The 55,283-nt window shown below is 67.7% G+C and carries 57 protein-coding genes and 1 pseudogene (2 of these 58 only partly in view); 32 read left to right on the top strand and 26 right to left on the bottom strand.

Annotated elements, in window-relative coordinates; genetic code table 11:
• Positions 1-782, bottom strand: the 5' portion of a protein-coding gene (locus C1924_RS03780; protein ID WP_108764145.1) for a YihY family inner membrane protein. The gene continues 493 nt to the left of window position 1, outside the view; 782 of the gene's 1,275 nt are visible here — the first part of the coding sequence; its start codon is at positions 780-782; its stop codon lies off the left edge, out of view.
• A 77-nt stretch (positions 783-859) separates the two neighbouring features.
• On the opposite strand from C1924_RS03780, the gene wrbA reads away from it, so the two are divergent.
• The 3 genes from wrbA (at position 860) to C1924_RS03765 (ending at position 2,350) form a co-directional block, all read left to right on the top strand.
• On the top strand, positions 860-1,453 hold the full coding sequence (wrbA, locus tag C1924_RS03775) for an NAD(P)H:quinone oxidoreductase (protein WP_108764144.1): 594 nt from the start codon (positions 860-862) through the stop codon (positions 1,451-1,453).
• Positions 1,450-1,785 (top strand): DUF2069 domain-containing protein, encoded by a 336-nt coding sequence (locus C1924_RS03770; RefSeq protein WP_108764143.1) that lies wholly within the window; start codon positions 1,450-1,452, stop codon positions 1,783-1,785. Before wrbA ends, C1924_RS03770 begins: the two co-directional genes overlap by 4 nt.
• 79 nt (positions 1,786-1,864) lie before the next feature.
• Positions 1,865-2,350 carry an asparaginase domain-containing protein gene (locus tag C1924_RS03765; protein ID WP_079220726.1) on the top strand — a complete coding sequence of 162 codons (486 nt, stop codon included), beginning with the start codon at positions 1,865-1,867 and terminating at the stop codon, positions 2,348-2,350.
• A gap of 118 nt (positions 2,351-2,468) precedes the next feature.
• Here the strand turns inward: C1924_RS03765 and C1924_RS03760 are convergent, their stop codons facing one another.
• The 3 genes from C1924_RS03760 to sufT form a co-directional block, all read right to left on the bottom strand.
• A complete protein-coding gene (locus tag C1924_RS03760) occupies positions 2,469-4,220 on the bottom strand; it encodes a S8 family peptidase (protein ID WP_108764142.1) in 1,752 nt (583 codons plus the stop codon).
• Positions 4,221-4,692: 472 nt separating this feature from the next.
• Complete coding sequence (locus C1924_RS03755) at positions 4,693-5,787, bottom strand: branched-chain amino acid aminotransferase (protein WP_108764141.1); 1,095 nt, start codon at positions 5,785-5,787, stop codon at positions 4,693-4,695.
• Positions 5,788-5,846: 59 nt separating this feature from the next.
• Complete coding sequence (sufT, locus tag C1924_RS03750; protein ID WP_108764140.1) at positions 5,847-6,398, bottom strand: putative Fe-S cluster assembly protein SufT; 552 nt, start codon at positions 6,396-6,398, stop codon at positions 5,847-5,849.
• A 122-nt stretch (positions 6,399-6,520) separates the two neighbouring features.
• Between sufT and C1924_RS03745 the strand changes: the two genes are divergently transcribed.
• Positions 6,521-6,940 (top strand): hypothetical protein, encoded by a 420-nt coding sequence (locus C1924_RS03745; protein WP_108764139.1) that lies wholly within the window; start codon positions 6,521-6,523, stop codon positions 6,938-6,940.
• A 106-nt stretch (positions 6,941-7,046) separates the two neighbouring features.
• On the opposite strand, the gene C1924_RS03740 is transcribed toward C1924_RS03745, so the two are convergent.
• Together C1924_RS03740 and C1924_RS03735 are read right to left on the bottom strand one after the other, a co-directional pair.
• Positions 7,047-8,507, bottom strand: a complete 1,461-nt coding sequence (locus tag C1924_RS03740) for an NAD(P)(+) transhydrogenase (Re/Si-specific) subunit beta (protein WP_108764138.1) — start codon at positions 8,505-8,507, stop codon at positions 7,047-7,049.
• Complete coding sequence (locus C1924_RS03735; RefSeq protein WP_108764137.1) at positions 8,504-8,824, bottom strand: NAD(P) transhydrogenase subunit alpha; 321 nt, start codon at positions 8,822-8,824, stop codon at positions 8,504-8,506. The genes C1924_RS03740 and C1924_RS03735 overlap by 4 nt, the downstream gene beginning before the upstream one ends.
• Positions 8,825-8,922: 98 nt before the next feature.
• On the opposite strand from C1924_RS03735, the gene C1924_RS03730 reads away from it, so the two are divergent.
• Genes C1924_RS03730 through C1924_RS03720 form a run of 3 tightly spaced genes read left to right on the top strand, consistent with a single transcriptional unit; the run spans position 8,923 to position 10,288 of the window.
• Entirely contained in the window at positions 8,923-9,507 is a 585-nt protein-coding gene (locus tag C1924_RS03730) for an RNA polymerase sigma factor (RefSeq protein WP_108764136.1), read from the top strand.
• Complete coding sequence (locus tag C1924_RS03725) at positions 9,504-9,830, top strand: hypothetical protein (protein WP_108764135.1); 327 nt, start codon at positions 9,504-9,506, stop codon at positions 9,828-9,830. Before C1924_RS03730 ends, C1924_RS03725 begins: the two co-directional genes overlap by 4 nt.
• A gap of 5 nt (positions 9,831-9,835) precedes the next feature.
• Complete coding sequence (locus C1924_RS03720) at positions 9,836-10,288, top strand: DUF3106 domain-containing protein (RefSeq protein ID WP_108764134.1); 453 nt, start codon at positions 9,836-9,838, stop codon at positions 10,286-10,288.
• 227 nt (positions 10,289-10,515) lie between these two features.
• Here the strand turns inward: C1924_RS03720 and C1924_RS03715 are convergent, their stop codons facing one another.
• Both C1924_RS03715 and C1924_RS03710 read right to left on the bottom strand, forming a co-directional pair.
• Complete coding sequence (locus C1924_RS03715; RefSeq protein ID WP_108764133.1) at positions 10,516-11,595, bottom strand: NAD(P) transhydrogenase subunit alpha; 1,080 nt, start codon at positions 11,593-11,595, stop codon at positions 10,516-10,518.
• A gap of 52 nt (positions 11,596-11,647) precedes the next feature.
• Entirely contained in the window at positions 11,648-13,990 is a 2,343-nt protein-coding gene (locus C1924_RS03710; protein ID WP_108764132.1) for a DUF1631 domain-containing protein, read from the bottom strand.
• 331 nt (positions 13,991-14,321) lie between these two features.
• Here C1924_RS03710 and C1924_RS03705 point away from each other — a divergent pair, with 331 nt between their 5' ends.
• Genes C1924_RS03705 through C1924_RS03690 form a run of 4 tightly spaced genes read left to right on the top strand, consistent with a single transcriptional unit; the run spans position 14,322 to position 17,182 of the window.
• A complete protein-coding gene (locus C1924_RS03705) occupies positions 14,322-14,900 on the top strand; it encodes a nitroreductase (protein ID WP_108766960.1) in 579 nt (192 codons plus the stop codon).
• Positions 14,885-15,841, top strand: a complete 957-nt coding sequence (locus C1924_RS03700) for a 5'-3' exonuclease H3TH domain-containing protein (protein ID WP_108766959.1) — start codon at positions 14,885-14,887, stop codon at positions 15,839-15,841. The genes C1924_RS03705 and C1924_RS03700 overlap by 16 nt, the downstream gene beginning before the upstream one ends.
• Positions 15,838-16,392 (top strand): NUDIX hydrolase, encoded by a 555-nt coding sequence (locus C1924_RS03695; protein ID WP_108764131.1) that lies wholly within the window; start codon positions 15,838-15,840, stop codon positions 16,390-16,392. Before C1924_RS03700 ends, C1924_RS03695 begins: the two co-directional genes overlap by 4 nt.
• On the top strand, positions 16,385-17,182 hold the full coding sequence (locus tag C1924_RS03690) for an N-formylglutamate amidohydrolase (RefSeq protein ID WP_108766958.1): 798 nt from the start codon (positions 16,385-16,387) through the stop codon (positions 17,180-17,182). Before C1924_RS03695 ends, C1924_RS03690 begins: the two co-directional genes overlap by 8 nt.
• Positions 17,183-17,271: 89 nt before the next feature.
• Here the strand turns inward: C1924_RS03690 and C1924_RS03685 are convergent, their stop codons facing one another.
• Complete coding sequence (locus C1924_RS03685) at positions 17,272-17,943, bottom strand: hypothetical protein (protein WP_108764130.1); 672 nt, start codon at positions 17,941-17,943, stop codon at positions 17,272-17,274.
• Complete coding sequence (locus C1924_RS03680; protein ID WP_108764129.1) at positions 17,940-19,352, bottom strand: MFS transporter; 1,413 nt, start codon at positions 19,350-19,352, stop codon at positions 17,940-17,942. The genes C1924_RS03685 and C1924_RS03680 overlap by 4 nt, the downstream gene beginning before the upstream one ends.
• A 106-nt stretch (positions 19,353-19,458) precedes the next feature.
• On the opposite strand from C1924_RS03680, the gene C1924_RS03675 reads away from it, so the two are divergent.
• Positions 19,459-20,343 (top strand): LysR family transcriptional regulator, encoded by an 885-nt coding sequence (locus tag C1924_RS03675; RefSeq protein WP_108764128.1) that lies wholly within the window; start codon positions 19,459-19,461, stop codon positions 20,341-20,343.
• 370 nt (positions 20,344-20,713) lie between these two features.
• Here the strand turns inward: C1924_RS03675 and pip are convergent, their stop codons facing one another.
• Together pip and prmC are read right to left on the bottom strand one after the other, a co-directional pair.
• Entirely contained in the window at positions 20,714-21,655 is a 942-nt protein-coding gene (gene pip / locus C1924_RS03665) for a prolyl aminopeptidase (protein ID WP_108764126.1), read from the bottom strand.
• 48 nt (positions 21,656-21,703) lie between these two features.
• The gene (gene prmC, locus C1924_RS03660) at positions 21,704-22,561 is read right to left on the bottom strand and encodes a peptide chain release factor N(5)-glutamine methyltransferase (RefSeq protein ID WP_108764125.1); all 858 of its coding nucleotides are present in this window, start codon (positions 22,559-22,561) and stop codon (positions 21,704-21,706) included.
• Between the two features lie 319 nt (positions 22,562-22,880).
• Between prmC and ahpC the strand changes: the two genes are divergently transcribed.
• From ahpC to C1924_RS03635, 5 genes are all read left to right on the top strand, one after another.
• Positions 22,881-23,444: an alkyl hydroperoxide reductase subunit C gene (gene ahpC, locus C1924_RS03655; RefSeq protein WP_079220707.1), complete on the top strand. Its 564-nt coding sequence runs from the start codon at positions 22,881-22,883 to the stop codon at positions 23,442-23,444.
• A gap of 216 nt (positions 23,445-23,660) precedes the next feature.
• Entirely contained in the window at positions 23,661-25,253 is a 1,593-nt protein-coding gene (gene ahpF, locus C1924_RS03650) for an alkyl hydroperoxide reductase subunit F (protein WP_108764124.1), read from the top strand.
• A gap of 73 nt (positions 25,254-25,326) precedes the next feature.
• Complete coding sequence (locus C1924_RS03645; protein WP_108764123.1) at positions 25,327-26,292, top strand: LysR substrate-binding domain-containing protein; 966 nt, start codon at positions 25,327-25,329, stop codon at positions 26,290-26,292.
• Between the two features lie 123 nt (positions 26,293-26,415).
• Positions 26,416-26,820, top strand: a complete 405-nt coding sequence (gene rnk / locus C1924_RS03640) for a nucleoside diphosphate kinase regulator (protein ID WP_108764122.1) — start codon at positions 26,416-26,418, stop codon at positions 26,818-26,820.
• 50 nt (positions 26,821-26,870) lie between these two features.
• Complete coding sequence (locus C1924_RS03635) at positions 26,871-27,827, top strand: transaldolase (protein ID WP_108764121.1); 957 nt, start codon at positions 26,871-26,873, stop codon at positions 27,825-27,827.
• Between the two features lie 534 nt (positions 27,828-28,361).
• On the opposite strand, the gene msrA is transcribed toward C1924_RS03635, so the two are convergent.
• Positions 28,362-29,027 (bottom strand): peptide-methionine (S)-S-oxide reductase MsrA, encoded by a 666-nt coding sequence (gene msrA, locus C1924_RS03630; RefSeq protein ID WP_174208983.1) that lies wholly within the window; start codon positions 29,025-29,027, stop codon positions 28,362-28,364.
• A 30-nt stretch (positions 29,028-29,057) separates the two neighbouring features.
• Positions 29,058-29,321, bottom strand: a complete 264-nt coding sequence (locus C1924_RS03625; RefSeq protein ID WP_108764119.1) for a DUF2007 domain-containing protein — start codon at positions 29,319-29,321, stop codon at positions 29,058-29,060.
• 195 nt (positions 29,322-29,516) lie between these two features.
• Here C1924_RS03625 and C1924_RS03620 point away from each other — a divergent pair, with 195 nt between their 5' ends.
• The 5 genes from C1924_RS03620 (at position 29,517) to C1924_RS03600 (ending at position 34,181) form a co-directional block, all read left to right on the top strand.
• Positions 29,517-31,265 carry a glutamine--tRNA ligase/YqeY domain fusion protein gene (locus C1924_RS03620; protein WP_108764118.1) on the top strand — a complete coding sequence of 583 codons (1,749 nt, stop codon included), beginning with the start codon at positions 29,517-29,519 and terminating at the stop codon, positions 31,263-31,265.
• A 43-nt stretch (positions 31,266-31,308) separates the two neighbouring features.
• Positions 31,309-32,034 (top strand): DUF6348 family protein, encoded by a 726-nt coding sequence (locus C1924_RS03615; protein ID WP_108764117.1) that lies wholly within the window; start codon positions 31,309-31,311, stop codon positions 32,032-32,034.
• Positions 32,035-32,127: 93 nt separating this feature from the next.
• Positions 32,128-32,688, top strand: coding sequence for a nucleoside deaminase (locus C1924_RS03610; protein WP_108764116.1), 561 nt, complete (start codon positions 32,128-32,130; stop codon positions 32,686-32,688).
• Positions 32,672-33,739 (top strand): 23S rRNA (cytidine(2498)-2'-O)-methyltransferase RlmM, encoded by a 1,068-nt coding sequence (gene rlmM / locus C1924_RS03605; protein WP_108764115.1) that lies wholly within the window; start codon positions 32,672-32,674, stop codon positions 33,737-33,739. Before C1924_RS03610 ends, rlmM begins: the two co-directional genes overlap by 17 nt.
• A gap of 49 nt (positions 33,740-33,788) precedes the next feature.
• Positions 33,789-34,181, top strand: coding sequence for a hypothetical protein (locus tag C1924_RS03600; RefSeq protein WP_108764114.1), 393 nt, complete (start codon positions 33,789-33,791; stop codon positions 34,179-34,181).
• Positions 34,182-34,268: 87 nt separating this feature from the next.
• Here the strand turns inward: C1924_RS03600 and C1924_RS03595 are convergent, their stop codons facing one another.
• Both C1924_RS03595 and ubiH read right to left on the bottom strand, forming a co-directional pair.
• A complete protein-coding gene (locus C1924_RS03595; protein WP_108764113.1) occupies positions 34,269-35,450 on the bottom strand; it encodes a UbiH/UbiF family hydroxylase in 1,182 nt (393 codons plus the stop codon).
• Positions 35,447-36,655, bottom strand: coding sequence for a 2-octaprenyl-6-methoxyphenyl hydroxylase (gene ubiH, locus C1924_RS03590; protein WP_108764112.1), 1,209 nt, complete (start codon positions 36,653-36,655; stop codon positions 35,447-35,449). The genes C1924_RS03595 and ubiH overlap by 4 nt, the downstream gene beginning before the upstream one ends.
• An 89-nt stretch (positions 36,656-36,744) precedes the next feature.
• On the opposite strand from ubiH, the gene C1924_RS03585 reads away from it, so the two are divergent.
• The 9 genes and pseudogenes from C1924_RS03585 (at position 36,745) to C1924_RS03545 (ending at position 45,942) form a co-directional block, all read left to right on the top strand.
• A complete protein-coding gene (locus tag C1924_RS03585; RefSeq protein WP_108764111.1) occupies positions 36,745-37,329 on the top strand; it encodes a hypothetical protein in 585 nt (194 codons plus the stop codon).
• Positions 37,330-37,337: 8 nt separating this feature from the next.
• Entirely contained in the window at positions 37,338-37,892 is a 555-nt protein-coding gene (locus C1924_RS03580; protein WP_108764110.1) for a cob(I)yrinic acid a,c-diamide adenosyltransferase, read from the top strand.
• Between the two features lie 6 nt (positions 37,893-37,898).
• Positions 37,899-38,837 (top strand): histone deacetylase family protein, encoded by a 939-nt coding sequence (locus C1924_RS03575; protein ID WP_108764109.1) that lies wholly within the window; start codon positions 37,899-37,901, stop codon positions 38,835-38,837.
• Positions 38,838-38,926: 89 nt separating this feature from the next.
• On the top strand, positions 38,927-41,407 hold the full coding sequence (lptD, locus tag C1924_RS03570) for an LPS-assembly protein LptD (protein ID WP_108764108.1): 2,481 nt from the start codon (positions 38,927-38,929) through the stop codon (positions 41,405-41,407).
• A pseudogene (locus C1924_RS03565) lies at positions 41,404-42,732 on the top strand (peptidylprolyl isomerase); the annotation flags it as partial. The gene lptD and the pseudogene C1924_RS03565, both read left to right, overlap by 4 nt.
• Positions 42,733-42,750: 18 nt before the next feature.
• Positions 42,751-43,731 carry a 4-hydroxythreonine-4-phosphate dehydrogenase PdxA gene (gene pdxA, locus C1924_RS03560; RefSeq protein WP_108764106.1) on the top strand — a complete coding sequence of 327 codons (981 nt, stop codon included), beginning with the start codon at positions 42,751-42,753 and terminating at the stop codon, positions 43,729-43,731.
• Positions 43,728-44,531 carry a 16S rRNA (adenine(1518)-N(6)/adenine(1519)-N(6))-dimethyltransferase RsmA gene (gene rsmA / locus C1924_RS03555; RefSeq protein WP_108764105.1) on the top strand — a complete coding sequence of 268 codons (804 nt, stop codon included), beginning with the start codon at positions 43,728-43,730 and terminating at the stop codon, positions 44,529-44,531. The genes pdxA and rsmA overlap by 4 nt, the downstream gene beginning before the upstream one ends.
• A 13-nt stretch (positions 44,532-44,544) precedes the next feature.
• Complete coding sequence (gene apaG, locus C1924_RS03550; protein ID WP_079220685.1) at positions 44,545-44,928, top strand: Co2+/Mg2+ efflux protein ApaG; 384 nt, start codon at positions 44,545-44,547, stop codon at positions 44,926-44,928.
• Between the two features lie 15 nt (positions 44,929-44,943).
• On the top strand, positions 44,944-45,942 hold the full coding sequence (locus C1924_RS03545) for a symmetrical bis(5'-nucleosyl)-tetraphosphatase (protein ID WP_108764104.1): 999 nt from the start codon (positions 44,944-44,946) through the stop codon (positions 45,940-45,942).
• A 964-nt stretch (positions 45,943-46,906) separates the two neighbouring features.
• Here the strand turns inward: C1924_RS03545 and C1924_RS03540 are convergent.
• The 10 genes from C1924_RS03540 to C1924_RS03490 form a co-directional block, all read right to left on the bottom strand.
• Positions 46,907-47,398 carry a dihydrofolate reductase gene (locus C1924_RS03540; protein ID WP_108764103.1) on the bottom strand — a complete coding sequence of 164 codons (492 nt, stop codon included), beginning with the start codon at positions 47,396-47,398 and terminating at the stop codon, positions 46,907-46,909.
• Positions 47,399-47,411: 13 nt separating this feature from the next.
• The gene (locus tag C1924_RS03535) at positions 47,412-47,972 is read right to left on the bottom strand and encodes a hypothetical protein (protein ID WP_254051208.1); all 561 of its coding nucleotides are present in this window, start codon (positions 47,970-47,972) and stop codon (positions 47,412-47,414) included.
• Positions 47,969-48,763, bottom strand: coding sequence for a thymidylate synthase (locus C1924_RS03530; protein ID WP_108764102.1), 795 nt, complete (start codon positions 48,761-48,763; stop codon positions 47,969-47,971). The genes C1924_RS03535 and C1924_RS03530 overlap by 4 nt, the downstream gene beginning before the upstream one ends.
• Positions 48,760-49,647 (bottom strand): prolipoprotein diacylglyceryl transferase, encoded by an 888-nt coding sequence (gene lgt / locus C1924_RS03525; protein WP_108764101.1) that lies wholly within the window; start codon positions 49,645-49,647, stop codon positions 48,760-48,762. Before lgt ends, C1924_RS03530 begins: the two co-directional genes overlap by 4 nt.
• A gap of 36 nt (positions 49,648-49,683) precedes the next feature.
• Positions 49,684-50,178 carry a TPM domain-containing protein gene (locus tag C1924_RS03520; RefSeq protein ID WP_108764100.1) on the bottom strand — a complete coding sequence of 165 codons (495 nt, stop codon included), beginning with the start codon at positions 50,176-50,178 and terminating at the stop codon, positions 49,684-49,686.
• Positions 50,178-51,068, bottom strand: a complete 891-nt coding sequence (locus tag C1924_RS03515; protein WP_108764099.1) for a TPM domain-containing protein — start codon at positions 51,066-51,068, stop codon at positions 50,178-50,180. The genes C1924_RS03520 and C1924_RS03515 overlap by 1 nt, the downstream gene beginning before the upstream one ends.
• A 3-nt stretch (positions 51,069-51,071) precedes the next feature.
• The gene (locus C1924_RS03510; RefSeq protein ID WP_108764098.1) at positions 51,072-51,692 is read right to left on the bottom strand and encodes a LemA family protein; all 621 of its coding nucleotides are present in this window, start codon (positions 51,690-51,692) and stop codon (positions 51,072-51,074) included.
• A gap of 593 nt (positions 51,693-52,285) precedes the next feature.
• Positions 52,286-53,446: an MFS transporter gene (locus C1924_RS03500; RefSeq protein ID WP_108764097.1), complete on the bottom strand. Its 1,161-nt coding sequence runs from the start codon at positions 53,444-53,446 to the stop codon at positions 52,286-52,288.
• 158 nt (positions 53,447-53,604) lie between these two features.
• Positions 53,605-54,354, bottom strand: coding sequence for a TerC family protein (locus C1924_RS03495; protein WP_108764096.1), 750 nt, complete (start codon positions 54,352-54,354; stop codon positions 53,605-53,607).
• Between the two features lie 32 nt (positions 54,355-54,386).
• Positions 54,387-54,782 (bottom strand): diacylglycerol kinase, encoded by a 396-nt coding sequence (locus C1924_RS03490; protein WP_108766956.1) that lies wholly within the window; start codon positions 54,780-54,782, stop codon positions 54,387-54,389.
• A gap of 213 nt (positions 54,783-54,995) precedes the next feature.
• Here C1924_RS03490 and C1924_RS03485 point away from each other — a divergent pair, with 213 nt between their 5' ends.
• Positions 54,996-55,283, top strand: the beginning of a protein-coding gene (locus tag C1924_RS03485; RefSeq protein ID WP_108764095.1) for an SGNH/GDSL hydrolase family protein. It continues 414 nt past the right edge of the window; 288 of the gene's 702 nt are visible here — the first part of the coding sequence; its start codon is at positions 54,996-54,998; its stop codon lies beyond the right edge, outside the window.

Raw genomic sequence — 55,283 nt, 5'->3', positions numbered from 1 at the left:
ATCCACAGCAGCAGGATCGGCACGAAGGCCACCGTACCGTAGAGCTTCTGGTAGGACTGGAAGCTGCCCAGATAGGCACCAATGCCCCACTTGATCAGCTCCAGCAGCACCGCCGCCAGCACCGCGCCGGGAATCGCATGGCGCCACTTCACCGTGTGGTGCGGCACCACGCGGAACATCAGCATGATGCAGACGAACTCGATCAGCACCGGTGCAAGGCGCAGCGAGAGATCGGCCAGCCAGCGGCCTTCCTGGGTGCCGAACAGGGGCATCGCGAACACCCGCGCCGATACTGCCAGCGACGCAGCCGCGAGCATCGCGCCCAGGGTCAGCACGGTCCAGTAGACCAGGAAGCGGGTCAGCTTGGGCCGCGTGCTGCCCACCCGCCAGATCTGGTTGAAGGTTTCTTCGACGCTGTTGAGGGTGATCAGCAGCGAGACCACCAGGGCGATGAAGCCGGCGGCGGTGAGTTGGCCGGCACTGGCCGAGAACTGCCGCAGGTAACCCTCGGCCGCGCGCGCGGCGCTGGGCACGAAGTTGGAAAACACATAGTCGCTGAGCTGGTCACTCCAGCGGTCGAACACCGGGAACGCCGAGAGCACGCCGAAGACCACGATCGCCAGCGGCACTAGCGCGAACACGGTGGTGTAGGCCAGCGCCGCGGCCGCCTGGAACAGGCGGTCGTCGAGGAAGCGGCGCCAGAGGAAGCGGCCGAAGCTGGCGGCTCGTGCACGATCCCGCGCGCGCTCCATCCACAGGTTGAGCGTATCCAGAGGTTCCATCGGCGAAAGGGTACCCGATGCGGAATCGATGCAGGATAGCCATACTGGCATCCACACGATGAGGAGACTTGGGCGCGATGGGCGAAATTCTGGTGCTTTACTACAGCCGGGGCGGTTCGGTGGCACGGCTGGCGCGCCAGATCGCGCGGGGAATCGGCGAGGTGCCGGGCATGACCGCGCGCCTGCGCACGGTGCCGCCGGTGGCCGCAGTGACCCAGACCGCGCAGCCGCCGGTACCCGATGACGGCGCGCCCTATGTGAGCGTGCAGGACCTGGCCGAGTGCCAGGGCGTGCTGCTGGGCAGCCCCACCCGCTTCGGCAACATGGCTGCACCGGTCAAGCATTTCCTTGATGGCCTGGGCGCCGAATGGGTCAATGGCACCCTGGCCGGCAAGCCGGCCGGGGTGTTCACCTCGACGGCGTCGATGCATGGCGGCCAGGAATCGACCCTGCTGTCGATGCAGGTGCCGCTGCTGCACCATGGCTGCCTGATCGTCGGCATCCCCTTCACCGAGCCGGCGTTGAGCCACACCACCAGCGGCGGTACGCCCTACGGCGCCAGCCACGTGGCCGGCGCCGCCGATGACCCGCAGCCCACCGACGACGAGGCCGTACTGGCGCGTGCGCTGGGCCGCCGGGTGGCTGACATCGCACAGCGGCTGGCCCGATGAACAGCGCGCCGCGCACGGTCCTGCTGCTGGCCCTGCTGGGCCTGTCGGCGCTGTACGTGGGCTGGTTCATCAATGACAAGCACTGGCTGGCCACCCAGCTGGTGTTCACCGCGCCGCCGCTGGCGCTGGCCATCGCCCTGCGCGTGGGCTGGCGCAAGGCCGGTTTCTGGGCCTCGGTGCTGGCACTGGGCTGGTTCAGCCACGGCGTGATGAGCGCCTGGAGCCACCCGGAAACCCGCTGGCTGGCCCTGATCGAGATCGCCCTGGCCCTGCTGGTGATCTTTGCCGCCAGCCTGCCCGGGCTGCGCGCCCGCTTCAGCAAGCGACGCTGACGCTGCGGCCGCCGGGCCTTATCATCTGTGTTCCCGGCCCCGCGCCGCTGTACCTGTACTGGTTTCGCGCATGCACATGATGGAAGAGCTCCTGGTCGTCACCACCGGTGGCACAATCGACAAGATCTATTTCGATGACAAGTCGGACTACCAGATCGGTGATCCGCAGATCGGCATGATCCTGCGGGAACTTGGGGTAACCTTCCGCTTCAACGTGATTCCGATCCTGCGCAAGGATTCGCTGCACATCAACGATGATGACCGCGAGCTGATCCGCGCGACCATTGCCGCGCAGGCAACCCGGCACGTACTGGTGACCCACGGCACCGATTCAATGGTGCAGACCGGCCAGGTGCTGGCGACGATTCCGGACAAGACCATCGTGATGACCGGCGCGCTGAGCCCGGCACGGTTCCGCGGTTCGGATGCGGAGTTCAACATCGGCTGCGCGATCGGTGCGGTGCAGTCGCTGCCGACAGGTGTGTACATCGCCATGAACGGCCGGATCTTCGATCCGCAGCACGTGCGCAAGAACGTGGCGGCGAACCGGTTCGAGTCGGTCTGACCGTCATGTAGTGCCTGTCCCATGCCCGGCAACCGTGGAGCAGCGGAGCGTGGGCTCGGCTCTACAAAAAAAACACCCCGGCCGAAGCCGGGGCGTGCCCTTGGAGAGGGACTTGGGCTCAGTACTGGGCGTTGAGGCTGACGCCCGAGAAGGTGCTGTAGGCCTTCACGCGGACATGCCAGGTGCCGGCAGCAGGGCTGTTGATGGTGCAGGTTTCGTTGTTGCCGCTCAGGTACGGACGGCAGGTGTAGGTGGTGTCGGTCGGGGCGCTGCCCTGACGCAGGTACAGGTCGGCATCGCCGCTGCCGCCACTGATCGCCACACGCAGCTGCGAGCTGCCGGCCGGCACGACCACCGTGTAGCTGAGCGAAGCTCCGCTGGACGCACCCAGGCCGGTCACCGGTACGTTGTTCTGCAGCACCGTGCCACCCGGGTTCGGGTTGGTGCCGCCGCCGGTGCCGTTCTTGGCAGCGGTGACTGCAGCGTTGGCATCGACGATGCCCGCGCCACAACCGCCCGAGCAGGCACCCGGCAGCGCGCGTGCGGTGCTCTTGAGGATGCTTTCCACCTGTGCCGGGCTCAGCGGCGAGGGAGCCACCGACTGCATCAGCGCGACCACGCCGGCCACGTGCGGCGCCGCCATCGAGGTGCCGTTGTACGAGGCATAGGTCGCGCTGGCCGGCACCGTGGTGCCGGTGTTGAGGGTCGAGAGGATGTTCGCGCCCGGCGCGGAGATGTCGATGCCGGCACCGTAGTTGGAGAAGCTGGCCTTGGCGCCGGCAGACGTGGTCGCAGCGACGGCCACGACATTCGCGCAGTTGGCCGGTACCGAGGTGGACACGTTGGCCGACTCGTTGCCGGCAGCCACCACCACCGTGGTGCCACGGCCAACCGCGCCGTTGATGGCGTTCTGGTAGGTGGTCGAGCAGCTGCCACCACCACCCAGCGACATGTTGATGACTTCCGCCGGGTTCGCATTGGCGGGCACGCCGCTGACCGTGCCGCCGGACGCCCAGGTGATGGCGTCGACGATGTCCGAGGTGTAGCCGCCGCACTTGCCGAGCACGCGCACGGGCACGACCTTGGCGTTGTATGCCGTACCGGCCACGCCGGTGCTGTTGTTGGTCACGGCCGCGATGGTGCCGGCCACATGGGTGCCGTGCCAGCTGGAGCTGGAGGCCGGGTAGCCGACGCCGCACTCGTTGGCCGCGTACCAGTCACCCTCGTCGTTGGGGTTGTTGTCACGGCCGCCGCCATCGCGCGCCATCGCGGCATCGCTGATGAAGTCATAGCCGGGCAGGATGTTGGCGTTCAGATCCGGGTGGCTGGTGATGCCGGTGTCGATGACCGCCACGACCACGCCGGTGCCGGTGGACTGGTCCCAGGCCGGGCGCACGTTGATCGAGGCGTTGGAGGTACCGAAGCCCCACTGTTCGCTCAGGCGCGGATCATTGGGCACCAGGTTGGCACGCATGATCTGGTCGACTTCCACGTACTCGACATTCGGGTCGGCGGCGAGCTTGCGCATCAGCAGCTCGGACTCGGCCTGGTCCAGCGCACGGTCGGAGCGCACCACGCTTGGACCGGTCGCCAGGCGACGGATCTGCTGCAGGCCAAGGGCGCGGCCCTGGGTGCTGGAGAGGCCGGCGGCGGCGGTCTTCAGCGACGAGGCCAGCACGCTGGTGTTGGCCACCGCCTGGCTGCCGTCCTTGTACTTCACGATGAACTGCTGGTGCACGGGCGCTGACTTCAACCCGCTGAGCTGGACATCGCCAGCGAAGGCCGGGGCGGCCAGGAGCAGGGAGGTGACGACGGATGCACTGAGAACCACCCACGACTTGCGCAGACGCAGTTGCGAAACCTGGGACATCGGAATTTCCCTTTCTAGTGGTGTGAATGCCGGAATCGGCAGAAGCACCGGCCCGAGCGCGCGATGGAGGTATGCACGCATGGCTCGCAGTCCGGTCAGTCAGCGGATTCCCCTGCGACCCGCCGTACTGTTGACGCTAATGGCCCGAAACGGACTCCACAAGATTTTCAGTGTCTTTTCAGGAACATGAAATGTCTGATCTGAGACGTAATGGGTGTAGCGTTTGTGAAGGTGAAGGAACTTTCACGCAGCATCCACGGACATGAACGGGACTTTTACTGTCCCGGCATGTCTTTGCTGACATCGGCAGATTGGATGTCGGGAACGGACTTTCGGGGAGAGCAGAGCAGTCGAGCAAGCTCGACGCTACGGGGCGTGCTGCAGCCACAACGCAGAAAGCCCGTCACTGGGACGGGCTTTCCGGGGTACGGCAGTCGAGCAGGGCTCGGCTCTACAGTCCGGTGCGGGCGGATCAGCCCAGCTTGACCAGCCAGTTGTGACGGTCCGGCTGGCGGCCGTACTGGATGTCCGTCAGTTCCTTGCGCAGCGACAGGGTCACTTCGCCGGCCGGTGCGTTGATGTCGCCCACCGAGAAGCCCTCGCCCTTCAGCTGGCCAATCGGGGTGACCACCGCGGCGGTACCGCAGGCGAACACTTCGGCGATGTCACCGGAGGCCACGCCGTTCTTCCACTCGTCGATGGTGACCTTGCGCTCTTCGACCTTCATGCCACGGTCGCGGGCCAGCTGCAGGATGCTTTCGCGGGTGATGCCTTCCAGGATGCTGCCGGACAGTTCCGGGGTGACCAGGGTGCCGTCCTTGTAGACCAGGAAGACGTTCATGCCACCCAGTTCTTCCAGGTACTTGCCCTCGACCGGATCGAGGAACAGTACCTGCGAGCAGCCCTGCGCCTGCGCCTTCTGCTGCGGCAGCAGCGAGGCGGCATAGTTGCCACCGCACTTGGCCGCACCCGTGCCGCCCTTGGCCGCACGCGCGTATTCGGTGGACAGCCAGATCGACACCGGGGCGACGCCCTTGGCGAAGTACGGGCCGGCCGGGCTGGCGATGACGTAGTAACCGGCCTTGTGTGCACCGCGCACACCCAGGAAGGCTTCGTCGCCGATCATGAACGGGCGGAAGTACAGGCTGGACTCGTCGGCCGACGGAACCCAGGCGCTGTCCACGGCAATGAGCTGCTTCAGCGATTCGACGAAGATCTCCACCGGCAGTTCCGGCAGCGCCAGGCGCTGTGCCGAACGCTGCAGGCGGCGGCCGTTGGCATCGGGGCGGAAGGTCCAGATCGAACCGTCGGCATGGCGGTAGGCCTTGATGCCCTCGAAGATTTCCTGGCCGTAGTGCAGGACGGCGGCGGCGGGGTCGAGCTGCAGCGGACCGTACGCACGCACATTGGCGTTGTGCCAGCCGGTGTCCTTGTCCCAGCGCACTTCCACCATGTGATCGGTGAAGTGCAGGCCGAAGCCCGGCTTCTCCAGGATCTGGGCGCGCTCTTCAGCGCTGCGCGGGTGGTCCGAACGGGTGACGGCGAAGCTGGGAATGGACTGGGACACCGGAGGATTCCTGTTCTGGTTGCGGGTAGTGCCGGGCCCGCCATGCAGCGGGCCGTGGGTCAAAGCATGCCGGTTTCGAGCCGGGCGGCCTCGGACATCATGTGCTGGTTCCACGGCGGATCGAACACCAGTTCGACATCGGCCTGGGCCACGGTCGGGACCATTTCGAGCTTGCTGCGTACGTCGTCGACCAGGATGTCACCCATGCCACAGCCGGGCGCGGTCAGGGTCATCTTGACGTCGATCTCGCGCTGGCCGTCGTCCAGGTGCTTGATCTGCACCTCGTAGACAAGGCCCAGTTCGACGATGTTCACCGGAATTTCGGGGTCGAAGCAGGTGCGCAGCTGCTGCCACACCAGCTGTTCCACCTGTTCATCGGTGGCATCGGCGGGCAGTTCCAGCGGGGCGGGCGCCTCCTTGCCGATGGCGTCGCCGTCCTTGCCGGCGATGCGGAACAGATTGCCTTCGACGAACACCGAATAGCTGCCGCCCAGTGCCTGGGTGATATAGCCATAGCTGCCGGCGGGCAGGGTCACGGTGTCGCCCTGCGGGACCATCACGGCCTCGCAATCGCGCTCGAAGTGGACAGGTTCGCTGCTACGGGAATACATGGGGACCGATATGGGGCCGCGGCCGAAGCCACGCAAGACGGCATTCTAGCCCAGCCGTCCTGCCCCCGCCGGTGCAGTGCGGCAAACCACAGTATCCTGTGGGTGTCCTTCAGGAAGCTTCGATGTCCTCCAATGCCGCGCGTGCCAGGACCGTCACCTGGCTTTGGCCCTTCATGTTGCTGCTGGGTCTGGTGGTTGCTCCCATGGTCTGGGTGCTGATGGCCCTGATGACCGGCCGCCAGGTCGGCTGGATGGCGGTGGTGACCGCCCTGGAACTGACCTTCATGCTGCGCCTGGGCACGCTGGGGCCCGGCCGCCTGCGCGTGGTGCTGGTGGTGCTGGGCACGCTGCTGGTCTCGCTGGCCGCCTACTGGTGCATCGCCAGTGTGTGGATGGGCGGTTCGATCGGCCTGAACCCGATGGACGCTGCGCTGCGGATGGGTCCGCACCTGGCCTGGACCCTGACCAGCCTGGCCAATGGCGCGGCCGAATGGGTCTGGCTGGCGGTAGGCGTGGTCGTGGGCGCCTGGCTCGCGCGCTGATCACCTACATGGGGTCGGATCCCTTTCCGCAGGAAAGGGCTCTGACCCACGTTCGGGATCTGGGGTCGGAGCCCTTTCCTGCGGAAAGGGATCCGACCCCGGCCTCTCAATGGCCGCCGTCGAGCGCCTTCAGTTCGCTCACCAGCGACGCCGCCGCCTCGGCGCCATCCCCGTACAGCATGCGGGTGTTGTCGGCGTAGAACAGCGCATTCTCGATGCCGGCAAAGCCGGTGCCCTTGCCGCGCTTGATCACCACCACGTTGCGGGCATTGACCACGTCCAGCACCGGCATGCCATAGATCGGGCTGGCCGGGTCGGTGCGCGCCACCGGGTTGACCACGTCATTGGCACCGATCACCAGCACCACGTCGGTGTTGGCGAATTCGGGGTTGATGTCGTCCATGTCGGCGATCAGGTCGTAGGGCACGCCCGCTTCGGCCAGCAGCACGTTCATGTGCCCGGGCATGCGACCGGCCACCGGGTGGATGGCGAACTTCACCTTCACCCCGCGCTGGCCCAGCCGCTGCGCCAGTTCCCAGATCTTGTGCTGGGCCTGGGCCACGGCCATGCCGTAGCCGGGCACGATCACCACGCGCTCGGCGAAGGCCATCATCGCGGCAACGTCGGCGGCTTCAATGGGCTTCTGCGAACCGCTGATCGCCTGGGCTTCCCCGCCGGCACCGCCGCCGAAATTGGAGAACAGCACGTTGCTGATCGGCCGGTTCATCGCCTTGGCCATCAACCGGGTCAGCAGGATGCCGGCCGCACCCACCATCATGCCGGCGATGATGAGGGCCTCGTTGCCCAGCACGTAGCCCTCGAAGGACACCGCCAGGCCAGTGAAGGCGTTGTACAGCGAGATCACCACCGGCATGTCGGCCCCGCCGATGGGCAGGGTCATCAGTACGCCCAGCGCCAGGGCCAGCACGAAGAAGGCGACGATGGACCAGGTGCTGAGCGTGCTGGCGGCGATGATCGCCAGCACCACCACGGCCAGCGCCACCAGCAGGTTCAGCGCCTGCTGCCCGGGCCAGGTGACGCGCTTGTCCAGGCGGCCGTCGAGCTTGGCCCAGGCGATGACCGAGCCGGACAACGACACCGCGCCGATGGCCGCGCCGACCACTGCCAGCAGCAGCACCGTGGCCGAAGGCTGGCGCGCGGCCAGGTCGGCCAGCGCCTGCGCACTCCAGTGGCTGGTATCGCGGTTGGCCAGGAAGGCATAACGCAGCAGTTCCACCGCGCCGATGGCCGCGGCCGAGCCACCGCCCATGCCGTTGTAGAGCGCCACCATCTGCGGCATGTCGGTGATGGCGACCTTGCCGGCCGACCACCAGGCCAGGCCAGCACCGAGCAGCAGCGCCACCAGGATCAACGGTACGTTGTGCAGCTCGGGCAGGAAGAAGGTGGCGACGGTGGCCAGCAGCATGCCCAGCCCGGCCCAGCGGATGCCGCTGCGGGCGGTCAGCGGCGAGGCCATGCGTTGCAGGCCGAGCAGGAACAGGGTGGCGGCCACCAGGTAGCTGGCCTTGACCAGCCAATCGAGCAGTTCGACGGTGCTGATGTTCAAGCCAGCGGCTCCTTCGGTTCATCCTGGCGACCCTTGGGCGCACTCGGCTTGAACATTTCCAGCATGCGCGCGGTGACCACGTAGCCACCGGCGGCGTTGCCGGCGCCCAGCACCACGGCCAGGAAGCCCAGGGCCTTCTCCAGCGGGGTCTGCGCGTGGCCCAGCACCACCATCGCGCCGATCAGCACGATGCCATGGATGAAATTGGACCCCGACATCAGGGGGGTATGCAGGATGACCGGCACCCGCGAAATGATCACGTGACCGGCAATTGCGGCCAGCATGAAGATGTACAGCGCCACGAACCCGTCACTCATCGGCAACGCCTCCCGCTCCGTCTTCGTCGCCCCATCATAACCATGGGCTGAACCCGGCGCGCGCCCCGGTCAACCGGCGCCGCGCTCACGCGTTGTCGATGGTGACCCCGAGTGAGGAACCGTACCCTGTGCTGGTGAGCAGCCCTGTCCCCCCGACCGCCGATGCCGACGCCCTGCCCGCGTCGCTGGAAGCGTTCCTGGCCAGCGTCGGCCCGCGTGCGTTCCGTTTTGCCGAGGCCGGACTGCGCCAGCGCGAGGATGCGCTGGACGCCGTGCAGGACGCGCTGCTGCGCATGCTGGACTACGCCGACAAGCCGGCAAGCGAATGGGCACCGTTGTTCTGGAGCATCCTGCGCCGACGGGTGATCGACCTGCAGCGCCGGCGCCGCTTCCGCCTGCCGTTCTGGCGCGACAACCACGATGCCGATGGTGCGGACATCGATTGGGCCGACCCCGGCCCGGACCCGGCGCAGGCCCACGAGCAGCGCCAGCAGTACCAGCAGCTGGTGCTGGCCCTGCGTACCCTGCCCGCCCGCCAGCGCGAAGCCTTCACCCTGCGCGTGCTGCAGGACCTGGACGGCGCCACCACGGCCCGTGCCATGGGCTGCAGCGAAGGCGCGGTAAAGACCCATCTTGCACGCGCCCGGCAGGCGCTGCAGGATCATCTGGAGAACCACCTGTGAACCGCTCCCTGCCTTCCGATGATGCTCTGCGCAGCCTGCACGCGCAGTCGCTGCAGTCGCTGTCGCCGGCCACCCTGGCGCGGCTGCGCCTGGCCCGCCATGGCGCCCACGCGGCGCACCGGGGCCGCTGGCGCTGGTGGCTGGCCAGCGCCTGTTCGCTGGTGATGGCGCTGGGTATCGGCCTGCAGTTCAGCGGTCCGGGTACGCATACCGGACCGGCCCCGGCACCGACGGTGGCTGCGGTGGAAGACAACAGTGCGCTGTACGACGAGAATCCAGACATGTACCTGTGGCTGGGCGATACCGACCTGGCGATGGAGTGAGAACCATGCTGCGACGCCCCACCCTGCCCTTGCTGTTTGCCCTGATCCTGCTGCCGGCCACGCCGCTGCTGGCACAGACGGCAGCACCTGCTGCCGCGCCGGGCGCCGCGCTGCCCAACTGGGAACAACTGAGCCCAGCCCAGCGCGAGGCCCTGTGGGCGCCCTTGCGTGATCGCTGGAACAGCGCCGATGCCGGCCAGCGCCAGCGCATGCTCGCGCATGGCCAGCGCTGGCAGTCGATGAGCCCGGAAGAGCGCGACAAGGCCCGCCGCGGCCTGCGCCGCTTCGAGCACATGAGCCCCGAACAACGCGAGCAGGCACGCGCGCTGTTCGGACAGATGCGCACGTTGAGCCCGGCCCAGCGCGATGCGCTGCGCGAGCGCTGGTCGCAGATGACGCCGGAACAACGCAAGGACTGGGTGCGCGAGAATCCGCCGCCGCCGGCAAAGCCGCGGTAAGCCTTACGGACCAGGGTCAGAGCCCTTTGCCTTGGCAAAGGGATCCGACCCCTGGCGGGCTGCGGTTCGGGGTCAGAGCCCTTTGCCTTGGCAAAGGGATCCGACCCCTGGCGGGCTGCGGTTCGGGGTCAGAGCCCTTTGCCTGGGCAAAGGGATCCGACCCTTGGCGGGCTGCGGTTCGGGGTCAGATCCCTTTGCTGTGGCAAAGGGCTCTGACCCCATGCGCATCACGCCTGCCAGCGGGTCTTCGCCAGCAGCTCGTCTTCCCAGTCGAAGCTGAGCTGTCCTTCGCGCACGAACAGGGTGACGAAGTTCAGCAGGTTGCGCGCGTACATCTCGCTGGCCTGGGTGGCGCCGCGGCTGGCCAGGTCCAGCGGCCCATCGATGGTTACGCCGTGGTGCTCGATGCACTGGCCCGGCTGGGTCAGCGCGCAGTTGCCGCCGCTCTCGGCGGCCAGGTCGACGATCACGCTGCCGGCAGACATGCCCTCGACCATCGCCGCAGTGACAATCGTCGGCGCCGGCCGGCCCGGCACCGCCGCCGTGCACATCACCACGTCCACGCTGCGCAGGTGGTCGGCCAGGCGGCGTTGCTGCTCGGCGCGTTCCTCATCGGTCAGCGCACGCGCATAGCCTCCCTCGCCCGCCGCACTGACCCCCAGATCAAGGAAGCGCGCACCCAGCGACTGGATCTGTTCGCGGGTCTCCGGCCGCACATCGAACCCTTCCACCTGCGCGCCCAGGCGTCGCACGGTGGCAATGGCCTGCAGACCGGCCACGCCCGCGCCGATCACCAGTACCTTGGCCGGGCGCACGGTACCGGCCGCCGTCGTGAGCATCGGGAAGAAGCGTGGTGCACGATCGGCTGCGATCAACGCGGCCTTGTAGCCGGCCATGCCGGCCTGCGAACTGAGCACATCCATGGCCTGCGCACGGGTCGTGCGCGGCAGCTGCTGCAGCGGGAACAACAGCAGGCGATCATCGCTGGCCAGTGCCGCCAGAGACGGGTCGCTGGCCGGGGTCAGCAGGCCAACCGCGCTGGCACCCGGCTTGAGCTGGGCCAGCACCGCTGCGGGAGGCGCCTGTACGCACAACAGGATGTCGATCTCGCCCCAACGGCCGGCGTCGAAGGCGCGTGCCCCCGCGTCGTCATAGGCAGCATCGGGAAAGCCTGCCGCCAGGCCGGCACCGGCTTCGTACCAGACGGTGATGCCCAACCCCCCGAGCTTGCGCGCCGTTTCCGGCGTCAGCGCCACGCGCCGTTCGCCTGGCGCGGTCTCCTTCATCCCCAGCAACGCCACGGCCATGCAGGTCCCCGCTGATCGGTGAGTGTTCCCGATCCTAGCAGGCAGCCACCGCTCAGTGCAGGGTGGCGCTGCCCGGGTCCAGGCGGTCGATCACGCCCTGCATGGCGCTGTCGAAGGCGCCATCGTCGACATGGGCACGCAGGCGCCCCAGCCGCACCATCACCGCCAGTTCTTCCGGCGAGGCCACGCAGAAGCGCACGCCGCGGCGGTTGACGAACAGCAGGCGCGAGGAGATCGGGCTGATCCAGGACAGCTTGCCGGCCTGGACCTTGCCGTCCTTGTCGACGAAGTCCAGCCAGTTGCCGATTTCCATGCGGCGGAAGCGGTCGGCATCGGCATTGTCGAAATCATCGGTATCAACCTGCCCTGCCAGCTCTACTGCACTGGCTTCCGGCACCGGCGCGGCAGGCAGCGCGACCTGCGGCAGTTCCGGCAGCGCGCGCTGCAGTTCCGGCCGCGATTCGGCAATGCCCTGCAGGGTGCCGTGCAACGCATCAATGGCCGCCGATGCCGCATCCCCGTGCACGCCGACACTGGCAAACACCTTCGCCAGCCCCGGTTGCCAGGCCTGCAGCCACGGCTTGCCGATGATGTGCCGGCGCGCTTCGGCCACTTCTTCCAGCAGGCCATCGCCCAGGCTCAGCGCTTCGGCCACCGATGCGCCTTCCTCGCCCTCGCGCAGCAGCGCCAGGGTCAGGTGGTGCTGCCACGGCTGGCGCAGGAATTCGGCGATGGCCGGTGGCAGGGTGGCATCGCCGATGCGGCGATCCAGTTCGGCGCCGGCCCGGTTGCGGGCCATTTCCAGCTTTTCCTGGCCGCGCTGCGTTTCGGCTGCGCGGCGCTCGGCGATTTCCACGCGGCGGCGATGCTGCACGAGGAAATCGCGGAATTCTTCTTCCAGCGTCAGGAAGATCGCCAGGTTCTCGTTGAACTCGGCGACCAGGCGCTCGATGATCTCTTCGACCTTGGCCATCAGCATGCGCTCGGCCTGGCTTTCGCCGGTATTGCCTTCGCAGGCTTCAGCCAGGGAATTGAGCAGCTTGCGGGCCGGGTGCGTCTTCTGCACGAACATGCGGCGGTCGAGCATGGCGACCTTGACGAAGGGCACCACCAGGCGGCCGATCAGCTCGCGCGAACGGCCTTCCAGCTCGCGTTCGTCCAGCATCACATCAAACAGCATGCCGACCAGATCGATCGCATCTTCGTCCTGCGGGTCCAGCCGGGTCTGGCCGGGGTCCACGCCGAGGCGGGTGGCGCTGGACAGCACTTCGCTCTTCAACCGCTGTGCCAGCGATTCACCGTCCTCGCCGATGGCCGCGCGCAGGGTTGCACTGGGCGTGGCCTGCAACAGCGACAGCACCGACATCATCTCGCGCTGGCTGAGTGGGCGATGCTGGCCCACGGCGACCTGCGCGGCCGAGGTGGCGTCTTCGCGCACATGCCGGGTCTGCTGCAGCAGTTCATGCAGGGCCTCCAGCAGCATGCCCTGCTGCCCGGCGTAGGCTTCGCCGGGACCACCCGGCGCACCGCCAGGCATTCCCGTCTCGCCAGCAAGATGCTGCTGCATATGGCCACGGCGCTCGGACCAGCGTGCGGCGAACCGCTGCGCCCAGGCCGGCGCGGCCTGTTCCTCATCGCTGAAATCGGTCTCGAAGCCGGCCCCCTGGCGTTGCTCGACCAGGTCGTCCAATCCATGCGGTGCCTGCGGTGCCGGGGCGGCAGGCAGGGGGCGCCGCGGGGCGCCCATCTGCGGCATCACGCCGGCAGCCGCCAGCTGCTCATCCAGCTTCTCGTAAATGCGGCCCACCGGCGTGCGCATGTCGCGCTCGCACAGCTTGATCAGCACCAGGTGGACTTCCGGGGCCAGTTCACACCCGGCAAAGGCCTGGTGGATGGCCACGCCCAGGTGTTCCGGGCTGATCGGATCGAGGTCGGCATCCAGTTCGATGCCACCAGCCAGCCAGCCCAGGCGACGGTCCAGGCGGGCCAGCACCGGCTTGAAATCACGCAGCAGCACGGTGGCGAAGTTGCGCACCGCCAGACGCGATTCCAGCACGTGCTCGGGAATCAGGCTCAGGGCTTCCTCGGCGGGCCCGGACAGGGTGGCCTCGGCGGACAGGGGACTGCCCGTGGCCAGGGCGGTCCACGCCTGGTCCAGGTGGGCGGCAAAGGCCGAGGTGATCTCCTCCCGGCGCCGGCGCAGCTCGCGCATGGCATCCAGGAACAGCAACTGCGACGAGCCGGCATTGCCGGCACGGTCGAACAGGGCGTCGTCAAACCGCGCCAGCGCCGCGCCGAAGGACTGGCACAGGGCGGGCAGGACGGCGTCCCGCGCAAGCTGGAGCTGGGCCGGGTCACGACCCGTCGATCCCATCGGAGTGGGCGCGCTCATCATTCGGGAAGGCTCCCCACCTTCTCTGGTACGGCAGACGTCATGGGCATCGCGACGGCCGGTACACCCCATGTACCGGTACGTCGATGGTAGGCCGGCCAGCCCGTCACGGACAGTGAAACAGTCCCCACTTCAAACCTCACGACCGGCGGCCCGGCAAGACGGATATCCTAAGCCGTGCGGTGCCTGCGAGGCGAGGGGAAGCGCTCGCCAGTTGCCTGGCAGTGGCATGACGTTCATCACAGTTTGTTATTGAAAGGGCAAACACGACGCAAACAGCGTCATCGACCGCCCCGACTATAATCATCAATCCGTGATGACCGGTTCAGACTCCATGCCCGACCCCGCTGCCCTGCTCGCCCTCGACGCCCGCCGTTCGGTGCCCTCGCGGCAGCTCGGCGAGCCCGGCCCGGACGCGGCCACCCTGCTGCGCATGCTGCAGTCGGCCGTCCGCGTGCCCGACCACGGCAAGCGCGTGCCGTTCCGCTTCCTGAAGATCGCCGGCGATGCACGTCACACTCTGGGTGACTTCCTGGTCGAACGCAGCCGCCAGCGCGATCCGCATGCCGGCGAAGCCGTGTTCGAGAAGGACCGCCAGCGCTTCAGCCACGCCCCGCTGGTGATCGTGGTGGTGGCCAGCCCGCGCCCCGACGCGAAGGTGCCCGAGCAGGAACAGCTGATGACGGCCGGCTGCGTCTGCTTCGCCCTGCTGCAGGCGGCCCAGGCACTCGGCTTCGGCGCCCAGTGGCTGACCGCGTGGATGGCCTTCGACCCCGCCGTGCATGCCCACCTCGGCCTGGCCGAGGGCGAAGGCATCGCCGGCTTCATCCATATCGGTACGCCGAAGGCCGAGGTTCCCGAACGCGAGCGCCCGGACGCGGCTGCCCTGCTGCAGGACTGGACCGGCCAGTGAGCGCCGTGAACGCCGTGCCGGTGCCGCCGCCGCTTTATCTGGTCGACGCCAGCATCTACGTGTTCCGCGCCTGGCATTCGCTGCCGGATGAGTTCCAGGACAGCCAGGGCTGGCCGACCAACGCGGTCCATGGCTTCGCCCGCTTCCTGCTGGACCTCCTCGAGCGCGAGCGCCCGCAGCACATCGCCATCGCCTTTGACGAAGCGCTGGACAGCGGCTTCCGCCACCGCCTGTACCCGGCCTACAAGGCCAACCGCGACCCGGCGCCGGAAGCGCTGAAGCGACAGTTCGTGCACTGCAAGGCCCTGTGCGCGGCACTGGGACTGGTGGTGCTGGCCCACCACGACTATGAGGCCGACGACCTGATCGGCAGTGCCCTGCACGGGCACCGGCACAGCCATCGCGGCGTCATCATCTCCGCCGACAAGGATCTGTCGCAGCTGCTGCTGGACCACGATGAACAGTGGGACTACGCACGCAACCAGCGCTGGGATGTGGCCGGCGTCAAGGCCCGCCACGGCGTGCACGCGCACCAGATCGCCGATTACCTGGCGCTGTGTGGCGATGCGGTGGACAACATTCCCGGGGTCAGCGGTGTCGGCGCCAAGTCGGCTGCCGTGCTGCTGGCCCACTTCGGCAGCCTCGATGCGCTGTACGAACGCCTGGACGAAGTGCCCTTCCTGCGCCTGCGTGGTGCCGCGCAGATGGCCGTGCGCCTGCGCGAGCAGCGCGAACACGCCCAGCTCTGGCGGCAGCTGACCACCATCGCGCTGGACGCGCCGCTGGAAGGCAGCCAGCCGGGCCTGCTGCGCCAGCCGGCCGACCCCGAGCTGCTGGGCGGCCTGTGCCAGGCGCTGCGCTTCGGTCCGATGACCCGTCGCCGGCTGTTCAGTGCGGCCGGCCTCAGCGATTCCCTCCCCTCCTCCAGCGAGCCTGCATGAGCCAGAGAAACACCGAAGCCCCGCGCGTTGTCTACGAAGGCAAGTACCAGCGCATGGTCGTGCGCGGCACCTGGGAATACAGCGAACGTACTCATGCCGGCGGCCTGGCGGCGATCATCATTGCCGTGACCCCCGACGACAAGGTGCTGTTCGTCGAACAGTTCCGCGTGCCGTTGCAGTCGCCGACCATTGAAATGCCAGCCGGCCTGGTGGGTGACATCCATGCGGGCGAGTCGATCGAGGTGTCGGCCGTGCGCGAACTGGAAGAGGAAACCGGCTGGACCGCCGAGCACGCCGAAGTGCTGATGATCGGCCCGACCTCGTCCGGCGCGAGCAGCGAACAGATCGCCTTTGTGCGCGCCACTGGCCTGCGCCGCATCGGCGAAGGCGGCGGCGATGAGAACGAAGACATCACGGTGCACGAGATTCCGCGTGCGCAGGCCGCCGCCTGGCTGGTGCAGAAGATGGGCGAAGGCTACGCGCTGGATGCCAAGCTGTGGGCCGGCCTGTGGATGATCGAACATCACCTTGATGGGCGCCCGCGTGGCTGACGCCGACCTGCACCCGGCACCGGGCCTGCTGGGTGCCGATGACCCGGCCGTCTACACGATCCACCGCGCGCAGGGGGCCTCGCCCTTCCTGCTGCTGGCCGACCATGCCGGCCAGCAGGTGCCGCGCGCACTGGCTGGGCTGGGCCTGGCGCAGGCCGAACTGGACCGCCACATCGGCTGGGACATCGGCATTGCCGGCACCACCCGCGCCCTGGCCGGACTGTTGGATGCCTGGGCGATCGAACAGACCTATTCGCGGCTGCTGATCGACTGCAACCGGCCGCTGGCTTCGCCCACGCTGATTCCGGAAGTGAGCGACCACACCGTGGTGCCGGGCAATGCCGGGCTGTCGGCGGTGCAGCGGCAACAGCGCATTGATGCCATCCACGCGCCCTACCACGCGCGCATTGATACCGAACTGGATGCACGCCGCGCTGCGGGCCGCCCGACCCTGCTGGTGATGATGCACAGCTTCACCCCGGTGATGAACGACGCCCAGCGCCCCTGGCATGCCGGCGTGCTGTACCACCAGGACACCCGCTTCGCGCATGCATTGCTGCAGGCACTGCGCGACGAAGGTGACCTGGTGGTGGGTGACAACGACCCGTATTCGGTGAGCAGCACCAGCGACTACGCGGTGCCGGTGCATGGCGAAGGCCGCGGCCTGGTGCATGTGGAACTGGAGATCCGCCAGGATCTGATTGCCGATGCCGCCGGGCAGCAGGCCTGGGCGGAACGGCTGGCGCGCATTTTCAGTGCGTTGCAGCCGGAATTGCTGGCTGCCGGGTGAACGCCATCCACGCATGGCGTGGATCTACTGACCAGCACACGCGCGGTTGTTGTTCGCGGTAGATCCACGCCATGCGTGGATGGTGTTGTTCAGCGCAACGCAGGCGCATCCATCCACGGGAAGGGCTTGAAGCCGCGCACCTGCACGGTGGCGCCGATGGCATCGAACGCGTCCTTGATGGCCTGCGCGCGCTCACGATCCAGCGCTTCGCCCAGCAACAGCGGCAGTGCACGGCAGCGCGCCAGCGCCTCACCCACGGGCACCTCGTGCAGGCGCGCCACGCGCTGTGCGGCCGCCTTCAGCTGATCGTCCGGGCAGGCCACCAGCTGCAGATCGAACGAAGCAAAGATGCCTGCGCCAACGCCAGCCCTGCACGCTGCGGCCTGATCTTCGGCTGTCGCCTCGCCCAGCGCCTCGTCGATGCCTTCGACCTGCTGGAAGGCGTCGTACTCGTGGTAGTACGCCAGCGCCTGCGCGTACTCGGCCAGGGTGGACAGCGGCCGCTGCCGCTTCTGCACCTGCAGCACACTGGCAAAGGTGGCGGGTTCCAGATACTCCCGCAGGCCCAGCGCGTACGCCTCGGCCGGCACTTCGCTGTCATCGTCGAATGCCGTTTCCTCGTCGGGCGGCAGCCAGAAGCGCGCCTGCAGCAATGCGTCTTCGGTGGCATGCACCCAGCCGAAGGAGCGGAACACCGCGTGGTCATCGTTGCAGGCGGCGAAGGCGCCGAGGGTCTGTTGCAGGTCCAGCAGTTCGATCATGCGTTGTTGGCGTGGCCATCAAGGGAACTGCAGTCTACCGGTGCCCGGCGCAGGCCCAGCGCGATGACCACGCCGAACAGGGCAAACAGCGCGGCGCCATATTCGGCACGCACCAGCCCGGCCAAGGCTGTGGGCGAGCCTGCCGTACCTGCGCCGGCATTGGCCACCATGACCAGCACCGCCAGCCCCAACGCGCCACCAATCTGCTGCGCGGTCGCGGCCATGCCAGATGCGACACCCTGCTGCGCGGCCGGCACGCCCTGCCCGGCCACGATCCACATCGCGGTCCAGGTCATGCCCTGGCCGATGCTCAACACCACCACGCCTGGCAGCAGCGGCCAGAAATTTGCTCCCTGCGGCAGGGTGGCCGCCACCCAGGCAATGCCGACGGCACCGGCCAGTTGGCCGACCACCAGCACCCTGCGCGCGCTCCAGCGCTTCAGCGTCCACTCGGCCAGCTGGATGCCGACCGTACACACTGCGGTGGCCGGCAGGAATGCCAGGCCTGCCTGCAGCGGACTCCAGCCATAGCCATCCTGGAAGTACAGCGCCATGAAGTAGTACTGCACGCCGTAGCTGCTCATGAACGCGAAGGTCAGGCCCAGCGCCGCGCGCAGGCCCGGCAGGCGCAGCAGCGCGAACTGCATGAGCGGGTCGCGGCTGCGCTGTTCGATCTGCACGAATGCTGCCAGCAGCAGCCCCGACAGCAGCAGGCAGCCCAGTGTCGCCGGCGCGGTCCAGCCCCACTCCGGGCCCTGCACGAGGGTGGTCACCAGCAGGCTGCCGCCGAGGGTGACGGTGATGCAGCCGGCCAGGTCGAACGAGCGACCCTGCGCACGCGGGCCATCGGCCGGCAGCCATGCACCGGCGGCGACGGCGCAGGCGGCGGCCAGCGGCACGATCACCGCCAGCACCGCCGGCCAGCCGAACGCCTGGGTCAGCACGCCACCGAGCAGGGTGCCCAGCGCCAGGCCGACCGCACTGGCCATGCTCCAGATCGCCAGCGCGCGGTTGCGCACCGGGCCCTCGGCATACAGCGTGTTGATCAGCGCCAGGGTGGCCGGGAACAGCAGCGCGGCACCGATGCCCTGCGCCGCGCGCGCAATGATCAGCAGCGTGGCATTCGGTGCCAGCGCGCCCAGCAGCGAGGCCAGCGCGAACAGCAGCATGCCCAGCCGGTAGAAGCGGCGGCGCCCGATCAGGTCGGCGGCGCGGCCGCCCAGCAGCAGGCTGCCGCCGAAGGCCACGGTGTAGGCGCTCACCACCCACTGCAGCTGCTGCGCATTGATCTGCAGCGCGCGCCCCATGTCATGCAGGGCGACGAAGATGATGGTGGCATCCAGGGCGATGATCAGCTGGGCGGTGGCCAGCAGGGTCAGCGCCCAGCGCGGGTACTTGAGTGGGGGCATCGGCGGCGGTGGATCAGTGGGGGAGCGCAGTCTCATTGATGCGGCTTCATCAATAAACCCCCGCGCATCCATATCTGTCATGATTTTCTTCATGAATGGATCATCATTGGACCTCAATGCTGTGCGCATGCTGGTGCAGGTGGCCGAGGCACGCAGCTTCACCCTGGCCGCCGGGCAGCTGGGACTGAGCCAGTCCGGGCTGTCGCGCGCGATCAGCCGGCTGGAGGCCACGCTGGGGGTGAAGCTGCTGCAGCGGAACACCCGCAACGTGGCCCTGACCCCCGATGGGCGGCAGTTCGTTGAACAGGTGGCGCCTCTGCTGTGCGGCCTTGAGGATGCCGAACGCCAGTTGGCCGATCGCCCGTGCACGCCTTCGGGCACGCTGAAGATCAGTGCGCCGTCGATGTTTGGGCGCAAGGTGCTGGTGCCGTTGCTTGGGCCGTTGCTGCAGCAGCATCCACAGCTGCAGGTGGACGCCGTGCTCAGCGACCGCCTGGTCGACCTGGTCGAGGAAGGCTTTGATGCGGCGCTGCGTACCGGCGTCATCGCCGACCAGCGCATTGTTGCGCGGCCGTTGCGGCCGCTGCGCTGGGTGACGGTGGCCAGCCCGGCCTATCTGGCCCGCTGTGGCACACCGACCGATATCGGCGCGCTGCATGACCATGCCTGCCTGGCGGTGCGCAACCTGCGCAGTGGGCGCGTGGTCGACTGGCAGTTCCTGCAGGAGGGCCACCTGCGCGATTTCACGCCGACGACGCGGATGGTGTTCGACAGCGGTGACCCACTGGTGGAAGCGGCCATCGCCGGCATCGGCATCGTGCAGGTGATGGATTTCGCCGTGGCCGATGCGTTGGCCGATGGCCGACTGCAGCACGTGCTGCAGCCGTTTGAAGGCCGCAGCCGCGCCTTGTCGCTGATCTACCCGCCATCGCGGCAGCATTCACCCAAGCTGCAGGTGCTGGCCGACGCGTTGCTGGCCGGCGACTGGTAGATCCACGCCACGCGTGGATGCAGTTCGGATGCGCGTTGCCGGCCAGCGGCCGGCACTACCGGGTAGTAGATCCACGCCATGCGTGGATGCGGTTCGGGTACGCGTTGCCGGCCAGCGGCCGGCACTACCAGGTAGTAGATCCACGCCATGCGTGGATGCGGTTCGGGTACGCGTTGCCGGCCAGCGGCCGGCACTACCAGGTAGTAGATCCACGCCATGCGTGGATGGGGATCCAGAGCAGGAGCAGCCAGGCGTGGCCTGGCTCTACTGATCAGTGCACCGTACCCGGTCTGGAGCGGAGCCCCCTTGTTGTTCAAGGGGGCGCGCCGACAGGCGCGGGGATAAGGTTGAATGCGAGGACAGTTTTGCCTCAGGCAAAACTATCGGTGGCGCGCACCAGCGCGTCCACGTTCTCTGCTTCAAATGCCGAATGGCCCGAGGCGGGGGTGATTTCCAGCTTCGCCTTCGGCCATGCCTTTGTCAGGTCCCACGCATTGGCCAGCGGGCAGACCACGTCGTAGCGCCCGTGCACGATGACGCCGGGGATGTCTGCGATGCGGTGTGCGTCGCGCAGCAGCTGGTCTTCCACCTCGAAGAAGCCACCGTTGACGAAGTAGTGGTTTTCGATGCGGGCGAACGCCAGTGCGAAATGCGGATCTTCGTGGCTGCTGATGAAGTCATCATCGACATGCAGGAAGCTGGTCGCACCTTCCCACACCGCCCAGGCCTTGGCCGCGTCCAGGCGCGTGGTTTCGTCGTCGCTGGTCAGGCGGCGATGGAAGGCCGAGATCAGGTCGTGGCGTTCCACTGCCGGGATCGGCTTCAGGTAATGCTCCCACGCATCCGGGAACAGGCGGTTGGCGCCTTCCTGGTAGAACCATTCCAGTTCCCAGCGGCGCAGCATGAAGATGCCGCGCAGAACCAGTTCGGTCACGCGCTGCGGGTGGGTCTGCGCATAGGCCAGGGCCAGGGTCGAACCCCAGCTGCCACCGAACACCTGCCAGCGATCGACCTTGAGGTGTTCGCGCAGCTTCTCGATATCGGCAACGAGGTCCCAGGTGGTGTTGTCCACCAGGTCCGCGTGCGGAGTGGAGCGGCCGGCACCGCGCTGGTCGAACAGGATGATGCGGTACTTGGCCGGGTCATGGAACTGGCGCATTTTTTCGCTGCAGCCGCCGCCCGGGCCACCGTGCAGCATCACCACCGGCTTGCCGTCCGGGTTGCCGCACTGTTCAAAGTACAGCGTGTGGCGGTCGTCCACCTTCAGGGTGCCGACGTCGTAGGGAGTGATGGCGGGATACAGCGTACGCATGCTTGCAGCTCCAGGGTGATGCCCTGCCGGGGCAGGAGAACCCCCATTCTAGGCCGGGCGCTGGCCCAGAGTGACGCGGTCGCGCTGCTCCAGGTCCTGCGCGGTCTGCACCTGCAGGTAACCGGCCTGCGCGAACAGCGCGCGGATGGCATCGCCCTGGTCCCAGCCGTGCTCGATCAGCAGCCAGCCGCCAGGCAGCAGATGCGCCTGCCCCCCGGCGACAATGCGGCGGATGTCGTCCAGGCCATCCACGCCGGATGCCAGTGCGGTGGCCGGCTCGAAGCGCAGGTCGCCCTGCTGCAGGTGCGGGTCGTTGCTGGCGATATACGGCGGGTTGCTGGCGATCAGATCGAACGGTTCGCCCTGCAGCGGCGCATACCAGTCGTACGCGCCTTGGGCGAACCGCACGTTGGCCAGCGCGTGGCGGGTGGCGTTGCGGGCGGCCGTCGCCAACGCGGCGCTGCTGGCGTCGGTGGCCAGCACGCGGGCGCGCGGGCGCTCGCTGGCCAGGGCCAGGGCAATGGCGCCGCTGCCGGTGCCCAGGTCGGCCACCTGCAGGTCACGGTCCAGCGGCAGCCGCTCCAGCGCCAGTTCCACCAGCAGCTCGGTTTCCGGGCGCGGGATGAGGGTGGACGGGTCGACCTCCAGATCCAGGGTCCAGAAACCGCGGTGGCCGGTCAGGTAGGCCACCGGTTCGCCGGCCACGCGACGGGCCAGCAGGGCCTCGAACGCGGCCAGATCGGTGCGCGACAGCGGATCGGTGGCGTGTGCGAACAACCAACTTCGGGGGCGATCCAGCACGTGCAGCAGCAGGAGTTCGGCCTCGTGGCGGGCGTCGATGCCGTCCAGGCGGGCGCTGGCGTCTGCCACGGCCTGGCGCAGGGAGGGGTCGGGTTGGATGGACATCCGGCAATTGTAGAGCCGAGCCCATGCTCGGCTCCGCCAGGCAGCCGAGCGTGGGCTCGGCTCTACAAACGCTGGATCCGTTCAGGTTCGATGGGACGGGATAAGGACGGGCTATCGCCGCCCATCCGCGCATTCAGCCGGTTTCCTTTTTCATACAAGGGCTTGCAGGATGATGACCGCCGGATTCATGGCAGGCTCATCGCATTTCAATAGACTCCATCTATCAAATAGATGAAATCAATGCATTGTTCTTATCGCCAATGAATCGGTAACCTAGCTCCTGTCGATTCACCCACTCCCCTTCACCAGAGGAAAAACGATGTCCCTGATCAACACCCAGATCCAGCCGTTTGAAGCCAACGCCTACCACAACGGCGAGTTCATCAAGGTTTCCGATGCAAGCCTGAAGGGCCAGTGGTCCGTCCTGATCTTCATGCCGGCCGCCTTCACCTTCAACTGCCCGACCGAGATCGAAGACGCCGCCGAGCACTACGCCGAGTTCAAGAAGGCCGGTGCCGAGGTCTACATCGTCACCACCGACACCCACTTCTCGCACAAGGTCTGGCACGAAACCTCGCCGGCCGTCGGCAAGGCCCAGTTCCCGCTGGTCGGCGACCCGACCCACAAGCTGACCCGCGCCTTCGGCGTGCACATTGAAGAAGAAGGCCTGGCCCTGCGCGGCACCTTCATCATCAACCCGGAAGGCGTGATCAAGACCCTGGAGATCCACTCCAACGAGATCGCCCGTGACGTGTCCGAGACCCTGCGCAAGCTGAAGGCTGCCCAGTTCACCGCCGCCAACCCGAACCAGGTCTGCCCGGCCAAGTGGAAGGAAGGCGAGAAGACCCTGACCCCGTCGCTGGACCTGGTCGGCAAGATCTAAAGCAGTACCGGCCTGCCGCGGCCCCACGCCGCAGTGCGCCCCTCATCCCCGTGCCGGCCCCACGCCGGCGTGGGGGTGAACCCAAGACGGCCGCGCCCGCATCGCCCCTTCCACAGGTCCGCGCTGCCCTCTTGGGTTCACCCCTACCCCCTCGCTGGTCCGCTACCTTTTGCAGCGGTGCCACGCCCCGTGTTTGCCTGAAGCCAGGAGAAGACCATGTTGGACGCCAACCTGCAGTCGCAGCTGAAGACCTATCTGGAGCGCGTGACCCGCCCGATCCAGATCACCGCGCGCGCCGATGACGGTGCCAAGTCGCAGGAAATGCTGGACCTGCTGCAGACGCTGGAAAGCCTGTCGGACAAGATTTCGCTGCAGGTGCTCCGTGATGGCCAGGGCCGCGTGCCGTCCTTCGATCTGGGCACCCCGGGCCAGGACATCCACCTGACCTTCGCCGGCCTGCCGATGGGCCACGAGTTCACGTCACTGGTACTGGCCCTGCTGCAGGTCGGCGGCCACCCGTCCAAGGCCACCGCCGAGCTGATCGAGCAGGTGCGGAACCTGGAAGGCGACTACCGGTTTGAAACCTACTTCTCGCTGTCCTGCCAGAACTGCCCGGACGTGGTGCAGGCGCTGAACCTGGCGGCCGTGCTCAACCCGCGCATCCAGCACGTGGCCATCGACGGCGCGCTGTTCCAGGATGAAGTGGAAAAGCGCGAGATCATGTCCGTGCCCACCGTGTACCTCAACGGTGAAGTGTTCGACCAGGGCCGCATGACCCTCGAACAGATCGTGGCCAAGCTGGACACCAACGCCGGCAAGCGCGAGGCGGAAAAGATCGCCGCCAAGGACGCCTTCGACGTGCTGGTGGTCGGTGGTGGCCCGGCCGGCGCCGCAGCGGCCATCTACGCCGCGCGCAAGGGCATCCGCACCGGCATCGCTGCCGAGCGCTTCGGTGGCCAGGTGCTGGACACGATGGCCATCGAGAACTTCATTTCGGTGAAGGAGACCGAAGGCCCCAAGCTGGCCACCGCGCTGGAACAGCACGTGCGCGAGTACGAGGTGGACATCATGGATCTGCAGCGCGCCAGCGCACTGGTGCCGGCCGGCGAGGACGGCCTGGTGCAGGTGAAGCTGGAAAACGGCGCGGTGCTGAAGTCGCGCTCGGTCATCCTGTCCACCGGCGCACGCTGGCGGCAGATGAACGTGCCGGGCGAAGACCAGTACCGCAACAAGGGCGTGGCCTATTGCCCCCACTGCGATGGCCCGCTGTTCAAGGGCAAGCGCGTGGCGGTGATCGGGGGCGGCAACTCCGGCGTGGAAGCGGCCATCGACCTGGCGGGCATCGTGTCGCATGTAACCTTGCTGGAGTTTGATTCCAGCCTGCGCGCCGATGAAGTGCTGCAGAAGAAGCTGCGCAGCCTGGGCAATGTGACCGTGCTGACCAGCGCGCAGACCACCGAAGTGCTGGGCGATGGCAGCCGTGTCACCGGCCTGGTCTATAAAGACCGCGTCGGCGGCGATGCTCACCGTGTGGAACTGGAAGGCATCTTCGTGCAGATCGGCCTGCTGCCCAACACCGAATGGCTGAAGGACACCGTGGCACTGTCGCCGCGTGGCGAGATCGTCATTGATGACCGCGGGCAGACCAACCTGCCGGGCGTGTTCGCCGCAGGCGATTGCACCACGGTACCCTACAAGCAGATCATCATCGCCATGGGTGCCGGTTCGACTGCGGCACTGAGCGCCTTCGACCACCTCATCCGTTCGTCCGTAAGCAAGGGCAGCGGCGCGGTGGCCGAAGCCGCCTGATCACTCGTTCCCAGGTCATCGGGGGCACCACTGCCTGCTGGGTAAGCCGGTCCGTTACCCCTGGGGTCTTAGGATGAACCTACGCGATCTGAAATACCTGGTGGCCCTGGCCGATTACAAGCACTTCGGCCGGGCCGCCGCATCCTGTTTCGTCAGCCAGCCCACGCTGTCCACCCAGATCCGCAAGCTGGAAGAGGAACTGGGCGTACCACTGGTGGAGCGCGCGCCGCGCAAGGTGATGCTGACCCCTGCCGGGCAGGAAGCGGCGATGCGGGCGCGGGTGATCGTGTCCGAGGTGGAACAACTGAAGGAAGCGGCGCGACGCAGCCGCGACCCGGAAGCCGGTACAGTGCGCCTGGGGATCTTCCCGACCCTGGGCCCGTACCTGCTGCCGCATGTGATTCCGCGCATCCGCGACCGCTTTCCGGAACTGGAACTGCTGCTGGTCGAGGAAAAGAGCGACGTGCTGCTGGAGCGCCTGCGCGAAGGCAAGCTGGATGCCGCGCTGCTGGCTCTGCCGGTGATCGACGACCAGCTGCATGCCGAGTTCCTGTTCGAGGAACCGTTCCTGCTTGCTGTTTCCGGCCGTCACCCGCTGGCCCGCCGCGAGCACCTGGATGTACAGGAACTGGCCACCCAGAAGCTGCTGCTGCTGGAAGATGGCCATTGCCTGCGTGACCAGGCGCTGGAGGTGTGCCGCCTGTTCGGTGCCAACGAAAAATCCGAATTCCGCGCCACCAGCCTGGAAACCCTGCGGCAGATGGTCGCTGCCGATGTCGGCATCACGTTGCTGCCCAGCCTGTCGGTGCAGCCGCCGGTGCCGCGCTCGAACAACATCCGCCTGCTCGACTTCACCGGCGAAGGCCGCCCCAGCCGGCGCATCGCCATGGTCTGGCGGCGCAGCTCGGCCATGCATGGCTTCCTGCTGGAACTGGCCGATCAGTTCAAGCGCCTGCCGCAGGCGCTGTTCACCCTCGATGCCCAGGGCGCGCCGGCCGGTGAAGCACCGACCCCGGCGGGTGCGCTGCTGAACGATTGAGCCCGCAGCGCTGCCGGCGCTCCACGGCGGGAGTCGATTCCCGCCGCATTTGTCCCCACAATATAGACAGGCGGCGCCCGGTGGTGCCGCCTTTTGCATGGCTTTCAATCAAGGAGCACCACCATGAACACCGCCAGCGGCCTGCCGCCATCCATCACCGTGTCAACCTTCGACATGGACCGTCTCGAGGCGATGCTCGATTCGCCTGCGCTGAGCCAGACGCCTGCCGCGCTCGCGCTTGCCGAAGAACTCAACCGGGCCACCGTGCTGGCGCCGGACCAGATTCCCGAAGGCATCGTCATGATGCATTCGCGCGTGGAGTGCGAAGATGAAGTGTCGGGCGAGAAGCACGTCCTGACCCTGGTCTTCCCCCGCGAAGCCAATGTCGATGAAGGCAAGGTTTCCGTGCTGGCCCCGGTCGGCAGTGCCCTGCTAGGCCTGGCTACCGGCCAGAGCATCGACTGGAACGCGCCCGGCGGCCGCAGACTGCGCCTGCGCGTGACCACGGTCCACAACGACCGTCCCTGAAGACCGCTGCGCACCGCGCGCGATTCGATTTCCCTGCACCAGGAGCCGTAATGAGTACCCCGTCCAAACTGTCCCAGCTGCGCGAACTGTCGGTGGTTGTCGCCGATACCGGTGACTACGACGCGATCAAGCGCCTGCAGCCGGTGGATTGCACCACCAACCCGACCCTGGTGAAGAAGGCGCTGGACCTGCCGGTCTATGCCGAACTGATCGAGCGCGAACTGGCCTGGGGCCGCCAGCAGGGCGGTGACCGCGAAGCCGTGGTGCACGCCGTGGCCGACCGCCTGACGATCGGTGTCGGCGCGCTGCTGAGCACGCTGGTGCCGGGCCGCGTGTCCACCGAAGTGGATGCCGACCAGGCCCACGACACCGACGCCACCGTGGCCAAGGCCCGCCAGTTCATCCAGATGTACGCCGATGCCGGCGTGCCGCGCGAGAAGATCCTGATCAAGATCGCCGCGACCTGGGAAGGCGTGGAAGCCGCGCGCATCCTGCAGGCCGAGGGCATCGACTGCAACCTGACCCTGATCTTCAACCCGACCCAGGCCCTGGCCTGCAGCGAAGCCGGTGCGTTCCTGATTTCGCCGTTCGTCGGCCGCATCCTCGATTGGTACGTGGCCAACGGCCAGACCCCGGCCACCATCGACGAAGACCCGGGCGTGAAGTTCGTGCGTGGCGTGTATGCCGAATTCAAGCGCCGCGGTTCGCCGACGGTGGTGATGGGCGCCTCGTTCCGCTCGACCGCGCAGATCGAAGCGCTGGCCGGCTGCGACCGCCTGACGATTTCGCCGGACCTGCTGGAAAAGCTGGACGCCGACTACGGCGAGCTGCCGCGCAAGCTGGTGGCCGGTGCGGCCGATGGCGTTGCGGTCACCCCGATCGATGCGGCCAAGTTCGCAGCGGACCTGGCGGCGGACCCGATGGCGACCGAGAAGCTGGCGACCGGTATCGATGCGTTTGCCAAGGACCTGCAGGCACTGCGCGAGCGTATCCGTTCGGAACTGTGATTGCGTCCAACGGCTGAGCCCCTCGTGGCGGGCTGTTCGGCTGGGTAGAGTCGATCGCTGGTCGACTGACTGCAAGAGCAACAGCCGCGCTGGGTTTTTGCGGTTGGCAGGGCGGGTGGGCCGTGCAGGGGACGCTGGCCGCCCGCCACGGAAGAAAGAAGAGCAACGGCGGGTCGCGCGCTTTGCTTGCTCGCAGCCGAGCATGGCTCGGCTCTACAAGAGCACTGCAGAACCAAAGAAAAAGGACGCGGCGAAAGCCGCGTCCTTTTTCTTTTCCATCAGTTCGTCACCAACCCAATGCTCTTGCCCACCGTCACCGGGAAACTATCGGGGGTGGGGCGGTGTGGGTTGGCAGGACCGTTGGCGCCATGGATGGCGCCATCGAGCCCCCATGGACGGGTTTACGGCGTGTCCTGCCAACCCACACCGCCCCGCCCAACCATCAGCAACCCAGAGCCGCTTTGTAGTTCAGCCGACTAACAGTCGGCTCTACCAGGCTGTGGCTTCTGCCCGCCGCAGGCAGACCTCCGCGCGTCAGCGCGGCGCCTCCACATCCAGCCCGATCGGGCAGCTCACGCCGGTACCACCAATGCCGCAGTACCCGTTCGGGTTCTTCGCCAGGTACTGCTGGTGATAGTCCTCGGCGTAGTAGTACTCCGGCGCCGGGTACACGATCTCGGTGGTGATCGGCCCGTAACCGGCCGCATCCAGCTGTGCCTGGTAGGCCTCGCGGCTGGCCAGCGCCGCCGCGTACTGCGCCTCGTCGGTGGCGTGGATCGCCGAACGGTACTGGGTGCCGGTGTCGTTGCCCTGCCGCATGCCCTGGGTCGGGTCGTGGCTTTCCCAGAACAGCTGCAGCAGCCGCTCCAGACTGACCACCGCCGGGTCGAACACCACCTGCACCACCTCGGTGTGGCCGGTCAGGCCCGAGCAGACCTCTTCATAGGTCGGGTTCGGGGTGACGCCGCCGGCATACCCCACCGACGTGCTGTACACGCCCGGCTCGTTCCAGAACTTGCGCTCGGCTCCCCAGAAGCAACCCAGCGCGAAGCGGATCTGCTGCAGGCCGGCAAAGCGGTCCTTCAGCGGATGGCTGTTCACGAAGTGCTGGTTGCTGTGCAGCGGCAGCGGCTGGTCACGTCCCGGCAGTGCCTCTTCCGGGCGCGGCAGGCGCTGCTTGAAGGCCCCGATGCCGAGGATGCCCTGGCTGATTCCCAACATGATGCGCTCCTACGCCGGCAGTCCGGCCCAATCGTCTGCATCGGAAATGGGGTCGGACGAGCCCTGGCCCAAGTCCAGCGCCGCCACGATGTCCTCCGCCTGCGGCCGCGCCGCATCGGGAATGCCGACCCGCAGCACACCAAACAGCGGCAGCTCACCCATGCCGCCCAGCAACTGCTCGCCGAACACGAAGGCCGGGATGCCGGCGTCTTCCAGCGCGTGCTTGACCAGATGGGCATCGAACAGATTGTCGGCCTTGTACACGATGTGCATGGGCGGCTCCTCGGGACAGGGGTCCAGCATACGCCCGGGCGATGAATGCCGGCGGTGAGGTCGCCGGCCAGCCGCCGGCGCTACCGGAGGCTGGGGTAGTGCCGGCCGCTGGCCGGCACCCCAAAACGCCCCCGGGCAGCCCTGCCCCTTACGCGCTAAACTGTTGGTCTTTCTGCCTTTCTCTTTCGCCGACTCATGTCCGAGCACACCCCCGCCAGCCCCGAGACCCCCGCCGACAGCCACGAGAAGCGTGATTTCATCCGCCAGATCGTGCGCGAGGACCTGGCCAGCGGCAAGCACCAGGCGATCAAGACCCGCTTCCCGCCCGAGCCCAACGGCTACCTGCACATCGGCCATGCCAAGTCGATCTGCCTGAACTTCGGCCTGGCCGGTGAGTTCAGCGGCGTGTGCAACCTGCGCTTCGACGACACCAACCCGGCCAAGGAAGACCCGGAATACGTGGCCGCCATCCAGGACGACGTGCGCTGGCTGGGCTTCGAGTGGAACGAGCTGCGCCATGCGTCGGACTACTTCCAGACCTACTACCTGGCCGCCGAAAAGCTGATCGAACAGGGCAAGGCCTATGTCTGCGACCTGTCGGCCGAGGAAGTGCGCGCCTACCGCGGCACCCTGACCGAGCCGGGCCGCCCGTCGCCGTGGCGCGACCGCAGCGTGGAGGAAAACCTCGACTTGTTCCGCCGCATGCGTGCCGGTGAGTTCCCCGACGGCGCGCGTACCGTGCGCGCGAAGATCGACATGGCCAGCGGCAACATCAACCTGCGCGATCCGGCCCTGTACCGCATCAAGCACGTCGAGCACCAGAACACCGGCAACGCGTGGCCGATCTACCCGATGTACGACTTTGCCCATGCACTGGGCGATTCCATCGAGGGCATCACCCACTCGCTGTGCACGCTGGAATTCGAAGACCACCGCCCGCTGTACGACTGGTGCGTGGACAACGTCGATTTCGCCCATGACGATGCGCTGACCCAGCCGCTGGTCGATGCCGGCCTGCCGCGCGAAGCGGCCAAGCCGCGCCAGATCGAATTCTCGCGCCTGAACATCAACTACACGGTGATGAGCAAGCGCAAGCTGATGGCGCTGGTGACCGAACAGCTGGTGGACGGCTGGGAAGACCCGCGCATGCCGACCCTGCAGGGCCTGCGCCGCCGTGGCTACACCCCGGCCGCGATGCGCCTGTTCGCCGAGCGCGTGGGCATCAGCAAGCAGAATTCGATGATCGATTTCAGTGTGCTGGAAGGCGCGCTGCGCGAAGACCTGGACAGCGCCGCCGCGCGCCGCATGGCGGTGATCGACCCGGTGAAGCTGGTGCTGACCAATCTGGCCGAAGGCCACGAAGAGCAGCTGACCTTCAGCAACCACCCCAAGGACGAAAGCTTCGGCAGCCGCCAGGTGCCGTTCTCCCGGGAAGTGTGGATCGACCGCGAGGACTTCGCCGAAGTGCCGCCCAAGGGCTGGAAGCGCCTGGTGCCGGGCGGCGAAGTACGCCTGCGTGGCGCCGGCATCATCCGCTGCGATGAAGTGATCAAGGATGCCGACGGCACCATCACCGAACTGCGCGGCTGGCTGGATCCGGAATCGCGCCCGGGCATGGAAGGCGCCAACCGCAAGGTCAAGGGCACCATCCACTGGGTCAGCGCCGTGCACGGCGTGCCGGCCGAGATCCGCCTGTACGACCGCCTGTTCTCGGTGCCCAACCCGGACGACGAATCGGAAGGCAAGACCTACCGCGACTACCTCAACCCGGAGTCGCGCCGCACTGTCACCGGCTATGTCGAACCGGCTGCGGCCAGCGCTGCCCCGGAACAGTCCTTCCAGTTCGAGCGCACCGGCTACTTCGTCGCCGACCGCCGCGACCACACCGAAGCCAAGCCGGTGTTCAACCGCAGCGTGACCCTGCGCGACACCTGGTCGGCCTGAGGACCTGCACGGGCGCCAGGACGGCGCCCGTAGGGCTGCGACCATGACCGACGCCGCTTCCCCTCTGCTTCCGCTGCTGCAGCAGGTTCTGCTGGCCCGCGACATCGCCTGTACCGTCGAGGGCAGCGAACTGGTGCTGGACAGCGGCCTGCACCTGGCCCCGCATGCGATGGCCGCCGAGCCGCGCGACAACGGCGGCTGGCAGACCTCCACGGTGATCGAGGCCCGCCATCCGGAGCTGTTCGCCGATGGCCTGTTCGAGTACCAGCACGCTGCCGGCGACAGCCAGAAGGACGCGACGCTGTCCGGCTTCGAGAACTGGGTACGGGTGGACCTGGCCACCCTGCAGGCCGCCATCGGCGCCGACGATGCCCCCGAGCTGCAGATGCTGACCCTGCGCTACGGCGCCGAGGAAACCGGGACACCGCTCGCCCGCGCCGTGGTGCTCGGCCCGCTGGCCCATTACCGCAGTGAACCTGCCGACGAAGCGCCCGCCTGCAGCGACGGCGACCATGGTTCCTGCCCGTGCTGCCTGTTCACCCAGAGCCTTGACGCATTCAACGACCTGTTGAAGACCCGCCAGTTCCTCGGCATCCGCCTGTTCGCCTCGCGCGATGCTGACGGCCAGTGCGAGGCCGACTGCCGGGTCAACGGCCACGACTTCCCCGCCGCACTGCCGTTGCTGCGCGCCTACGCCGCTCGTTGGCCGCAGGCCGGGCTGGAATTCCGCAAGCAGTATGTCGTGGTCCGCAACGACACCGACGACTGAGCAGACACCCCCGGTGCACCTCGCTGCCGCTACACTGCGCGCCGGTTGCCATGCCAGCCGCACCTCTTTCCATCCTCACGAGGCACCCCCGCGATGCTGTATGCGCAAGTCCACCTGACCCTACCTGCCTGGATCCACGACCAGATCGATCTGGATCGTCGCTATCCGGGCGACGAGGCCAAGGTCGCGCTGGCCATCACGCTGTCGCGGCTGAACGTCGAACACGCCAGCGGTGGCCCGTTCGGCGCTGTGGTGTTCGGGCCCGAGGACAAGGTGATCGCTGCCGGCGTGAACCGGGTCGTGCCGCATGCGACCTCGCTGGCGCATGCCGAGAACATGGCCTACATGCTGGCCCAGCAGCGGCTGCAGACCCCGCGCCTGAACGCCGTGCTGTCGCCGATCACCCTGGCCACCAGTTCACAGCCGTGCTGCCAGTGCTACGGCGCCACGGTGTGGGCCGGCATCGACCGCCTGCTGATCGGTGCCAGTGCCGCCGACGTGGAGGAACTGACGCCCTTCGACGAAGGCCCGCTGCCCGCCGACTGGGTTGGTGAGCTCACCAAGCGTGGCATCGAGGTGGTGCAGGGCCTGAACCGCGACGACGCCCGCAGCGTGCTGCGTGCCTATGGAGAAAGTGATGGCGCCCGTTACTGAGGCCGGTATCGGCCTGCTGTGCCTGTGCCGCCAGGGCTTCGAGCCCGAGCTGGCCGGCGAACTGCAGTTCCGCGCGGGCGAAGCTGGTTTCGCCGGCTATGCGCGCACCCAGCGCAATGATGGCTACGTGCTGTTCATGTGCGACGAAGCCGCTGCCCTGGCACCGCGCCTGCGCTGGCGCGAGCTGATCTTCGCCCGCCAGAAGCTGGTGGTGCTGGCCGAACTGCCGCAGCTGGACCCGGCCGACCGCATCACCCCGATGCTGGAGGTGCTGGCCGATGCGCCGCGCTTCGGTGACCTGTGGGTGGAGCATCCCGACTCGGACGCCGGCAAGCCACTGTCCGGGCTGGCGCGGGCGTTCGGCAACGCCCTGCGCCCGGCACTGCGCAAGGCCGGCAAGCTGACCGACAAGCCCAATGCGCGGTTGCCGCGCCTGCACGTGGTGTTCGTCGATGGCACCCATGCCTTCGTCTGCGTGGCCGACCCGGCCGACAGCGCACCGTGGGCGCTGGGCATCCCGCGCCTGAAGCTGTTGCCCGAAGCCCCCTCGCGCTCGGCGCTGAAGCTGGACGAGGCGCTGTTGACCCTGCTGACCCCGGAAGAGCGCGAGGCGCTGGCCCGGCCCGGCATGCGCGCGGCCGACCTGGGTGCTGCGCCGGGTGGCTGGACCTGGGTGCTGACCCGCCAGCACATGCACGTGCTGAGCATCGACAACGGCCCGCTGCGCCAGCACGTGCTGGACACCGGCCTGGTCGAGCACCTGCGTGCCGATGGCTTCCACTGGCACCCGGAGCAGCCGCTGGACTGGATGGTCTGCGACATGGTCGAGCAGCCACGGCGCGTGGCCGAACGCATGGCCACCTGGTTCCGCGAAGGCTGGTGCAGGCACGCGATCTTCAACCTGAAGCTGCCGATGAAGAAGCGCTGGGACGAGACCCGCCTGTGTCTGGATCTGTTCGAGGAACAGGCCGGCAAGCCTCTGGTGGTGCGCGCCAAGCAGCTTTACCACGACCGCGAAGAGATCACGGTGCTGGCTTCGCCACTGCGCTGAGGCACGACGTCCGCCGGGACTGGCCCGGCGCTACTGGAAACACGACCCCATGCTCCATCGACTGATTCCACTTCTGATGGCCCTGCTGCCGGCGGCTGCGTCGGCGCAGGTGGCCCTGCCTCCGCCGGCCCAGAGTGCGCCGCTGCGCAACGACAGCGGCGTGGTGCGCCAGCAGCCACTGGCCAGCGGCCGGGTCACCGGCAGCGTGGATATCGCGGTGCCCCTGGGCGAAACGCCCGTGACCGTGCGTTCGGTCAGCCCGGCCAGCGTGGTCGGCCAGTACCGCATCCACTTTGCCGCGCTGGATGTGGACGGCGACGGCTTCATCAGCCGTGATGAAGCGCAGGCCAACCCTGCGCTGGCCGATGAATTCACCTCGCTGGATGTGAAGCATCGCGGCAGGCTGGATCGCACCGATCTGGCCGGATGGTTGATCGACTGATCCGCCCTCGCGGTCGTCATCCACGCATGGCGTGGATCTACTGACTCAATTCCAGTAGATCCACGCCATGCGTGGATGAGCCGTTGGTCATACCCCGGCGGCGCGCTTCCAGAACGCCTGCACCAGCGGCGGCCACTTGCCGACGCAGCCCAGCGCGCGGCCGCGGGCCAGCGTCAGGTGCATCTCGTCGGTGGAGAACAGACGGTTGATCGCATCGAAGCTGTAGGCGGCAATGTGGTTGTCACTGCGCCGCTCGCGGGCCCAGCGCTGCAGGCGCTGCGGTGACAGGCGCGGCTGGCCACGCCGTTCGGCCGACGGCGCCAGCCACTGCTGCAGAGCGGCGACATCGCGCAGGCCCAGGTTCACGCCCTGCCCCGCCAACGGGTGCACCACGTGCGCGGCATCGCCCAGCGCCAGCACGCGGCCGGCCACGTAGTGACGGGCCAGCTGGCGACGCAGCGGGAACGCCGCACGCGGCGAAGCCAGGCGCAGCTCACCCAAGCGCGCGGCGAAGGCACGGGTCAGCTCGCGGTTGAAGGCATCGTCGTCCAGCGCCAGCACGCGGGCCGCTTCGTCCTCGGGCAGGGTCCAGACAATCGAGCTGCGGCGTTCGCCCACCGGCAGCAGGGCCAGCGGCCCACCCGGCAGGAAGCGCTGCCAGGCGGTGGCCTGGTTCGGCAGCGCGCTGTCCACGTAGGCCACCACGCCACGCTGGTGGTAGTCGTGGCGCTCGACCTCGATCCCGGCCAGCTGGCGCAGGGTCGATTCGGCACCATCGGCAGCCACGGCCAGCGCCGCGTCGAGGCGCCGTCCATCGTCCAGGCGCAGGCGCACCCCGTCTTCGTCCTGCTCCAGCGCGTCCACCCGCGCCGGGCAGTGCAGCTGCACGCCGGCGGCCGGCAGTGCCGCCCACAGGCGGTCCTGCAGCAGTCCGTTCTCGACGATGTAGCCCAGTTCGCGACGGCCGAAACGATCAGCGTCGAACACCAGGTCCTCGCCACCTGCGGCATCCCACACCTGCATGCGCCGGTAGGGCCAGGCGCGGGCCTGGGCAATCGCCGGCCACACGCCCAGACGCTGCAGCAGCTGCACGTTGTCGGCAGCGAAGGCGAACACCCGCAGATCCGGCTGCGCGACCTGCCACGGCGCCGGCTCGCGGCCTTCGACCAGTGCAACCGACAGGCCGGCATCGGCCAGCGCCAGCGCGCACGCGGCACCCACCACGCCTCCGCCCACGATGGCCACGTCCAGGCGCATGCGGCGGCTCATGCGGCCTCCCCACGGCACAGACGCGGCACATCACCACGGAAGCCCATCGCGCCGCCGACCAGCATCGACTGCACCGAAGCACGCTGTGCAGCGACCAGGCCCAGGCTGCGCAGCGGCCGCAGCAGCGGCGCCGGATTGCTGGTCAGCCGCGCCAGGCCACCGGAGAAGGCCACCGTCTGCCGGCGGTCCTCTTCGCGGCGGGCCACATAGGCCTGCAGCAGAGCATCAGCGCCGGCATCGCCTCCGGCGTCTTCCAGCAGCTCGGCCAAGGTCAGCGCGTCGCGCAGGCCCAGGTTGAAGCCCTGCGCACCCAGCGGGTGGATGGTCTGCGCCGCATTGCCCAGCAGCACCGTGCGCTGCCCGGCCAGCGCGCGCGCCAGCACCTGGATGAGCGGGTAGGCGCTGCGTTGCCCGGATTCAAGCAGGCGGCCGGCACGCCAGCCCAGCGCGTTCTGCAGGCGCTGCAGCCAGGCGGCATCGTCCAGCGCCATCACCGCTTCGGCCTGGTCGCGGGCCACACCGTGCACGCAGCCGAAGTGGCGATCACCACGCGGAAGCAGCGCGGTCGGCCCGGTGTCGGTGAAACGCTCCCAGGCACTGCCATCGGGCGCGCGCTGGCTGCGCACGCGTGCGACGAAAAGGGTCTGCTGGAAATCATGGCGGTCGACTTCGATGCCGAGCGCCTCGCGCACGCCGCTGGTGGTACCGTCGGCACCGACCACCAGGCGGGCCTGCAGCACGCGCTCACCGGCGTCGTCGGCCACGCGTACCTGGCGACGGCCGTCGATCACTTCACCCAGGCCGAGGAAACGCATCGGCCGGTAACGGTGCAGGCGCGGCAGCTCCTGCAGGCGCGCTTCCAGCGCCTGGCCGAAATCGCGCGCCACCACCACCTGGCCGAACCACGGCCGGTCGTAGTCGGCCGCATCCAGCTGCACGCGGCCGAAATCGCCGGCCCGGCTGACATGGATGCGGCGGATCGGACCGGGCGCCGTCGCCAGCTTCTGCATCACCCCCAGCGCGGTCAGCGCGTTGACGGTGGCGGCGGCAAAACTGAGATTGCGCTGATCGAACACCGCCGGCAGCTCGCCGGCCGGGCTGGCCTCCAGCAGGCCCACATCCAGGCCCAGCCGGTCCAGGGCGATGGCCAGGCTGGCGCCGACCAGGCCACCACCGACGATCAGCACGTCATGTCGTTCACTCATGGGCCCATGATACGCGCTCGCCGCCGAACCCTGCGCCGACCCGCGCGGCGGGCTAGAATGAAACCTGAATCCGCTCCGGGCCCGCTGCCATGTCCGACACCGCCAACCGCGCCTTTGTCCTCTCCGTGCTTGTGCTGTTGCTGGCGGCGACCCGGGTCAACCATTTCGCGACCATCCCCGATGCGTCCTGGGCGGTGTTCTTCATTGGTGGCTTCTACCTGGCACGCTGGACGCGCTGGGCCTTCCCGCTGCTGATGGTGTTTGCCGTGCTGGTGGATTGGATCGTCATCCGCAGCAGCGGGCTGGATTTCTGGCAGCACTACTGCGTGTCGCCCGGTTACTGGCTGCTGCTGCCGGCGTACTTCTCGCTGTGGGCCGGTGGCCTGCTGCTGGGCCGCAACTACCACGGCGCACACTGGTCGACGCTGGGCAAGGGCGCTGCGCTGCTGCTGGTCTCGGTGGCGCTGTGCCATCTGCTGGCGCAGGGCGGCTTCTACTGGACCTCCCGCAACGTGGCCGAGCCGACCGTGGCCGGCTGGGCGCAGAACTACGCGCAGTGGTTCGGCCCCTACCTGCGCACCACCGCGCTGTACGTGGCACTGGCTGCGGCCCTGCAACTGGCCGTGGAGCAGGTGCTGAAGCTGCAGCAGGCCCGCCGCGACATCCACCACTGAGCCAGCGCATGGGCCACCGTCTTTCGCGCATCTATACCCGCACCGGCGATGACGGCAGCACCGGCCTGGGCGATGGCAGCCGGGTCGGCAAGGATGACCTGCGCGTGTCCGCCTACGGCACAGTGGACGAAGCGAACGCTGCCCTCGGCCTGCTGCTGGCCGCGCCACTGCCTGACGATGTGCGTGCACTGGTGGTCCACCTGCAGCACCAGTTGTTCGACCTGGGCGCCGAACTGTGCGTGCCTGGCCATGCGGCCATCCATGCCGCCGATGTATCGGCTCTGGAACAGCAGCTGGACCACTACAACGCCGACCTGCCGATGCTGAAGGAGTTCATCCTGCCGGCCGGTGGCGAAGCCGCCGCGCGCTGCCACCTGGCGCGCACCATCGTGCGCCGCGCCGAGCGCGGGACCGTCGCCCTGGCACGGGAGGAAAGCGTGCGCAGCGAGGCCCTGCAATATCTCAACCGGCTGTCGGACCTGCTGTTCGTGCTGGCACGGGTGCTGGCCCGCGCCGACGGCCACGGCGAGGCCCTGTGGCAGCCGCAGCACCGGCAGCGCTGACCACCGATGCTGGCCTTTACCCACCCCTCGTGCCTGCTGCACGACCCCGGCCCGGGACACCCCGAATGCCCGCAACGGCTGCAGGTGGTGCTCGATGCCCTGCACCAGGCCTTTCCCGGCCAGCTGCACTGGCGACAGGCGCCGCCGGCCAAGTTCGGTGAGCTCAGCCGCGTGCACGACAGCGCGCTGCTGGACTTCGTGCTGCAGCCACAGACCACGCCGCTGCGCCAGCTGGACATGGACACCTGGACCTCGCCCGGCTCAGCCAGTGCCGCCGTGCATGCGGCCGGCGCCGGGGTGGCCGCGGTCGATGCGGTGATGCTGGGCGACGACCCGCTGGCGTTCTGCGCGGTGCGACCGCCCGGCCACCACGCCACCAGCAGCACGGCGATGGGCTTCTGCCTGCTCAACAACATCGCCGTGGCCGCCGCCTACGCCCGCGACCGGCACGGGCTGGAACGCATCGCGGTGGTGGACTTCGACGTCCACCACGGCAACGGCACCCAGGACATCTTCCAGCATGACGCCCGGGTGTCGTACTACAGCACCCACCAGGCCGGGCTGTTCCCCAACTCGGGGCTGCGCCGCGACCGCGGCGCCGGCAACCTGATGAACATCCTGCTGCCGCCGGGCAGTGGCGGTTTCCGCTTCCGCAACGTCTGGGCCGACGAGATGCTGCCGGCCATCGACGACTTCCGCCCGCAGCTGCTGCTCATCTCGGCCGGTTTCGACGCACACCTGCGTGACCCGCAGGCCGACCTGATGCTGGAAACCGACGATTTCGCCTGGATCACCACCGAACTGCACGCACTGGCCCGGCGCCACGCGGCCGGCCGGGTGGTGTCCATGCTCGAGGGTGGCTACGACCTGCAGGCCCTGTCCGAGTGCACGGTGGCCCATGTCCGGGCCCTGCTGGAGGGGGCTGCCGGACCACGGGCTGGATGAACCCGAACCGGCAGTGGGCGGCAACCTTCATTGCCCCTATGCAGCGGATGGGGCAATCTACCGTCCGTTTTCGCCCGAATCCGAACCGCGTGCGCCGAGCCCTCCGCCTGCTTCCCCTGCCCCTGAGCATCGCCGTCTGCCTTCCCGCGATGGCCGATGACAAGCCGCTCAACTGGGGCCTGTGCCCGGCGACCGAGGTCATTCCCGCCTTCACCGATGCCCCCACCCCGGTACCCGGTCTGGACAAGGCCGCCGCCAGCGCCGAGCGCGAGCAGCAGCCCACCGACATCGAGGGTGACCAGCTGCTGGGCACCACCACCGTGCCGCAGTACCAGGGCAACGTGGCGCTGCGCCGTGGCGACCAGTTCGTCGGCACCGACAAGCTGAGTTTCGACACCGAGAGCGGCAACTACATCGCCGACGGCAACGTCCGTTACCAGGACAGCTCGATCCGCATGGTGGCCAAGCGCGCCGAGGGCAACCAGGAAAGCGATACCCACAAGATCACCGACATCCAGTACCAGCTGGTGTCGCGCCGTGGCAACGGCGATGCCGAATCGGTCGACCTGCAGGGCGCCGTCGGCCAGATGCACCGCTCAACCTACACCACGTGCGATCCCTCGCAGCCGGTGTGGAAGCTGTCGGCGCCGGAAATCGAGGTGGACAACGACGAAGGCTTCGGCACGGCCCGCAATGCCGTGCTGCGCATCGGCAAGGTGCCGGTGCTGTGGGCGCCCTACTTCAAGTTCCCGATCGACGACCGTCGCAAGACCGGCCTGCTGTTCCCCCAGCTGGGCATGTCCGGCCGCAACGGCTTCGACTACACCCAGCCGATCTACCTGAACCTGGCGCCGAACTACGACGACACGCTGATGCCGCGCTACATGAGCCGGCGCGGCCTGATGCTGGACAACGAATTCCGCTACCTCTACAACGGCGGCCGTGGCGAACTGCTGACCGGTTACATCCCCAACGACAAGCTGCGCGACATGGACCGCGGCCGGGTGATGTTCAACGGTTACCACAACGTGGACAGCCACTGGCAGGCACGCGCGAACCTGGCGTGGGTGAGTGACGAACGCTACATCGAAGACTTCGCCAACCGCCTGGTCGGGGTCACCGCGTCCAACCTGCAGAGCACCATCGGCCTGTACGGCACCGGCCAGAACTGGACCGCTGGCATCATGGCCGACCGCTGGCAGCTGACCGATTACACCCTGACCGAGTCGGCACTGGCCTACAACCGCCAGCCCCGGCTGTACTTCAACTGGGACAAGTCGCTGCTGCCGTGGCTGGAAACCGGTGTGTACACCGAAGCGGTGCGCTTCACCCACGACGACATCAACTTCAAGTACGACGCCAGTGCCGGCGAAGATCTGCAGTACACCCGCAACGGCCTGAGCCAGCGGGTGTATGGCGGGTCACGCCTGGACATCAAGCCCTACGTGTCGTTCCCGATCAGCGGCGCGGCCTGGTACGTCACCCCGACCCTGGCCTACCGCTACACGGCCTACCAGCTCGACCGCGGCCTGGCCGACAGCATCCGCAGCACCGTGCTGGCCTCGCAGAACGTCGATACCAGCACGCTCACTGCAGATCAGCTGCGCGGTAACACCTCGCCGACCCGCGCCCTGCCGATCGCCAGCCTCGATGCCGGCCTGTTCTTCGACCGTGACACCAAGATCGGCGGCAAATCGTTCCTGCAGACCCTGGAGCCGCGCCTGTTCTATCTGCGCACGCCCTACCGCAACCAGGACGACCTGCCGATCTTCGACACCCGCGATTTCACCTTCAGCTGGGGCCAGCTGTTCCGCGATTCGCGCTACACCGGCGCCGACCGCCAGAACGACGCCAACCAGCTGACCATGGCGCTGAGCACCCGCTTCATCGACCAGACCACGGGCAAGGAACGCTTCTCCGCGTCGATCGGCCAGATCCAGTACTTCGATGAGTCGCGGGTGACCGTGACCCCGGGCGGCGCCCCGGTGGAGAAGGGCAAGTCGGCGTGGATCGCCGACTCGAACTACATGATCAACGACCGCTGGACCCTGGGTGCCACCTACCAGTGGGACCCCAAGTACAAGCGTGAGGACCTGGCCAGCGTCCGTGCCCGCTACCTGATGTCCAACGACGGTGTGGTCAACCTGAGCTACCGCTACCGCATCAATTCGGGCGCGGCCGCCAATGCCACCAAGGAAGAGCGCACCCTGCTGGAACAGGCCGACCTGTCGTTCCTGTACCCGCTGAACGAGCGCTGGAGCCTGGTGGGCCGCTACTACTACTCCATCCAGGACAGCAAGCCGCTGGAAATCATCGCCGGCGTGCAGTGGGACAGCTGCTGCCTGGCCGTGCGCGCCGTGGCCCGCCGCTACGTGCGCAACCGCGAAGGTGAACTGAACAACTCCATCCAGCTCGAGTTCGTGCTCAAGGGCCTGAGCTCGCTGGGCCAGGACACGGACCGCACCTTGCGCCGTGCTATCCTCGGGTACAACCGCGACGACCTCTATCTCGTGCCGCCCAGCAACACCGGGGCGACCCGGGACGACTACGATCCAAACCAGATCCCATGACCAAGAGCTTCCCCGTCCTACTTGCTTCGCTGCTGGCCGTGTCCAGCGTGTCCGCCCCCCTCCAGGTCATCGCCCAGGAGGCACAGCCGCTGGACCGCATTGCCGCCATCGTCGATGAGGACGTGGTGCTGCAGAGTGAGCTGCAGCGTGCCATCGCCAACATCAAGGCGCAGTACGCCGGTCGTGAAAACCAGCTGCCGCCCGATGACGTGCTCAGCCGCCAGGTGCTCGAACGCCTGGTGCTGGTCAAGCTGCAGGTGGCCCGTGCCCAGGGCAGCGGCATCCGCATCAGCGACCAGGAACTGAACCAGGCGATGAACTCGATCGCCCAGCAGAATGGCTCCAACCTGGACGCCCTGCGTCAGCGTCTGGCCAGTGATGGCATCGATTTCGCCGATTTCCGCGCCTCGGTGCGCGATGAAATCACCGTGCAGCGCCTGCGCCAGAGCTTTGCCCAGAGCCGCATCAGCGTCAGCGAGGGCGAGGTCGACGCCGCCCTGAAGCAGCAGGCCACCGTCGGCAACCAGTACCACCTGGCGCACATCCTGGTGGCCCTGCCCGACGGCGCCACGGCCGACCAGATCGCCACCGGCCAGAAGAAGGCCGAAGGCGTGAAGGCACTGCTGGACAAGGGCGAACTGGACTTCAACGCCGCCGCCGTCCGCTATTCGGACAGCCCGAACGCGCTGGAAGGTGGCGATCTGGGCTGGCGCAGCCTGGATGAGATCCCGGCCGCCTTCGCCCAGATGATGCAGCAGATGAAGGCCGGCGACGTGGTCGGTCCGATCCGTGGCCCGAGCGGCTTCCAGCTGCTGAAGCTGGTGGAAGTGCGCGACGCCAACGCCGCCGCCGGCAACCACACCGTCACCGAGTACCACGGCCGCCACATCCTGGTGCGCGTGGACGATAACCAGACCGACGCCGCCGCCAAGGCCAAGATCGACACCCTGCGCGCCCGCATCGCCGGCGGCGCTGATTTCCAGGCGGTCGCCAGGGAATCCTCGGAAGACAACAACAGCAAGGGCCAGGGCGGTGATCTGGGCTGGTTCCCGGCCGATGCGTTCGGCCCGGCGTTCGGCCAGCAGGTCGAAGGCATCCAGGACGGTGGCGTCAGCCAGCCGTTCCGTACCGATGCCGGTTGGCACATCGTGCAGCGCGTCGCCACGCGCCAGACCGACGTGACCACCGACAACCAGCGCGCCCAGATCCGCGAGACCATCGGTCGCCGCAAGCTGGAAGAGGAATACAACCGCTTCCTGCAGGAACTGCGAGGCGAAGCCTACGTCAGCTTCCGCAGTGGCGACCGCGCGGAAAATACCGCCACCCCGCAGCAGCCCTGATCGATGCGCCCCGAGCTCGCTCTGGTACCGGGCGAGCCGGCGGGGATCGGTCCGGAGCTGTGCGTCCGCCTGGTCCAGCAGCCGCGTGATGATTGCCGGCTGCTGGCCTTCGCCGACCCCGATACCCTGCGCGCGGCTGCGGCCGCGCTGAAGCTGCCGCTGCAGCTGCTGCCCGAGGATGCCGAGGCCCGCCTGCCGGGCGATCTGCGCCTGCGTGCCCTTCCCAACGCCGTTCCCAGCCGCTTCGGCCAGACCGACCCCGCCAACGCGGGCGCGGTGATCGGTGCGCTGCTGGCCGCCGGCCAGGCCTGCCTGTCCGGCGAGCTGCACGGCGTGGTCACCGGCCCGGTACACAAGGCCGTCATCAACGAGGGCGGCATCGCCTACAGCGGCACCACCGAACTGCTGGCCGACCAGGCCGGGGTGAAGGTGGTGATGATGCTGGCCAACGACATCGTGCGCGTGGCCCTGGCCAGCACCCACCTGCCATTGCGCGACGTAGTCGATGCGATCACCGCGCCCAGCCTGGAACACACCCTGCGCACCGTGCATGCCGCACTGCGCCGCGAGTTCGGCCTGCCCGCGCCCCGCATCGCCGTGCTGGGCCTGAACCCGCATGCCGGCGAAGACGGCCACCTGGGCCGCGAGGAACTGGATCTGATCATTCCCCTGCTGCAGCGCCTGCGCGCAGAGGGCATGGACCTGATCGGGCCACTGCCGGCCGATACCGCGTTCCTGCCGGCCAAGCTGGCCGGCTTCGACACGGTGCTGGCCATGTACCACGACCAGGGCCTGCCGGTGCTGAAGTATTCCGGCTTCGAGCAGGCCGTGAACCTGACGCTGGGGCTGCCCTATCCCCGCGTCGCCGTCGACCATGGCACGGCGCTGGAGCTGGCCGGACGTGGCATCGCCGATCCTTCCAGCCTGCAGGCCGCGACGGCGCTGTGTGCGCGGCTGGCCCGGCAACGTACACTGAGCGCATGAATTCCCCGCATTCCTCCTCCGGCCCGGTGTTCACCGCCCCGGCCAAGAAGCAGCTTGGCCAGCATTTCCTGGCCGATCGCCACTACATCGACAAGATCGTGATGGCGGTCAATCCGAAGGACGGTGACCGTCTGGTCGAGATCGGTCCCGGCCAGGGCGCGATCACCCTGCCGCTGCTGCGCGTGCACCCCAAGCTGACGGTGATCGAGTTCGACCGCGACCTGATCGCGCCGTTGACCGCCGCCGCCGAACCGCTGGGCGAGCTGACCATCATCCAGAGCGACGTGCTGCGCGTGGATTTCACCGCGCTGGCCGCGGGTGAACCGATCCGCCTGGTCGGCAACCTGCCCTACAACATTTCCTCGCCCATCCTGTTCCATGCGCTGGAGCACGCCGCGGTCGTCCGCGACATGCACTTCATGCTGCAGAAGGAAGTGGTGGACCGCATGGCCGCTGGCCCGGGCAGCAAGGTCTATGGCCGCCTGAGCGTGATGCTGCAGGCGTACTGCCAGGTGACCTCGCTGTTCGTGGTACCGCCGGGCGCGTTCCGGCCGCCACCGAAGGTTGATTCGGCCGTCGTGCGGCTGGTGCCGCGCGACCCGGCCAGCATCGCCATCACCGACCACAAGCGCTTTGCCGAGGTGGTCAAGGCCGCCTTCGGGCAACGCCGCAAGACCCTGCGCAATGCCCTCAACAACGTCGTGACGGCCGAGCAGTTCGTGGCCGCCGGCGTGCGCCCCGACGCCCGTGCCGAACAGCTGGATGTGGCTGAATTCATCGCTTTGGCCAATGCCACCTGATTACACTGCCGGTATGGAAGACGCTGACGTTTACGCCATTACTGTCGAGGTTGCGCCGCGCTTCCTCGATGACCAATCCGCGCCGGAAGACGGCCGCTATGCGTTCGCCTACACGATCCGCATCCATAACCAGGGGCGCGTTGCCGCACGCCTGGTCGCCCGCCACTGGCGCATCACCGATGCCAACGGTCGCGTCGAGCATGTCGATGGCGATGGGGTGATCGGCGAGCAGCCGCGCCTGCGCCCGGGTGAAGACTTCCGTTACACCTCCGGTGTCATGCTCGGGACCGACCACGGGACCATGCAGGGCCACTACGACATGGTTGCCGATGACGGCACCGAATTCGCCGCGCCGGTCGCACCTTTCGTGCTGGCCGTGCCGCGTACCCTGCACTGACACGGAGGCCGGACGATGAGTGTGTGGGCGATCGGCGACCTGCAGGGCTGCTACGACGTGACCCAGCGACTGCTGGAAAAAATCCGTTTCGACCCGGCGCAGGACACCCTGTGGTTCTGCGGCGACCTGGTGAACCGCGGCGGGCAGTCGCTGGAAACCCTGCGCCTGGTGCATTCGCTGCGCGAACACAGCGTGGTGGTGCTGGGCAACCATGATCTTTCGCTGCTGGCCGTGGGTGCACGCACCGAAGAGGAACAGCGCAAGGTCAACCCCGACCTGCTGCGCATCGTGCAGGCCGAGGACCGCGACGAACTGCTGGACTGGCTGCGCCTGCAGAAGCTGGTGCACGTGGACCGCGAACTGGGCTGGATGATGGTGCATGCCGGCCTGGCACCGAAGTGGACCACGCAGATGGCCGAGAAGCATGCGGCCGAGGTGGAAGTGCAGCTGCATGGTGCCGGCTACCGCAAGCTGTTCCGCAACATGTACGGCGACAAGCCGAGCTGGGCACCGAACCTGTCGGGCTACGACCGCTCGCGCGCGATCATCAACGTGCTTACCCGCATGCGCTACTGCACTCCGCGCGGGCGTATCGGCATCGAGGACAAGGGCACGCCGGGCACGCAGGAACAGGGGCTGTACCCCTGGTTCGAGGTACCGGGCCGGGTCGAGCGCGACCTGAAAGTGGTCTGCGGCCACTGGTCGGCGCTGGGCCTGACCATCACCCAGGGCGTGCACGCCATCGACACCGGTGCGGTGTGGGGCGGCAAGCTCACCGCCATCCAGATCGACACCGACGAACTGCGCGTGGTGCAGGTGCCGGGCCGTGATGTACCGGCCCCGGTGGCCAATGCGCGCCCGCCGGCACGCCCGGCGCCGCCACATGCACCTGCGGCGCAGCCCCGGGAAGGCGGCAACGGCCAGCCAGCAGCCCCGGGCAACCGTGGCCCGCGTCGTCGTCGGCGCCGGGGTGGTGGTAGTGGTGGTGGCAACAGCGCACCGCCGCAGGGCTGAAACGCCTGCTGCGGTAGAGTCGACTGTCAGTCGACTATTGCGCTCCATGGACAGGCGCGCGTGCTCCGGTAGAGTCGACTGTCAGTCGACTATCACGCGTAGCGCGGTTTTTTTGCGGGACCGAGCCAAGAGCAGTCGACCAACGGTCGACTCTACCCGCCGACTATCGCGCTCCATGGACAGGCGCGCGTGCTCCGGTAGAGTCGACTGTCAGTCGACTATCGCGCGCAGCGCGGGGTTTCCGCGGATTGAGCGAAGAGTCGACCAACGGTCGACTCTACCCGCCGGCTATCGCGCGCAGCGCGGGGTTTTGCGGGACCGAGCCAAGAGCAGTCGACCAACGGTCGACTCTACCAGCCGACTATCGCGCTCCATGGACAGGCGCGCGTGCTCCGGTAGAGTCGACTGTCAGTCGACTATCGCGCGCAGCGCGGGGTTTCCGCGGATTGAACGAAGAGTCGACCAACGGTCGACTCTACCGGTCGGCTATCGCGCGCAGCGCGGGGTTTTGCGGGACCGAGCCAAGAGCAGTCGACCAACGGTCGACTCTACCAGCCGACTATCGCGCTCCATGGACAGGCGCGCGTGCTCCGGTAGAGTCGACTGTCAGTCGACTATCGCGCGCAGCGCGGGGTTTCCGCGGATTGAACGAAGAGTCGACCAACGGTCGACTCTACCGGTCGGCTATCGCGCGCAGCGCGGGGTTTTGCGGGACCGAGCCAAGAGCAGTCGACCAACGGTCGACTCTACCAGCCGACTATCGCGCTCCATGGACAGGCGCGCGTGCTCCGGTAGAGTCGACTGTCAGTCGACTATCGCGCGCAGCGCGGGGTTTCCGCGGATTGAACGAAGAGTCGACCAACGGTCGACTCTACCCGCCGGCTATCGCGCGCAGCGCGGGGTTTTTGCGGGACCGAGCCAAGAGCAGTCGACCAACGGTCGACTCTACCCCCGTCGGCGGCGATCAGCGCCGCACGTAATGCACGAAGCGGAATGCGTAGGCGTGTCGGGCGTCGGCCGCGTGCGGCTCGCTGCTCACTTCCTGCCAGATACCCGGGTCCACTTCGGGGAAGTGCGTATCGGCCGGTACGTCGGCATCCACCCAGGTCAGGTACAGGTCGCTGGCCTGGTCCAGCAGCTGGCGGAAGATCTCACCGCCGCCAATGATGCACAGCTCGCTGGCGCCCTCGCCTTCGGCAATGGCTTTGGCCTCATCCAGCGAGGCCACTGCACGCATGCCCTCGAACGGCACCTGGCCGCTGCGGGTCAATACCAGATTGGTCCGCCCCGGCAGCACGCGGCCGATCGATTCGGCGGTCTTGCGCCCCATCAGGATCGGCTTGCCCAGGGTGAGCGCCTTGAAGTGCTTGAAGTCATCCGGCAGGTGCCAGGGCATGGCATTGCCCTGGCCGATGCCCCGGTTGCGGTCCAGCGCCACGATCATCGAAAGTTTCATCTCTGCAGTCTCCTCACTCTGCCTCGGCCTGCACCTGTTGGCAGGCGTCCTTGGCGGCACCGGCCGCACGCAAGGCAGACCGCAGCGCCGGATCAGTGGCGGATTCCGCATCCAGCCCATCCAGCAACTTCTGCTGCTGCGCTTCCTGGATCGCCTTCAGGCCCGGGCCGGACAGCACTTCTTTCGACAACACGGCGGTGTCAGCCTCTGCACTGCGTTGCAGGAATGCTTCGAGCTGCTCGCTGGAATAGACCTCGGCCAGGCGCTGCTCCAGCGCATGCTGGTACGCCGGCTCTTCCACGCCCGTCTTCAGGTGCGTGACCATGGCCGCGTACATGGCAGTGACCGCCTCCTGAAGCTGTGCACGGCAGGCCGCCGGCACGTCGTCCGGCAGGCGGGCGTGGTCATTGAAGGTCCGGGAGAAGAAATCCACCTCTTCGCGCATCTGCCTGTGCACGATCTGCGCATTGACCTTACGGGCCAGCACCAGCGTATCGGCCGGTGCCGCGTGCGCATCTGCGCAGAGCAGGCCGGCCACTACCAGCAGCGACGGGACGTTTGTACCCAGCCTCACACCGCCACCGGCGCCTTGATGGCCGGATGCGGGTCGTAGCCATCAATGCGGATGTCATCGAACTGGAACCCGAACAGATCGGTCACCTCAGGGTTCAACCACAGCGTCGGCAGCGCGCGCGGTTCACGCGACAACTGCTCGCGGGCCTGCTCGAAATGGTTGGAGTACAGATGCGCATCGCCCAGCGTATGCACGAAATCCCCCACGCCCAGGCCGGTCGCCTGCGCCACCATGTGGGTCAGCAGCGCGTAGCTGGCAATGTTGAACGGCACGCCGAGGAAGATGTCCCCGCTGCGCTGGTACAGCTGGCAGCTGAGCTTGCCGTCCACCACGTAGAACTGGAACAGGTTGTGGCAGGGCATCAGCGCCATCCGCGAAAGCTCGCCCACGTTCCAGGCGCTGACCACCAGCCGGCGCGAATCGGGGTTGCGCTTGATCTCATCCACCAGCCACTGCATCTGGTCGATCTCGCGGCCATCGGCAGTGGCCCAGCTGCGCCACTGCTTGCCGTAGACCGGGCCGAGATCGCCGTTGTCGTCGGCCCACTCGTCCCAGATGCGTACCTGGTTGTCCTTCAGGTAACCAATGTTGGTATCGCCCTTCAGGAACCACAGCAGCTCGTGGATGATCGAGCGCAGGTGCAGCTTCTTGGTGGTGACCAGCGGGAAGCCTTCGTTGAGGTCGAAGCGCATCTGCCAGCCGAACACGCTGCGGGTGCCGGTGCCGGTGCGGTCGCTCTTCCCGGCGCCGTGTTCCAGCACATGCGAAAGCAGGTCCAGGTAGGGCTTCATGCCTTGCTCCCTGCGGCCACCAGCGGCTGCGGCTGCAGCACCGGTGCGCGGCGCGACATCGCCAGCAGCACCAGGCCGAAGGCAATGAGCGGCACGCACAGGATCTGGCCCTTGGTCAGCCAACCAAAGGCCATGTAGATGCCGTTGTCGGGCATGCGCACGAACTCCACCGCGAAGCGGAATACGCCGTACAGCAGCGCGAACAGGCCGCCCACCAGGTAGCGGTGGCGCGGCTTGGCCGACACCGCCCACAGCACCACGAACATCACCAGGCCTTCCAGGAACGCTTCATACAGCTGCGAAGGATGGCGGGCGTACTGGTTCAGCGCGCCAGTAGCGAACTGCGCCTGCAGGGTCGCAGGATCGAGCTGGTTCAGCGGCGCCGGCAGGCCGGACGGGAACACCACGCCCCAGCTGCCGTCGGTGTACTTGCCCCACAGCTCGGCGCCGATGAAGTTGCCGATGCGACCGAAGCCCAGGCCCAGCGGCACCAGCGGGGCCATGAAATCCATGGTGTCGAAGAAGTGCAGCGCGTGCTTGCGCGACCACCACCAGCAGGCGGCGATGACGCCCAGCAGGCCGCCATGGAAGCTCATGCCACCATCCCAGACCTTGAACAGCAGCAGCGGGTTGTGCAGGAAATCGCCCAGCGCGTAGAACAGCATGTAGCCGATGCGCCCGCCCAGCACCACGCCCAGCATGGCGTAGAACAGCAGGTCGGAGAAACCGTTGGCATCGACGCCGGGCAGGCGGCCCTGCGCGATGCGCCTGCGGCCCAGCAGCCAGGCCGCGGTGAAGCCCAGCAGGTACATGATGCCGTACCAGTGCACCTTGATCGGCCCCAGCGAAAGGGCGATGGGGTCGATGTCGTGGAAATAGATCATGGAAGCTGCCTTGCGGGAGTACGGGTATTTTACGGCTCAACCCAGTATCTGCGGGGTGTCGGGCAGGCCGTCATCATCGGACCGCGCCGTGGCCGGAAAGTGCCCTTCCACCAGCGCGGAGACCTCCTCGATGGCACTGCGCAACGCCTCGACCGGGTTGGCCCCGCGCAGTCCCTCGCGCAGGTGGGTACAGACCCGCTGCCACTGTGCAGCGCTCACCCGGCCGTGCAGGCCGCGGTCGGCCACGATCTCGATGGCATGGTCGGCCAGCAGCAGATAGATCAGCACGCCGTTGTTGTGGTGGGTATCCCAGGTGCGGAGCTGGGCGAAGGCCTGCTCGGCAGCCTGCCGTGGGGTCATGCCCCGCCACAGTGCGTGCAGGGGCAGGTCTGCTTCCACGGCGAACATCACCTGGCCGCCATGGCGTGCCTCGCCGGCGGCGATGGCCTCGGTGATGGCCTGCAGGGTGTCCGGCGGGAAGGCCCGCCGCACCGAAGGCGCGAACACATGTCGGAACAGGCGCCGGACCATCACCAGCCCCCCGAGGCGCCGCCGCCGCCGGTGCGGCCGCCACCGCCGCCCCAGCCACCGCCGCCGCCACCGAAACCGCCACCGCCCCCGAAGCCGCCGCCCCCCCAGCTGCCACCGCCCCAGCCGCCGCCCCCGGCAAAGCGCCCGGGATGACCGGACAGCATCGCCACCACCAGGCCGACGATGCCCGCCAGGCCGCTGGCCAGCAGGGTGGAGGTGAACAGGAAGGCGGCCAGCGCCGCGCCGCCGCCGCCGAGCAGGCCGCGCAGCGGACGCGGCACCCGCGAGAACACCCCGCGCAGGATGCTGCCTGCAAAGACGCCGATGAACAGCGCCAGGATCCAGGTATCGCCGCCACCCTCAGGTTCGCGGCCACGTTGGCCGCTGACCGGTGCCGGCAGCGGCTCGCCATCAACCAGCTTCACCAGCACGGCGGTGGCGTCGGTGATGCCACCGGCGTAATCGCCGCTGCGGAAGCGCGGCACCAGATATTCCTGGATGACCCGGTTGGCGATGGCATCGGGAATCGCGCCTTCCAGGCCGTAGCCCGGCTCGATGCGGACACGGCGGTCGTCCTTGGCGACCACCAGCAGCACGCCGTCATCCACGCCCTTGCGGCCGATCTGCCACTGGTCGAAGACGCGCGTGGTGTACTGGGCGATGTCCTCCGGCTGCGTGCTGGGCACGACCAGCACCTGCAGCTGGCTGCCCTTGCGCTGCTGCAGGGCCAGCGCCTGCTGTACCAGGGCCTGCTTCTGCGCAGCGTCGAGGGTGCCGGTGGTATCGACCACCGGCGAATCCAGCGTGGGAATCGGCGCCAGCGCCTGCGCGTGCAGCGCCAGCGGCAGCCACAGCAGGACCGCCAGCAACAGCGCGGTGGCCAGGCGCATCGGTCAGTGCGCCGGCTGCGGCGCCGGCGGCTGCTGCGGCGCGGTGCCGAAGTCGACGGCCGGTGCGTTGGAGATCTGCGCTTCGTTGTCGACGCTGAAGTTGGGCTTGGGCTGGTAGCCGAAGATCTTGGCGGTGACCAGCTGCGGGAACGAGCGGATGTAGGTGTTGTAGTCCTGCACCTGCTGGATGTAGCGGCCGCGGGCGACGGTGATGCGGTTTTCGGTGCCTTCCAGCTGCGCCTGCAGATCGCGGAAGTTGGCGTCGGACTTCAGCACCGGGTAGTTCTCGGTGACCACCAGCAGGCGCGAAAGCGCACTTCCCAGTTCGCCCTGGGCCTGCTGGAACTGCTTGAGAGAGGCTTCGTCATCGGCGTTGACGTTGATCTGTCCAACACGCGAGCGGGCATTGGTGACTTCGGTCAGCACGCGCTCTTCCTGGCTGGCAAAACCTTTGACGGTCTGCACCAGGTTCGGCACCAGGTCGGCTCGGCGCTTGTACTGGTTGAGCACTTCGGACCAGCTGGCCTTGACCGCTTCATCCTTCTGCTGGATGGCGTTGTAACCGCAGCCGGAGAGCAGGGAGGCCAGCAGCAACAGAGGCAGGACGCGGGTGAGCAGGCGCATGGCGGGAATTCCGGGTGGACTGGCTGCCGAGCATGCCACGGTTCGCGTTAACGAGCGGCCATCGGGCGGGCCCCCTCCGCGGTGGTGGTGCGCTGTTATCGGGAGTTGGTCGGGAGGGTGGGTTGGCTGGGGGACGCTGCAAGTACGTCAATGTCAGCTCGTGAGCGCCGTCCATGGCGCTCGCGCCCCCAGCCAACCCACCCTCCCGACCATGGACGGTTTCCTCGCACCGCGGGAAAGATCAAAAAAGAGCAAGAGCAAGAGCAAAAACAAAAGCAAAAGCCCATGCTCCAGGCAATCGTGCCGACCAACGGTCGGCACCCACCAAAGCAGAACCGGGGTCAGAGCCCGTTGCGCAGCAACGGGATCCGACCCCGAGCTCCGACAGATCGCGGAGAACTGTCGAAGGGGGGGGGGTCCGGTTGAGGGGGCGTGAGCGCCATGGATGGCGCGACCGAGGCTACATGGACGTATTTACGCCGTCCCCCTCAACCGGATCCACCCCGCCATCCCACGGGTACCCCGCTTTTGACGTTGACGTTGACGTTGACGTTGACGTGAGCGGGTGCAGGGCTGCAAGCCCTGCCGCCCCCTCAGCAGGCCTCAGCCACCGGCGCGCGCGTGCGCCCCAGCCATGCCAGCAGCAACCCGGACGCTGCCAGCAGGCCACCCGCCACCGGAATGGCCGCATAGCCCAGGCCTGCGCTGAGCACCGCGCCACCCAGCGCCGCACCCACCGCATTGCCCAGGTTGAACGCACCGACGTTGATGGACGACGCCAGGCCCGGCGCATCCGTCGCCGCCTGCATCACCCGCAGCTGCAGCGGCGGCACGATCGCGAACGTCGCCGCGCCCCATACCAGCAGACCGATGGCCGCCGTCACGTGGTTCAGCAACGCCAGCGGCAGCACGAACATCAGCACGGCCAGCGCCGCCAGCAGGATGCGCGTGGCACCGTCCAGCGACCAATCGGCCATGCGCCCGCCAATGCCGTTGCCGAAAGTGAAACCGATGCCGATCAGCGCCAGCGACATCGCGATGAACGCATTCGATGCCCCGGTCAGTTCCGTCAGCACCGGCGCCACATAGGTGTAGAGCGTGAACATCGCACCGGCACCCAGCACCGTGGTCGCCATGGCCAGCAGCACCTGCGGCTGCAGGATCGCCTTCAGCTCGCGGCGCACATCCGGCCGCACGCCCGGTGCCGACGCCGGCAGAGCCAGAGCCAGCGCACTGATCGCCACCACGCCCAGCACCGCCGTACCGGCAAACGCCAGGCGCCAGCCCAACTGCTGGCCGACCCACGTGGCCAGCGGCACGCCGCCGATGTTGGCGATGGTCAGACCCATGAACATGGTCGCCACCGCGGCCGCCTGCTTCTCCTTCGGCACCAGGCTGGCCGCCACCACCGCACCGATGCCGAAGAACGCACCGTGGTTGAGGCTGGTGACCAGGCGCGACAGCAGCAGCAGGCCATAGTTGGGGGCGAGCGCGGACAGCAGGTTGCCGACGATGAAGATCGACATCAGCAGCATCAGCGCCGTGCGCCGTGAGAAACGGCCCATCAGCAGGGTCATGACCGGTGCACCGGCCATGACGCCGATGGCGTAGGCGGTGATGAGCATGCCGGCGGTGGGGATGCTGACCCCGACGCCATCGGCGATGACCGGCAGCAGGCCCATCGGGGTGAACTCGGTGGTGCCGATGCCGAAGGCACCGACCGCCAGCGCAAGCAGAGCGGCTCTGGAATTCATGGAGGGTTCCTAGGGGAGGAAACGGGAAGCTGCACAGCCTGCGCGCTTTGCCGCCGCCGATTAAGCCTCGCCGCGGGAAAACAGTGTTGACCCCGGTTCACAGGTGGAGGCCCATGACGCAGAACCCCCGGCAGTGCCGGGGGTCCTGGGTGGATCGTTTACCAGTTGCCGGCGCCCGGCACCTGGTGTTCGCGTGCGCGGCGGCGCATCAGCAGGTTCAGCCATTCCACCAGCACCGAGAAGCCCATCGCCGCGTAGATGTAGGGCTTGGGCACGTGCACGTCCAGGCCATCCAGGATCAGCACCGCGCCGATGAGCAGGATGAAGGCCAGCGCCAGCATCTTCACCGTCGGGTTGGCATCGATGAAGCGGCCCAGCGGGTTGGCGGCCAGCAGCATCACCAGCACCGACAGCAGGATGGCGGCAACCATCACCGGAATGTGGTCAGCAATGCCGACCGCGGTGATGACCGAATCCAGCGAGAACACGATGTCGATGACCGCGATCTGCGCGATGACGTAGCCGAACACGGCCGATGCCTTGGTGGTGCTGGGGTCTTCATCCTCGCCACCGGTGATCAGCTCCTTGATCTCCATGTAGCCCTTGATGATCAGGAACAGGCCGCCCACGATCAGCACCAGATCGCGGATGGAGATGCCCATGCCGGCCACGGTGAACAGGTTGGCGGCCATGTGCGCCAGGTAGGCCAGCGACACCAGCAACGCGATGCGGGTAATGCACGCCACGGCGATGCCGAGCTTGCGGGCGAACGGACGGCGCTCTTCCGGCAGCTTGCTGACGGCGATGGAGATGAACACCAGGTTGTCGATGCCGAGCACGATTTCCAGGGCACTGAGCGTGAACAGGGTCACCCAGGCGTTGGGGTCGGCGAGGAACTCAAAGGACATGGAAACTCTTCAGGACAGTGGGGGAATGGGGTTCAGGCGTAAACGCCGGCCAGCAGATGGGGCACCACGACCAGCGCCCAGCACAGCAGCACGTTCATCATCAGCACGAATACTGCCGCCGAGCCCATGTCCTTGGCGCGGCCGGCCAGCTCATGGATCTCGGCGCCGTAGCGCTCGATCACCGCTTCGATGGCCGAGTTGGCCAGTTCCATCGCCAGCACCAGCAGCATCGAGCCGATCATCAGCGCGCGCTCGACCGGGGTCTGCCCCAGCCACAGCGCCAGCGGGGCCAGCACCACCAGCAGGTAGACCTCCAGCCGGAACGAGGACTCGTGCAGCCAGGCGGCGCGCAGGCCCTGCCAGGACCAGCGGGCGGCCTGGAAGATGCGGCGCGGGCCGCGGGGCATGTGGCCGAACTGATCAGCCACGGGTGAAAGGTCCAGCAACAGGGGCGCGGCGCAGCGACCGCTCAGACGCACGGCAGTCAATCATGGGTGCACAGGAATGGGCAGACAGGCCCCATTTTGCCACAAGGGCGGCAGCGGCACCCCGCGCGGGCAGGCCAACCACCCGCCACCGGCAAGCGCGGCACCGCAGCGAACTCCTATGATGGGTGTCCCCTGCCCTTGCTGGAGCCGCTGATGACCCTCGCCCGTACCTGTCTGCTGTCGCTTGGCCTGCTGACCCTGGCCCCGCTGGCCCAGGCGTTGAGCCCGCCGGCCCCGCCGCGCGTACCCGAGCAGGTGTCCAACGTGGCCTGGGAAGGCGACATGGCCACCTTCCTCAAGGGCGACCAGAGCAACCCGCCGCCGCGCGGTGGCATCGAGTTCATCGGCAGCTCCTCGATCCGCTTCTGGGAGAGCCTGGCCCAGGATTTCCCGGGGCAGCCGGTGTTCAACCGGGGCTTCGGCGGCTCGGAAGTGCGCGAC

The sequence above is a fragment of the Stenotrophomonas sp. ESTM1D_MKCIP4_1 genome (genome assembly GCF_003086895.1).
GTDB lineage: Bacteria > Pseudomonadota > Gammaproteobacteria > Xanthomonadales > Xanthomonadaceae > Stenotrophomonas.
This window is presented reverse-complemented; position numbering and strand designations above follow the sequence as displayed.

Bases quoted from the DNA above. Each gene is read 5' to 3' on its own strand.
- C1924_RS03615 (WP_108764117.1), top strand. From the start codon at position 31,309: ATGACCGACGCCGCTTCCCCTCTGCTTCCGCTGCTGCAGCAGGTTCTG.
- ubiH (WP_108764112.1), bottom strand. From the start codon at position 36,655: ATGAGTGAACGACATGACGTGCTGATCGTCGGTGGTGGCCTGGTCGGC.
- sufT (WP_108764140.1), bottom strand. From the start codon at position 6,398: ATGTATTCCCGTAGCAGCGAACCTGTCCACTTCGAGCGCGATTGCGAG.
- C1924_RS03770 (WP_108764143.1), top strand. From the start codon at position 1,450: ATGAACAGCGCGCCGCGCACGGTCCTGCTGCTGGCCCTGCTGGGCCTG.
- C1924_RS03540 (WP_108764103.1), bottom strand. From the start codon at position 47,398: ATGAAACTTTCGATGATCGTGGCGCTGGACCGCAACCGGGGCATCGGC.
- C1924_RS03735 (WP_108764137.1), bottom strand. From the start codon at position 8,824: ATGAGTGACGGGTTCGTGGCGCTGTACATCTTCATGCTGGCCGCAATT.
- C1924_RS03575 (WP_108764109.1), top strand. From the start codon at position 37,899: ATGCTGGCCTTTACCCACCCCTCGTGCCTGCTGCACGACCCCGGCCCG.
- rlmM (WP_108764115.1), top strand. From the start codon at position 32,672: ATGGCGCCCGTTACTGAGGCCGGTATCGGCCTGCTGTGCCTGTGCCGC.
- prmC (WP_108764125.1), bottom strand. From the start codon at position 22,561: ATGTCCATCCAACCCGACCCCTCCCTGCGCCAGGCCGTGGCAGACGCC.
- C1924_RS03495 (WP_108764096.1), bottom strand. From the start codon at position 54,354: ATGTCCTTTGAGTTCCTCGCCGACCCCAACGCCTGGGTGACCCTGTTC.
- C1924_RS03500 (WP_108764097.1), bottom strand. From the start codon at position 53,446: ATGAATTCCAGAGCCGCTCTGCTTGCGCTGGCGGTCGGTGCCTTCGGC.
- C1924_RS03520 (WP_108764100.1), bottom strand. From the start codon at position 50,178: ATGGTCCGGCGCCTGTTCCGACATGTGTTCGCGCCTTCGGTGCGGCGG.
- C1924_RS03760 (WP_108764142.1), bottom strand. From the start codon at position 4,220: ATGTCCCAGGTTTCGCAACTGCGTCTGCGCAAGTCGTGGGTGGTTCTC.
- C1924_RS03530 (WP_108764102.1), bottom strand. From the start codon at position 48,763: ATGAAGCCCTACCTGGACCTGCTTTCGCATGTGCTGGAACACGGCGCC.
- C1924_RS03515 (WP_108764099.1), bottom strand. From the start codon at position 51,068: ATGCGCCTGGCCACCGCGCTGTTGCTGGCGGTCCTGCTGTGGCTGCCG.
- C1924_RS03680 (WP_108764129.1), bottom strand. From the start codon at position 19,352: ATGCCCCCACTCAAGTACCCGCGCTGGGCGCTGACCCTGCTGGCCACC.
- C1924_RS03695 (WP_108764131.1), top strand. From the start codon at position 15,838: ATGAGCCAGAGAAACACCGAAGCCCCGCGCGTTGTCTACGAAGGCAAG.
- C1924_RS03585 (WP_108764111.1), top strand. From the start codon at position 36,745: ATGTCCGACACCGCCAACCGCGCCTTTGTCCTCTCCGTGCTTGTGCTG.
- C1924_RS03510 (WP_108764098.1), bottom strand. From the start codon at position 51,692: ATGCGCCTGCTCACCCGCGTCCTGCCTCTGTTGCTGCTGGCCTCCCTG.
- lgt (WP_108764101.1), bottom strand. From the start codon at position 49,647: ATGATCTATTTCCACGACATCGACCCCATCGCCCTTTCGCTGGGGCCG.
- wrbA (WP_108764144.1), top strand. From the start codon at position 860: ATGGGCGAAATTCTGGTGCTTTACTACAGCCGGGGCGGTTCGGTGGCA.
- pdxA (WP_108764106.1), top strand. From the start codon at position 42,751: ATGCGCCCCGAGCTCGCTCTGGTACCGGGCGAGCCGGCGGGGATCGGT.
- C1924_RS03730 (WP_108764136.1), top strand. From the start codon at position 8,923: ATGGTGACCCCGAGTGAGGAACCGTACCCTGTGCTGGTGAGCAGCCCT.
- C1924_RS03625 (WP_108764119.1), bottom strand. From the start codon at position 29,321: ATGCACATCGTGTACAAGGCCGACAATCTGTTCGATGCCCATCTGGTC.
- C1924_RS03705 (WP_108766960.1), top strand. From the start codon at position 14,322: ATGCCCGACCCCGCTGCCCTGCTCGCCCTCGACGCCCGCCGTTCGGTG.
- pip (WP_108764126.1), bottom strand. From the start codon at position 21,655: ATGCGTACGCTGTATCCCGCCATCACTCCCTACGACGTCGGCACCCTG.
- rnk (WP_108764122.1), top strand. From the start codon at position 26,416: ATGAACACCGCCAGCGGCCTGCCGCCATCCATCACCGTGTCAACCTTC.
- C1924_RS03765 (WP_079220726.1), top strand. From the start codon at position 1,865: ATGGAAGAGCTCCTGGTCGTCACCACCGGTGGCACAATCGACAAGATC.
- apaG (WP_079220685.1), top strand. From the start codon at position 44,545: ATGGAAGACGCTGACGTTTACGCCATTACTGTCGAGGTTGCGCCGCGC.
- C1924_RS03595 (WP_108764113.1), bottom strand. From the start codon at position 35,450: ATGAGCCGCCGCATGCGCCTGGACGTGGCCATCGTGGGCGGAGGCGTG.
- ahpC (WP_079220707.1), top strand. From the start codon at position 22,881: ATGTCCCTGATCAACACCCAGATCCAGCCGTTTGAAGCCAACGCCTAC.
- C1924_RS03720 (WP_108764134.1), top strand. From the start codon at position 9,836: ATGCTGCGACGCCCCACCCTGCCCTTGCTGTTTGCCCTGATCCTGCTG.
- C1924_RS03580 (WP_108764110.1), top strand. From the start codon at position 37,338: ATGGGCCACCGTCTTTCGCGCATCTATACCCGCACCGGCGATGACGGC.
- ahpF (WP_108764124.1), top strand. From the start codon at position 23,661: ATGTTGGACGCCAACCTGCAGTCGCAGCTGAAGACCTATCTGGAGCGC.
- C1924_RS03610 (WP_108764116.1), top strand. From the start codon at position 32,128: ATGCTGTATGCGCAAGTCCACCTGACCCTACCTGCCTGGATCCACGAC.
- C1924_RS03715 (WP_108764133.1), bottom strand. From the start codon at position 11,595: ATGGCCGTGGCGTTGCTGGGGATGAAGGAGACCGCGCCAGGCGAACGG.
- C1924_RS03745 (WP_108764139.1), top strand. From the start codon at position 6,521: ATGTCCTCCAATGCCGCGCGTGCCAGGACCGTCACCTGGCTTTGGCCC.
- C1924_RS03545 (WP_108764104.1), top strand. From the start codon at position 44,944: ATGAGTGTGTGGGCGATCGGCGACCTGCAGGGCTGCTACGACGTGACC.
- C1924_RS03635 (WP_108764121.1), top strand. From the start codon at position 26,871: ATGAGTACCCCGTCCAAACTGTCCCAGCTGCGCGAACTGTCGGTGGTT.
- C1924_RS03710 (WP_108764132.1), bottom strand. From the start codon at position 13,990: ATGATGAGCGCGCCCACTCCGATGGGATCGACGGGTCGTGACCCGGCC.
- C1924_RS03685 (WP_108764130.1), bottom strand. From the start codon at position 17,943: ATGATCGAACTGCTGGACCTGCAACAGACCCTCGGCGCCTTCGCCGCC.
- C1924_RS03620 (WP_108764118.1), top strand. From the start codon at position 29,517: ATGTCCGAGCACACCCCCGCCAGCCCCGAGACCCCCGCCGACAGCCAC.
- C1924_RS03600 (WP_108764114.1), top strand. From the start codon at position 33,789: ATGCTCCATCGACTGATTCCACTTCTGATGGCCCTGCTGCCGGCGGCT.
- rsmA (WP_108764105.1), top strand. From the start codon at position 43,728: ATGAATTCCCCGCATTCCTCCTCCGGCCCGGTGTTCACCGCCCCGGCC.
- C1924_RS03645 (WP_108764123.1), top strand. From the start codon at position 25,327: ATGAACCTACGCGATCTGAAATACCTGGTGGCCCTGGCCGATTACAAG.